General features: G+C 73.2%; 56 protein-coding genes (1 of these 56 cut by a window edge). 30 read left to right on the top strand and 26 right to left on the bottom strand.

Annotation, left to right across the window (positions count from 1 at the left end; genetic code table 11):
- Positions 1-165, bottom strand: the 5' portion of a protein-coding gene (locus PV410_RS00280; RefSeq protein ID WP_500321530.1) for a glycoside hydrolase family 3 N-terminal domain-containing protein. 1,038 nt of this gene lie to the left of the window's left edge; only the first 165 of its 1,203 coding nucleotides appear in the window; it begins with the start codon at positions 163-165; the stop codon falls past the left edge of the window.
- A 63-nt stretch (positions 166-228) separates the two neighbouring features.
- On the opposite strand from PV410_RS00280, the gene PV410_RS00275 reads away from it, so the two are divergent.
- A complete protein-coding gene (locus PV410_RS00275) occupies positions 229-717 on the top strand; it encodes a TIGR00725 family protein (protein ID WP_500321529.1) in 489 nt (162 codons plus the stop codon).
- Positions 718-850: 133 nt separating this feature from the next.
- Here the strand turns inward: PV410_RS00275 and PV410_RS00270 are convergent, their stop codons facing one another.
- Positions 851-964 carry a hypothetical protein gene (locus PV410_RS00270; RefSeq protein ID WP_500321528.1) on the bottom strand — a complete coding sequence of 38 codons (114 nt, stop codon included), beginning with the start codon at positions 962-964 and terminating at the stop codon, positions 851-853.
- 606 nt (positions 965-1,570) lie between these two features.
- On the opposite strand from PV410_RS00270, the gene PV410_RS00265 reads away from it, so the two are divergent.
- The 5 genes from PV410_RS00265 to PV410_RS00245 all read left to right on the top strand — a co-directional run bounded on the left by PV410_RS00265 (position 1,571) and on the right by PV410_RS00245 (position 10,344).
- Positions 1,571-5,437, top strand: coding sequence for a S8 family peptidase (locus PV410_RS00265; protein ID WP_500321527.1), 3,867 nt, complete (start codon positions 1,571-1,573; stop codon positions 5,435-5,437).
- A gap of 177 nt (positions 5,438-5,614) precedes the next feature.
- On the top strand, positions 5,615-6,616 hold the full coding sequence (locus PV410_RS00260) for a helix-turn-helix domain-containing protein (RefSeq protein WP_499514870.1): 1,002 nt from the start codon (positions 5,615-5,617) through the stop codon (positions 6,614-6,616).
- A gap of 74 nt (positions 6,617-6,690) precedes the next feature.
- On the top strand, positions 6,691-7,530 hold the full coding sequence (locus tag PV410_RS00255) for a PP2C family protein-serine/threonine phosphatase (protein WP_500321526.1): 840 nt from the start codon (positions 6,691-6,693) through the stop codon (positions 7,528-7,530).
- Positions 7,527-8,528: an MASE1 domain-containing protein gene (locus PV410_RS00250; protein WP_500321525.1), complete on the top strand. Its 1,002-nt coding sequence runs from the start codon at positions 7,527-7,529 to the stop codon at positions 8,526-8,528. The genes PV410_RS00255 and PV410_RS00250 overlap by 4 nt, the downstream gene beginning before the upstream one ends.
- Before the next feature lie 88 nt (positions 8,529-8,616).
- Positions 8,617-10,344 (top strand): sensor histidine kinase, encoded by a 1,728-nt coding sequence (locus tag PV410_RS00245; protein WP_500321524.1) that lies wholly within the window; start codon positions 8,617-8,619, stop codon positions 10,342-10,344.
- Here PV410_RS00245 and PV410_RS00240 read toward each other — a convergent pair whose 3' ends face one another.
- The 3 genes from PV410_RS00240 to PV410_RS00230 all read right to left on the bottom strand — a co-directional run bounded on the left by PV410_RS00240 (position 10,345) and on the right by PV410_RS00230 (position 13,062).
- On the bottom strand, positions 10,345-11,235 hold the full coding sequence (locus tag PV410_RS00240) for a hypothetical protein (RefSeq protein ID WP_500321523.1): 891 nt from the start codon (positions 11,233-11,235) through the stop codon (positions 10,345-10,347).
- A 453-nt stretch (positions 11,236-11,688) separates the two neighbouring features.
- Positions 11,689-12,390 (bottom strand): response regulator, encoded by a 702-nt coding sequence (locus PV410_RS00235; protein WP_500321522.1) that lies wholly within the window; start codon positions 12,388-12,390, stop codon positions 11,689-11,691.
- A 207-nt stretch (positions 12,391-12,597) separates the two neighbouring features.
- On the bottom strand, positions 12,598-13,062 hold the full coding sequence (locus PV410_RS00230) for a cyclic nucleotide-binding domain-containing protein (protein WP_500321521.1): 465 nt from the start codon (positions 13,060-13,062) through the stop codon (positions 12,598-12,600).
- A gap of 112 nt (positions 13,063-13,174) precedes the next feature.
- Between PV410_RS00230 and PV410_RS00225 the strand changes: the two genes are divergently transcribed.
- Together PV410_RS00225 and PV410_RS00220 are read left to right on the top strand one after the other, a co-directional pair.
- A complete protein-coding gene (locus PV410_RS00225) occupies positions 13,175-14,953 on the top strand; it encodes a SulP family inorganic anion transporter (RefSeq protein ID WP_500321520.1) in 1,779 nt (592 codons plus the stop codon).
- Positions 14,954-15,044: 91 nt separating this feature from the next.
- Positions 15,045-17,039, top strand: coding sequence for an ABC transporter ATP-binding protein (locus PV410_RS00220; protein WP_500321519.1), 1,995 nt, complete (start codon positions 15,045-15,047; stop codon positions 17,037-17,039).
- 58 nt (positions 17,040-17,097) lie between these two features.
- On the opposite strand, the gene PV410_RS00215 is transcribed toward PV410_RS00220, so the two are convergent.
- Positions 17,098-17,451 carry a Zn-ribbon domain-containing OB-fold protein gene (locus tag PV410_RS00215; protein WP_500321518.1) on the bottom strand — a complete coding sequence of 118 codons (354 nt, stop codon included), beginning with the start codon at positions 17,449-17,451 and terminating at the stop codon, positions 17,098-17,100.
- Between the two features lie 49 nt (positions 17,452-17,500).
- The gene (locus tag PV410_RS00210; protein ID WP_500321517.1) at positions 17,501-18,205 is read right to left on the bottom strand and encodes a TetR family transcriptional regulator; all 705 of its coding nucleotides are present in this window, start codon (positions 18,203-18,205) and stop codon (positions 17,501-17,503) included.
- Between the two features lie 103 nt (positions 18,206-18,308).
- Here PV410_RS00210 and PV410_RS00205 point away from each other — a divergent pair, with 103 nt between their 5' ends.
- Genes PV410_RS00205 through PV410_RS00195 form a run of 3 tightly spaced genes read left to right on the top strand, consistent with a single transcriptional unit; the run spans position 18,309 to position 21,277 of the window.
- Positions 18,309-19,460, top strand: a complete 1,152-nt coding sequence (locus tag PV410_RS00205) for an acyl-CoA dehydrogenase family protein (protein WP_500321516.1) — start codon at positions 18,309-18,311, stop codon at positions 19,458-19,460.
- Between the two features lie 31 nt (positions 19,461-19,491).
- Positions 19,492-20,277 (top strand): electron transfer flavoprotein subunit beta/FixA family protein, encoded by a 786-nt coding sequence (locus tag PV410_RS00200; RefSeq protein ID WP_500321515.1) that lies wholly within the window; start codon positions 19,492-19,494, stop codon positions 20,275-20,277.
- A 37-nt stretch (positions 20,278-20,314) separates the two neighbouring features.
- Positions 20,315-21,277, top strand: a complete 963-nt coding sequence (locus PV410_RS00195) for an electron transfer flavoprotein subunit alpha/FixB family protein (protein WP_500321514.1) — start codon at positions 20,315-20,317, stop codon at positions 21,275-21,277.
- An 85-nt stretch (positions 21,278-21,362) separates the two neighbouring features.
- Here the strand turns inward: PV410_RS00195 and PV410_RS00190 are convergent, their stop codons facing one another.
- On the bottom strand, positions 21,363-21,995 hold the full coding sequence (locus tag PV410_RS00190) for a TetR/AcrR family transcriptional regulator (protein ID WP_500321513.1): 633 nt from the start codon (positions 21,993-21,995) through the stop codon (positions 21,363-21,365).
- A gap of 90 nt (positions 21,996-22,085) precedes the next feature.
- Here PV410_RS00190 and PV410_RS00185 point away from each other — a divergent pair, with 90 nt between their 5' ends.
- From PV410_RS00185 to PV410_RS00175, 3 genes are all read left to right on the top strand, one after another.
- Positions 22,086-23,462, top strand: coding sequence for a GH1 family beta-glucosidase (locus tag PV410_RS00185; RefSeq protein WP_500321512.1), 1,377 nt, complete (start codon positions 22,086-22,088; stop codon positions 23,460-23,462).
- A 94-nt stretch (positions 23,463-23,556) separates the two neighbouring features.
- Positions 23,557-24,822 carry an MFS transporter gene (locus tag PV410_RS00180; RefSeq protein ID WP_500321511.1) on the top strand — a complete coding sequence of 422 codons (1,266 nt, stop codon included), beginning with the start codon at positions 23,557-23,559 and terminating at the stop codon, positions 24,820-24,822.
- A gap of 242 nt (positions 24,823-25,064) precedes the next feature.
- Positions 25,065-25,619 (top strand): HPP family protein, encoded by a 555-nt coding sequence (locus PV410_RS00175; RefSeq protein ID WP_500321510.1) that lies wholly within the window; start codon positions 25,065-25,067, stop codon positions 25,617-25,619.
- 7 nt (positions 25,620-25,626) lie between these two features.
- Here the strand turns inward: PV410_RS00175 and PV410_RS00170 are convergent, their stop codons facing one another.
- Positions 25,627-26,145, bottom strand: a complete 519-nt coding sequence (locus tag PV410_RS00170) for a BBE domain-containing protein (protein WP_500321509.1) — start codon at positions 26,143-26,145, stop codon at positions 25,627-25,629.
- 89 nt (positions 26,146-26,234) lie between these two features.
- Positions 26,235-26,999 carry an alpha/beta hydrolase family protein gene (locus tag PV410_RS00165; RefSeq protein WP_500321508.1) on the bottom strand — a complete coding sequence of 255 codons (765 nt, stop codon included), beginning with the start codon at positions 26,997-26,999 and terminating at the stop codon, positions 26,235-26,237.
- A 401-nt stretch (positions 27,000-27,400) separates the two neighbouring features.
- On the opposite strand from PV410_RS00165, the gene PV410_RS00160 reads away from it, so the two are divergent.
- On the top strand, positions 27,401-27,784 hold the full coding sequence (locus tag PV410_RS00160; protein ID WP_500321507.1) for a nuclear transport factor 2 family protein: 384 nt from the start codon (positions 27,401-27,403) through the stop codon (positions 27,782-27,784).
- On the opposite strand, the gene PV410_RS00155 is transcribed toward PV410_RS00160, so the two are convergent.
- On the bottom strand, positions 27,750-28,577 hold the full coding sequence (locus PV410_RS00155; RefSeq protein WP_500321506.1) for a helix-turn-helix domain-containing protein: 828 nt from the start codon (positions 28,575-28,577) through the stop codon (positions 27,750-27,752). The genes PV410_RS00160 and PV410_RS00155 overlap by 35 nt on opposite strands.
- A gap of 59 nt (positions 28,578-28,636) precedes the next feature.
- Positions 28,637-29,389 (bottom strand): class I SAM-dependent methyltransferase, encoded by a 753-nt coding sequence (locus tag PV410_RS00150; protein WP_500321505.1) that lies wholly within the window; start codon positions 29,387-29,389, stop codon positions 28,637-28,639.
- A gap of 100 nt (positions 29,390-29,489) precedes the next feature.
- Between PV410_RS00150 and sph the strand changes: the two genes are divergently transcribed.
- A complete protein-coding gene (gene sph, locus PV410_RS00145) occupies positions 29,490-30,476 on the top strand; it encodes a sphingomyelin phosphodiesterase (protein WP_500321504.1) in 987 nt (328 codons plus the stop codon).
- A 59-nt stretch (positions 30,477-30,535) separates the two neighbouring features.
- Here sph and PV410_RS00140 read toward each other — a convergent pair whose 3' ends face one another.
- The 3 genes from PV410_RS00140 to PV410_RS00130 form a co-directional block, all read right to left on the bottom strand.
- Positions 30,536-31,363 carry an aldo/keto reductase gene (locus tag PV410_RS00140; RefSeq protein ID WP_500321503.1) on the bottom strand — a complete coding sequence of 276 codons (828 nt, stop codon included), beginning with the start codon at positions 31,361-31,363 and terminating at the stop codon, positions 30,536-30,538.
- Positions 31,364-31,472: 109 nt separating this feature from the next.
- Positions 31,473-33,305 (bottom strand): AMP-dependent synthetase/ligase, encoded by a 1,833-nt coding sequence (locus PV410_RS00135; protein WP_500321502.1) that lies wholly within the window; start codon positions 33,303-33,305, stop codon positions 31,473-31,475.
- Between the two features lie 213 nt (positions 33,306-33,518).
- Positions 33,519-35,045 carry an MFS transporter gene (locus tag PV410_RS00130; protein WP_500321501.1) on the bottom strand — a complete coding sequence of 509 codons (1,527 nt, stop codon included), beginning with the start codon at positions 35,043-35,045 and terminating at the stop codon, positions 33,519-33,521.
- 123 nt (positions 35,046-35,168) lie between these two features.
- Between PV410_RS00130 and PV410_RS00125 the strand changes: the two genes are divergently transcribed.
- Positions 35,169-36,143 carry an Lrp/AsnC family transcriptional regulator gene (locus PV410_RS00125; RefSeq protein ID WP_500321500.1) on the top strand — a complete coding sequence of 325 codons (975 nt, stop codon included), beginning with the start codon at positions 35,169-35,171 and terminating at the stop codon, positions 36,141-36,143.
- On the opposite strand, the gene PV410_RS00120 is transcribed toward PV410_RS00125, so the two are convergent.
- Positions 36,121-36,975 (bottom strand): LysR substrate-binding domain-containing protein, encoded by an 855-nt coding sequence (locus tag PV410_RS00120; RefSeq protein WP_499514900.1) that lies wholly within the window; start codon positions 36,973-36,975, stop codon positions 36,121-36,123. The genes PV410_RS00125 and PV410_RS00120 overlap by 23 nt on opposite strands.
- A gap of 123 nt (positions 36,976-37,098) precedes the next feature.
- Here PV410_RS00120 and PV410_RS00115 point away from each other — a divergent pair, with 123 nt between their 5' ends.
- Positions 37,099-38,136 (top strand): bile acid:sodium symporter family protein, encoded by a 1,038-nt coding sequence (locus tag PV410_RS00115; protein WP_500321499.1) that lies wholly within the window; start codon positions 37,099-37,101, stop codon positions 38,134-38,136.
- A 28-nt stretch (positions 38,137-38,164) separates the two neighbouring features.
- Here PV410_RS00115 and PV410_RS00110 read toward each other — a convergent pair whose 3' ends face one another.
- A complete protein-coding gene (locus PV410_RS00110; protein WP_500321498.1) occupies positions 38,165-38,536 on the bottom strand; it encodes a DoxX family protein in 372 nt (123 codons plus the stop codon).
- A gap of 30 nt (positions 38,537-38,566) precedes the next feature.
- Entirely contained in the window at positions 38,567-39,421 is an 855-nt protein-coding gene (locus PV410_RS00105; protein ID WP_500321497.1) for an MBL fold metallo-hydrolase, read from the bottom strand.
- A gap of 116 nt (positions 39,422-39,537) precedes the next feature.
- On the opposite strand from PV410_RS00105, the gene PV410_RS00100 reads away from it, so the two are divergent.
- Together PV410_RS00100 and PV410_RS00095 are read left to right on the top strand one after the other, a co-directional pair.
- Positions 39,538-39,660, top strand: a complete 123-nt coding sequence (locus PV410_RS00100) for a hypothetical protein (protein ID WP_500321496.1) — start codon at positions 39,538-39,540, stop codon at positions 39,658-39,660.
- Complete coding sequence (locus PV410_RS00095; RefSeq protein WP_499514905.1) at positions 39,660-40,253, top strand: histidine phosphatase family protein; 594 nt, start codon at positions 39,660-39,662, stop codon at positions 40,251-40,253. Before PV410_RS00100 ends, PV410_RS00095 begins: the two co-directional genes overlap by 1 nt.
- Positions 40,254-40,282: 29 nt before the next feature.
- Here the strand turns inward: PV410_RS00095 and PV410_RS00090 are convergent, their stop codons facing one another.
- A complete protein-coding gene (locus PV410_RS00090) occupies positions 40,283-40,657 on the bottom strand; it encodes a cupin domain-containing protein (RefSeq protein WP_500321495.1) in 375 nt (124 codons plus the stop codon).
- A 90-nt stretch (positions 40,658-40,747) separates the two neighbouring features.
- Here PV410_RS00090 and PV410_RS00085 point away from each other — a divergent pair, with 90 nt between their 5' ends.
- From PV410_RS00085 to PV410_RS00065, 5 genes are all read left to right on the top strand, one after another.
- The gene (locus PV410_RS00085) at positions 40,748-41,200 is read left to right on the top strand and encodes a MarR family winged helix-turn-helix transcriptional regulator (protein ID WP_500321494.1); all 453 of its coding nucleotides are present in this window, start codon (positions 40,748-40,750) and stop codon (positions 41,198-41,200) included.
- Complete coding sequence (locus PV410_RS00080) at positions 41,194-41,853, top strand: hypothetical protein (RefSeq protein WP_500321493.1); 660 nt, start codon at positions 41,194-41,196, stop codon at positions 41,851-41,853. The genes PV410_RS00085 and PV410_RS00080 overlap by 7 nt, the downstream gene beginning before the upstream one ends.
- The gene (locus PV410_RS00075) at positions 41,850-42,848 is read left to right on the top strand and encodes a nucleotidyl transferase AbiEii/AbiGii toxin family protein (RefSeq protein WP_500321492.1); all 999 of its coding nucleotides are present in this window, start codon (positions 41,850-41,852) and stop codon (positions 42,846-42,848) included. The genes PV410_RS00080 and PV410_RS00075 overlap by 4 nt, the downstream gene beginning before the upstream one ends.
- Before the next feature lie 115 nt (positions 42,849-42,963).
- Positions 42,964-43,716, top strand: coding sequence for a hypothetical protein (locus tag PV410_RS00070; RefSeq protein WP_500321491.1), 753 nt, complete (start codon positions 42,964-42,966; stop codon positions 43,714-43,716).
- Positions 43,717-43,837: 121 nt separating this feature from the next.
- On the top strand, positions 43,838-44,200 hold the full coding sequence (locus PV410_RS00065; protein WP_500321490.1) for a UBP-type zinc finger domain-containing protein: 363 nt from the start codon (positions 43,838-43,840) through the stop codon (positions 44,198-44,200).
- Positions 44,201-44,260: 60 nt separating this feature from the next.
- Here PV410_RS00065 and PV410_RS00060 read toward each other — a convergent pair whose 3' ends face one another.
- The 4 genes from PV410_RS00060 to PV410_RS00045 all read right to left on the bottom strand — a co-directional run bounded on the left by PV410_RS00060 (position 44,261) and on the right by PV410_RS00045 (position 47,796).
- Complete coding sequence (locus PV410_RS00060) at positions 44,261-45,109, bottom strand: thioesterase family protein (RefSeq protein ID WP_500321489.1); 849 nt, start codon at positions 45,107-45,109, stop codon at positions 44,261-44,263.
- Positions 45,110-45,111: 2 nt separating this feature from the next.
- Positions 45,112-45,702 carry a TetR/AcrR family transcriptional regulator gene (locus tag PV410_RS00055; protein WP_499514913.1) on the bottom strand — a complete coding sequence of 197 codons (591 nt, stop codon included), beginning with the start codon at positions 45,700-45,702 and terminating at the stop codon, positions 45,112-45,114.
- Between the two features lie 126 nt (positions 45,703-45,828).
- Entirely contained in the window at positions 45,829-46,680 is an 852-nt protein-coding gene (gene fdhD / locus PV410_RS00050) for a formate dehydrogenase accessory sulfurtransferase FdhD (protein WP_500321488.1), read from the bottom strand.
- Positions 46,681-46,914: 234 nt separating this feature from the next.
- The gene (locus PV410_RS00045) at positions 46,915-47,796 is read right to left on the bottom strand and encodes a hypothetical protein (RefSeq protein ID WP_500321487.1); all 882 of its coding nucleotides are present in this window, start codon (positions 47,794-47,796) and stop codon (positions 46,915-46,917) included.
- An 89-nt stretch (positions 47,797-47,885) separates the two neighbouring features.
- On the opposite strand from PV410_RS00045, the gene PV410_RS00040 reads away from it, so the two are divergent.
- The 3 genes from PV410_RS00040 to PV410_RS00030 all read left to right on the top strand — a co-directional run bounded on the left by PV410_RS00040 (position 47,886) and on the right by PV410_RS00030 (position 50,342).
- Entirely contained in the window at positions 47,886-48,530 is a 645-nt protein-coding gene (locus PV410_RS00040; protein WP_500321486.1) for a hypothetical protein, read from the top strand.
- A 53-nt stretch (positions 48,531-48,583) separates the two neighbouring features.
- Positions 48,584-49,543: a rhomboid family intramembrane serine protease gene (locus PV410_RS00035; RefSeq protein ID WP_500321485.1), complete on the top strand. Its 960-nt coding sequence runs from the start codon at positions 48,584-48,586 to the stop codon at positions 49,541-49,543.
- A gap of 118 nt (positions 49,544-49,661) precedes the next feature.
- Complete coding sequence (locus PV410_RS00030; RefSeq protein ID WP_499514919.1) at positions 49,662-50,342, top strand: GntR family transcriptional regulator; 681 nt, start codon at positions 49,662-49,664, stop codon at positions 50,340-50,342.
- A 30-nt stretch (positions 50,343-50,372) separates the two neighbouring features.
- Here the strand turns inward: PV410_RS00030 and PV410_RS00025 are convergent, their stop codons facing one another.
- Positions 50,373-50,888 carry a VOC family protein gene (locus PV410_RS00025; RefSeq protein WP_499514920.1) on the bottom strand — a complete coding sequence of 172 codons (516 nt, stop codon included), beginning with the start codon at positions 50,886-50,888 and terminating at the stop codon, positions 50,373-50,375.
- 72 nt (positions 50,889-50,960) lie between these two features.
- On the opposite strand from PV410_RS00025, the gene PV410_RS00020 reads away from it, so the two are divergent.
- Positions 50,961-51,599 carry a LysE family translocator gene (locus PV410_RS00020; RefSeq protein WP_500321484.1) on the top strand — a complete coding sequence of 213 codons (639 nt, stop codon included), beginning with the start codon at positions 50,961-50,963 and terminating at the stop codon, positions 51,597-51,599.
- A 28-nt stretch (positions 51,600-51,627) separates the two neighbouring features.
- Positions 51,628-51,945, top strand: a complete 318-nt coding sequence (locus tag PV410_RS00015; RefSeq protein WP_499514922.1) for a chorismate mutase — start codon at positions 51,628-51,630, stop codon at positions 51,943-51,945.
- Between the two features lie 174 nt (positions 51,946-52,119).
- Here PV410_RS00015 and PV410_RS00010 read toward each other — a convergent pair whose 3' ends face one another.
- Together PV410_RS00010 and frc are read right to left on the bottom strand one after the other, a co-directional pair.
- Positions 52,120-53,514, bottom strand: coding sequence for an OFA family MFS transporter (locus PV410_RS00010; protein WP_500321483.1), 1,395 nt, complete (start codon positions 53,512-53,514; stop codon positions 52,120-52,122).
- 289 nt (positions 53,515-53,803) lie between these two features.
- A partial coding sequence (gene frc, locus PV410_RS00005; protein WP_500321482.1) for a formyl-CoA transferase occupies positions 53,804-55,015 on the bottom strand: 1,212 nt, incomplete at its 5' end.

Here is a 55,015-nt window from a genome sequence, read left to right as displayed (position 1 = left end):
GACCCGGTCGACGCAGGACCCCTTCGGGGTGGCGGTGGCGGCCGCGCGCCCCGTGGCGACCATGGACTCCGGGGCGGACGGCGCCCCCTCGCAGGCGGTCAGGGCCAGCGTGGTGGCCAGCAGGGCGAGGGACACGCGTCGGGGCGTGGGGGCGTACGAGGTCACACATGCAGCGAATATCCTGATTGTCCGTTGTGTCAATCGGAGCGGGACGCCGGGGGAGGGGTCATGACGAGCCGTTACGTCGCCGTGGTGGGGCCCGCGGAGGCCGGGGAGCCGGAGCGCGAGGTCGCCCGCAGGGTCGGCGAACTCCTTGCCCGGCGCGGCGCCGTCGTCGTCTGCGGCGGCCTCGGCGGGGTGATGGGCGCCGCGTCCGAGGGAGCCCGCGCGTACGGCGGGACCACCGTCGGACTCCTCCCGGGCCGGGACCGCCGGGCGGGTGACCCGTCCCTCTCCGTGGCGATCGCCACCGGCCTCGGCGAGCTCCGCAACGGCCTGGTCGTCGCCGCCGCCGACGCCGTGGTGGCGGTCGGCGGCAGCTGGGGCACCCTGAGCGAGGTGGCGCTCGCCCTGCGGACCGGCAAGCCCGTCGTCGTGGTCGACGGCTGGGACGTGCAGGGGCCCCCGGCCGGGGAGACGTTCCTGCGGGCGGCCTCCCCGGAGGAGGCCGTCGATGCGGTGGAGGCCGCGCTGGCGGAGACCTCCTCCGGGGGCTGAGCGACGGGGGAGGCACCGCGGGTCGGAGCGCGATGGTCTTCAGGTCGGTGCAGTGGGCCGGCCCTGCCGCGCCGAGCTCACGGCCGCGGCGCCGTCGACGTGGAAGGTGCCCGTGCGGAACTGCCGCGCGACCTCAAGGCCGTGCTCCCGGTTCGCCGTCCGCACCTCGCCGCCCAGCCGGTACGGGGGAGTCGTTGGCGGTGCGGACGGCCTCGTCCTCGTCGTCGCAGGGGATGACGACCGGCACCGGACCGAAGGTCTCCGCACGTCGGTCCGCAACGCGTCGTCGACGTCGGCGAAGACGGCGGGACGCACGTGGTACCCGCCCTCCGGGCCCCCGGGGGTCCCGGGGCCGCCCGTCACGAGCCGGGCGCGGCCGGGGGAGTGGCGAAGGCCGTCCGCATCCGTTCGCGAGGGCCTCGGCGGGCCGTAGGGGGCGCGTGTCGCCGGGGTCGGGGCCGCGCTCCTGGCCCGCGGCGCGGCGGCCTGGGCCACCTCCCCGGGCAGACGGGCCCGGGCGGCGAGCCGCGCCCTGCCGGGCGCCTGGCGTCGGCAGCCGCACGAGGGACCTCGGGTCGCGGGATCGCCCACGGCCGTCCGGTCCGCGCCCGCGCGCGGCTCCGCCATCAGGCGCCGCTGGACCGGCAGGGCCCGCCCTTTGGGGGTGGTTCGTACCATCACCGGATGGTTCGCCGTGCCCTGGCGGGGGTCGTCGCAGGTTGCCCGAACCGCGCCGTGTCGCCGTTGGGACATGTCCCAGCTGTGACAGCTGATACCCGGTGACACCTCCCCGGCATCGGCAGATTCTGTCGGACAGCGCGTGACCCGGAGCTGTACGAAAGGTGTTTGGCTGATGGCATGGTTCCGCCTCACGGCGGCGATATCGACAGTGCTGGTGGTGACGCTCGGAGGCTCGACGACCGCCTCCGCAGGGACCACCCCGGACGGCCCGGCGCGATCCGCCGACCGTGACGGGACGTCCTCCACCACCGTCCGGCTGGTGAGCGGTGACCGGGTGACGGTGACGTCGCTGCCCGGTGGGCGGAGGACCGCCTCGGTCCAGCCCGGACCTGGCCGCGAACACATCCCCTTCCGCACGCTGGAAGCCGACGACAAATCGCTGACCGTCATGCCGTTCGACGCCGAGGCACTGGTGTCCGCGGGCACCCTTGACCGCCGGCTGTTCAACGTGACGGCACTGATCGCCGCCGGATACGACGAGGCGCACACCTCCACGCTGCCGCTGATCGTCTCCTCGCGGCCCGAGCCGTCACGGGACGGGGCCCGCGTGACGTCGCAGGCGGCGAAGACCGCCGGGGCGACCGCCGACCGGCTGGTGGCGCTCCGCGCGGACAAGACGTCCGCGCGCACCCTGGAGAGCATCGACGCCCGCTCCCTCCGGGTCGCCGGCGACGAACTCGGCGCCTTCTGGAAGACGCTGAACCCCGGCGGCGGGACCTCGGACGCCGCCCGGGCCGCGGTGACCCCGCGGGTCTCGCTGGACGGCAAGGTGAAGGCGGTCCTGGACCGCAGCACCGCGCAGATCAACGCGCCCGCCGCGTGGAAGGCCGGGTACGAGGGCCAGGGTGTGAAGGTCGCGGTGCTGGACACCGGTGTCGACGCGAACCACCCCGATCTCGCGGGGCGGATCGCGGAGGCCAGGAACTTCTCCGACAGCGCGAACACCGATGACCACTTCGGGCACGGCACGCACGTCGCCTCGACCGTCGGCGGCACCGGTGCGGCGTCGGCGGGGACCCGGCGGGGCGTGGCGCCCAAGGCCGACCTGCTGGTCGGCAAGGTGCTCGGCGACGACGGCTCGGGCTCGGAGTCGCAGGTCATCGACGGTATGGAGTGGGCGGCGGGCGAGCACGCCAAGGTCGTCAACATGAGCCTCGGTGCGGACATCCAGACCGATGGCACCGACCCGATGAGCCAGGCCGTCAACACCCTGACCGCGTCGACGGACACGCTGTTCGTCATCGCCGCGGGCAACGCCGGCCCGGGGCCGTCCACCGTCGGCTCGCCGGGCGCTGCCGACGCCGCGCTGACCGTGGGCGCCGTCGACCGGGACGACTCCCTCGCCTCCTTCTCCAGCCGCGGCCCGCGCTTCGGCGACGGCGCCGTCAAGCCCGACGTGACCGCCCCGGGCGTGGGCATCGTGGCCGCCCGTGCCGCGGGCACCACCATGGGCGACCCGGTCGACGCGAACTACGTCGCCGCCTCGGGCACGTCGATGGCGACTCCGCACGTCACGGGCGCCGCGGCGCTGCTGGCGCAGCAGCACCCCGGCTGGGGCGCGCAGCAGATCAAGGACGCGCTGATCAGCACTTCGCGCACGGTGCCCGGCACCAAGGTGACCGAGCAGGGCGGCGGCCGGATCGACCTGGCCACCGCCATCGGCCCGATCACCGCGACCGGCACGGTCGCGCTGCCCCCGGTCCAGAACGGCGGGACGGCGGGACGGCAGCAGGCGGCCACCGTGCGCTACACCAACACCGGTGACAAGACGGTCGATCTGAAGCTGGCCGTCAAGCTGTCCACCGGAACCGGGCGCGCGCTGCCCGACGGGGTCGTCACCCTCGGCTCCGGCACCGTGAGCCTCGCGCCCGGTGCCACCGCCGACGTCCCGCTGAGCACCGACGCGGCCCACGCCGCGCGCGGGAAGTACTACGGCTACGTCACCGCCGCGGCGGCCGACGGCACGGTTGTCGCCCACACCACCGTCAGCCTCAACGTGCACGCCCCCAAGCACAAGTTGACCGTGGTCGCCCGCGACCGCGACGGCAAGGTCATCGAGGGCGCGGCGCCGACGATCTGGGGCGCCGACGGGTTCGTGCAGTACAGCGGTGTCGAGCCCGCCGTCGCCGAGGTCGAGGAGGGCACCTACCAGCTCAGCTTCGGGACGCTGGACAGGGCCGCCGACGGCCAGGAGCTCCGCGAGGTGGTCAACCCGGAGGTGAAGGTCACCAAGGACACCACGGTGACGCTCGACGCCTCCAAGGTCACCGAGGTGAAGATCCGCACGCCCCGGCCCGCCGAGCAGCGCGGCATCCTCAGCTACCAGACGTACCGGAAGATCGACGGCAATGGCCTGATCCAGGGCGTGATGTTCTTCGACATCGCCAAGCGGATCTACGTCAGCCCCACCGCGCGCGTCACCGACGGCGACTTCGAGTTCGCCTCGCGCTGGCAGCTGGTCGCCCCGCAACTGCGGGCGAAGGTCTCCGGCACGTCGCCGGCCTTCACCCCGTACTACGTGCCCGCGTCCCCGGCCTTCGACGACAAGGGTGCCAAGCTGACCGCCGTCGACGCCGGCACCGGCACCGCGGCCGAGCTGAAGAAGGCCGGCGTGCGCGGCAAGCTGGCCGTGGTCCGCTGGGACTTCTCCGACGACCGGCAGCTCGCCAAGGCGGCCAAGGAGGCCGGGGCCAAGGCGCTGATGCTGGTCGTGGAGGAGGGCTTCTACCCCTGGACCCGGTGGAGCCCGACCGGTGACCGCATGGCCCTGCCGACCATGCGCGCCGGCACGGCGGAGGGCACCGCGCTCCTCAAGCGCATCAAGAAGCGCACCACCACGGTGGAGTTCTCCGGCACGGTGCGCAGCCCGTACCTGTACGACGTGATGCAGGTGTCCAAGGGCTTCGTTCCGAAGAACCTGGTGCACACCGTCTCCGAGCGCGAGAGCGCCGTGGTCCGCAGCACCTACACCCGTACCGGCGCCTCGCAGTGGGCGAGCGAGCAGCGCTTCGGGTGGCGTCCGTACCAGGACACCGCCTGGAACCAGTACAGCCGTGAGGTGCCGACGGGCCGGGAGCGCGTGGAGTACGTGACCGGCGGGGACACCCTGTGGCGCCACACCGTGCACCACAACGTCGTCTTCGGCATGGACACCCCGCTCGGGGCAGGCATGCGGGACGTGCCGCGCACCTACCGGTCCGGTCAGAAGGCCACGGAGCGCTGGTTCGGGGCCGTGGTCCGTCCGTCGATTCCGCGCGGCGCGGCCTGGCCGTCGGTGCGCAACGGCAACACCCTGTCCGTCTTCGTTCCGGAGTTCAACGACTCCGGCACCGGCCACTATTCGTTCTACGAGCTCAACGGCCTCGGTGGCGGCATCGGAACCGGCGCGGCCCGCGTCGGCGACGGAGCGCCGGTGGACGACACCGCCACCGCGGTGCTCTACCGCGACGGGAAGCAGATCGCCGCGTCCGACCAGGGCGCGTGGGGCGACTTCGAGGTGCCGGCGGGCGACGCGAAGTACCGGCTGGACCTGGCGACCACCCGGGTATCGGACGACTGGCGCTTCGGCGCCGGCACCCGCACCTCGTGGTCCTTCCGCTCCGGTTCCGCCGCCGACACGACGCTGCTGCCCCTGCTGCAGGTCGACTACGCGGTGCCGGTCGACGCCCGCAACGCGGTGGGCCCCGCCCGCCGGTACCAGCTGGGCCTGAACGTGCGGATGCAGGACGGCATGGCCGCGCCGCGCGGGGTGACCCTGCGGGTCGAGACGTCCTACGACGACGGGCGGACCTGGACCCGGGCGGGCACGGCCCGCAAGGGTGGCGGCTTCACCGCCACCGTGGAGCGTCCGTCGCGGGTGCGCGGCGACGCCTACGTGACGCTGCGCGTGACCGCGACCGACGCGGCCGGCAACAGCGTCCGGCAGACGGTGGACCGCGCGTACCTGCACAGCGGCGCACGGGCCTCCGGAGGACGGTGACGGTGGGGCGTCACCGTTGACACAGCGGCGGGTGCAGGGGAGTGTGGGCCCCGGCACCCGCCGCGCCATTGGCACGAAACATTTCCCGGGTATAGTCCGGCCTTTAACGAAATGTACGGCTTGTGCCCGCCCTGTGCGCATGCCGTGCGGACCCGTTCGGACCCGGAGGAACGCGGCATGCTCGAGGCGGCTGGCCTCACCGCGGTCGAGGAGACCGTCTACCGGCTTCTGGTCACCACCGCGACCGCCTCGGCGGACGACGTCGCGGTACAGACGGGCCTCCCGCCCGGGCAGACGGAGGGCGTCCTCGCCTCCCTCGCCACCAAGGGGCTCGCCAGCCCCACCGACAACCGCCCCCGGCACTACGCCGCCACCCCGCCCGACGTGGCCCTGCTGCCGCGTCTGCAACGCCAGGCCGACGCCCTCGACAAGGCCCGCACCGCGGTCACCGACCTGCTGGACAGCTACCGCAGTACGGCGCGCCGCCAGGACGCCGGCCAGCTCATCGAGGTCATCACCGGCAGCCAGGCGCTGCGCCAGCACCTGCGGCAGATGCAGGAGAACGCGCGCCACGAGATGCTCTGGTTCTGCAAGGCGCAGTACGTCGCCATGCCCTCGGGGAGCAACCGCGCCGAGTACGACGCCCTCGCCCGCGGCGTGCGGTACCGCGTCCTGTACGAGCGGGCGTTCTTCGACGACGACGGGGCCATTGACAACGTTGTTGAGGGCGTCCAGGCCGGGGAGATAGCCCGCTCCGTGCCCCATCTGCCGCTGCGGCTCGCGGTCGCCGACCGCACCATCGCCATCTGCCCCCTGGTCCCCGGCGGCCCGCACGGCAGCCCGAACGAGCCGACCGCGGCGCTGCTGCGCGACAGCAGCCTCCTGGAGGCGCTGACCGCGCTGTTCGAACGCTACTGGGAGGACGCGGTACCGCTGCACGTCAGCGCGTCCGGCGCGATGAGCGGCGCCGACGACGCGGACGGCTCCGACCCGCTGAGCGAGACCGACCGCCGGCTGCTGTCGCTGCTCGTCGCGGGCGTGGCGGACAAGGCCATCGCCAGCCAGATGGGCCTGAGCCGGCGCACCGTCCAGCGCCACATCCAGCACATGATGACGCTGGCAGGCGCCGCGACCCGCATGCAGCTCGCATGGCAGGCGGCCCGCCGCGGCTGGCTCTGACCAGGGGTGCGGAGGGGCCGCGGGCGTAGGGTGAGAAGTGGCGCGAGTGCCCAAGGCCCCGGAGCGTTGGTGCCATGTCCCGACGTCACACCGCTCCCTCCAGCAGCAGCGCCGAGGAGCTGTTGAACACACTCGGACAGCTCACCGGCCGCATCCTGGAGCGGATCAAGATGCAGCAGGCTCGGGTGGAGCTGGCGGCCGCTCTCCAGCGGCACACCCTCCGCGCCGCGCTCCCGGCCGTCCCGGGGCTGCGCGTGGCGGGCCGGTACGCCCCCGCGCGTGACGGGCTCGACATCGGCGGCGACTGGTACGACGTGTTCCCCATGCCGGACGGCAGCGTCGGCTGCGCGATCGGCGACGTGCAGGGCCACGACGTCGAGGCCGCCGCCTACATGGGCCAGGTGCGCACCTGCCTGCGCGCCGTCGCCGTCGCGACCACGGAGCCCGCGGAGGTGCTCGCCCGCACCAACGACCTGCTGATCTCCATGGGCTCCGGGCTCTTCGTGACGTGCACCTTCCTCCGCTTCGACCCCGCGACCTGCGAACTGGTCGACGCCCGCGCCGGGCACGTCCCGGCGGTGTGGGCCACCGACGACGGCCACTGCGAGGTCGTGCTCGACGAGGGCGGCCTGCCGCTGGGCATCCTCGACGGCGAGAAGTACCCGTCGACACGCCGCGTCCTGGCCGGCACCGGTGCCTTCGTGCTGGTCACCGACGGCGTGGTGGAGGGACCCGGCCATCCCCTCGACGAGGGGCTGGCCCGTGTGGCGGACCTGGCCGCCGCCGGCTGCACCGCCGACCCCGACGAACTGGCCGCCCGGGTGATCGCCGTGGCCGACCTCACCGGGCACAGCGACGACGCCGCCGTACTCGTCCTCGGCCACGGCGGTCCCTGCGGGACGGCACCGCGATGACCGCCGACGGCCACGGCGAGGGGCTCCGGCGGCACCGGGCCACGGCCCTGTGGATCCTGGTGATGGCCGCCGCCTACTACGGCGGGGCCCGCATCGGCCTGGAGCAGCAACTGGTGCGCGGTCAGGTCACCCCGATGTGGCCACCGACCGGGATCGCCCTGGTCGGACTGCTGCTCGGCGGGATCCGGCTGTGGCCGGGCGTCGCGATCGGCGCGTTCGCCGTGAACATCGCGATCGGGCCGTCGTTCCTGCCCGTGCTGGGGATCGTGGCGGGCAACACCCTCGCTCCGGTGTGCGCCTGCCTGCTGCTGCGCAGGGTCGGGTTCCGCGTCGAACTCGACCGGCTGCAGGACGCGCTCGCCCTGGTGTTCCTCGGCGCGCTCGGGGGGATGCTGATCAGCGCGACGATCGGCAGCGGCGTGCTGGTGGCCTCCGGTGCCGTGCCGGTGGGCGCCTTCTGGTCCACCTGGTCGGTCTGGTGGACCGGCGACGCGATGGGCGTGCTGGTGATCGCGCCGCTGCTGCTCGTCCTGCGCACCGTCCAGGCGCCGCGCGGGGTCCCGCCGTACCGCTGGGCGGAGGCGGCGGCGCTCGTGGCGGGCACCGCGCTCGTCACGTTCGTCGCCACGCACAGCACGCCGGGACTGCTCTTCCTCGTCTCCCCGCTGCTGATCTGGGCCGCGTTCCGCTTCCAGCTGGCCGGCGCCGCGCCCTGCGTCCTGATCACCTCGCTCATCGCGATCGAGGCCGCGGCGGACGGGTCCGGCCCGTTCGCCGGACTCGACCTGTTCGCCAAGATGGTGACCCTCCAGGCCTTCAACGGGTCCGCCGCGCTGACCGCCCTGCTGCTGTCGGCGACCGTCACCGAACGGGAGCACACCCGCCGCGAGATCGAGCAGGTCTGCCGCAGGCTCGGCGAGGCCCTTTCCCGCCTCGCGCCCGACGAGAAGATCGAGCACTGGGCGGCCGTGCCGCCCGGCGAGCGCGGCCACGAGTAGCGGAGCCGTTCCGCGCGTCCTCCCGCCGGGGTGGCGCTACTTTGAGAGGGGGCCCCCACGAGGGCCGCCACAGCGGACGGAGGTGCCGGTGGGGACTGACGGCGGCAAGGACGCCGAGGGCCTGCCACGGCTGCAGCTGGACGAGTTGCTGGACGAGCTGCAATCGCGCATCGACGCGGTGCGGGGGACGCGGGACCGGGTGCACAGCCTGCTGGAGGCGGTGCTGTCGGTCGGGCGGGAGCTGGACCTGCCACAGGTGCTGCGGCGCATCGTGGAGGCCGCGGTCCTGCTGGTGGACGCCGAGTACGGGGCGCTGGGCGTGATCGGCGACGACGCGCGGCTGGCCCAGTTCCTGACGGCGGGCGTCAGCGACGAGCAGATCAAGGCGATCGGGCCGCTGCCCTCGGGCCACGGCATCCTGGGCGAGCTGATCCGCCACCCGGTGCCGCTGCGCCTGGAGGAGATCGCGCAGCACCCGGCCTCCCACGGCTTCCCGGCGAACCACCCGCCGATGCACTCCTTCCTGGGGGTGCCGATCCGGATCCGCGACGAGGTGTTCGGCAACCTGTACCTGACGGAGAAGCGGGGCGGCAAGGAGTTCGACGGCGAGGACGAGACGGTGCTGTCCACCCTGGCGGTGGCGGCCGGGGTGGCGATCGACAACGCCCGGCTGTACGAGGAGGCGAGGTCGCGGCAGCGGTGGCTGGAGGCGAACGCGGAGATCACCGGCGGCCTGCTGTCGGGCATCGACGAGGACGCGGTGCTGGAGCTCATCGTGGAGCACGCCCGGAGCATCCTCGGCGCGGACCTCGGCGTGCTGGCGCTGCCCGCCGGGACCGGCGACGGCATCACGATGGCGATCGCCACCGGCATCGACGCCGACACCCACCAGGGGCTGACGCTGCCCCGCGAGGGATCGTTCACCGGGGCGGCCATGGCCGCGAACGAGCCGCTGACCAGCGTCGACATCCAGCGCGATCCGCGGGTGGTGGCGGGCCCGCCGCGGTTCGGCGGCCTGGGCCCCGCGGTGGCCGTGCCGATGGCGACCCCGCAGGGGGTGCGCGGTGCGCTGCTGCTGGCCCGCGCCGAGGGGGAGGCGCCCTTCACGGAGGCGGAGACCGCGCCGTTGCTGGGCTTCGCGGGCTCGGCGGCCCTGGCGATGGAGCTGGCCGAGCGCCGCCGGGCGGCCGAGCAGCTGGTCCTCCTGGAGGACCACGACCGGATCGCCCGCGACCTGCACGACCTGGCGATCCAGCGGCTGTTCGCGACCGGGATGACGCTGCAGAGCGCGATGCGGTTCGTGGACCACCCGCAGGCGAGCGAGCGGCTGCTGCGGGCGGTGGACGACCTGGACGAGACGATCAAGATCATCCGCTCCACGATCTTCGGTCTGCGCAGCCACGAGACCGGCCCCGGCCGCCAGGGGCTGCGGGTGCGGACGGCGAAGGCGGTGGAGGAGGCGGTGCCCGGCCTGGGCTTCACCCCGTCCCTGCGCATGGAGGGGCTGATCGACACGGACGTGCCCGCCGCGGTCGCCGAGCACGTGGTGGCGGTGCTGGCCGAGGCTCTGTCGAACGTGGCCCGCCACGCCAGGGCCGGTGCCGCGGAGGTCTCCCTGGTCGTCGGCTCGGGCACGCTGACCCTGACGGTCAGCGACGACGGCGTCGGCGTCCCCGAGGACGGGCGCCGCAGCGGACTGGCCAACCTCGAGCGGCGCGCGAAGGAGCTGGGCGGCACGATGACGCTCGAGACACCTGACCACGGCGGCACCCGCCTGGTGTGGCGGGTGCCGTCGGACGGTGGCCGTACGCGCTGATCAGCCCCGCTCCGCGGCCTCGTGGGCCGGCACCCGCGACGCACCGGCCCCGGACGCCGCGGCGCCGAACCGGATGAGCATCTGCACCAGGCCCGGACCGCAGTCCGTGGTCCGCATCGCCGCCCGCAGGTCAGGCCACTCCATCGCCTCGTGCAGCAGCGTCGCGTGGACGGTGTGCGCCGTCGCCAAGAGCACCACGTGCTCCATCGCCTGCCCCGCCCGCAGCCAGTCCGCGCACGAGTCGTGGGGCGTGCACAGCGCCGCGACCAGGGGCCGCCGTTCGGGATCGACGGCGGCCGCTCCGGCCCCCGCGTCCTCGTGGACCCGGCCCCCGGAACCCACGGCGCGGCCCGTGCCCGTCGTGCCGCGCTGCTCCGCCTCCGCGGTCAGCCGCAGCAGCCGCTGGGCCTCCTCGGCGCGCGGCAGGGTCAGCGACGCGCCCTCCGCGTGCGCGGCGTCGATCAGCTCCAGCACCACCGCCCCCGTCGGGCAGTGCGCGAAGTACGGCGTACGGCAGCTGTGCCGGCGCCAGATCGCGTCGTACAGGTCCCGGTACGGGCGGTCGCCGACGCGGAGCGGGCCGATCGGGCGCACGGCGGCGAGCAGGTCGGCGTCGCCGGGTACGGGCAGCAGCTGCACGGCAGGCTCCCAGCCGAAGTGGGCCAGCGCGACCCGCAGGTTGAACACCGCGGCGCCGACGGACACGTGCAGGGCGCGCGCCGCCGCTTCGGACTCCGGCACCCCCGGCTCGGGGACCGCGCGGACCTGGAACGTGCCGGTCTCCGGATCGAGGCGGTACCGCCAGGGCCGGCTCCCGCGGAACGAAGGGGCCGCCACAGCGGCGGAGATCAGCTTCTCCAGGGTCGCCCCGTTGAGTGTGGTGGGATTCATGGCGCGCTCCCTCCGGATGATGCGTCTCCCACCTTGCACGTCGCGACCCCCCACAGGGAGGGCCGACCGGCCCTACCGCCTGGGCCCGCCAGGGCATCCTCGCGGGGCCCCGCGTCCCGCGCCGACCGCACAGCCGACCGCACACGGGCGCGCCACCGCCGCGAGGCGAACGGCGGCACCCGGGCGCTGGGGGCCGCAGCTCACGGGCGCGCGGAGTCCCGGCGTCTCAGGGGGCGGAACCCTGTGGGCCGGGCGACGGCCGGGCCTGGGTGGCGAGTACGGGCCGCGGCGGTCACGTCTGCTCCGCCTCGGTGCGCGCCGACGCCGCGAGGCGGGGGCCACGGGCGCTGCCCAGCAGGACCGGTGCTTGCCGATGGTGCCCACTCGGCGCGGGGAAACGGTGGTGCCCACGCCGAGCGGTCGCCGCTCACCGGCGCGCGGAGTCCCGGCGTCTCAGGGGGCGGAACCCTGCGGGCCGCCGGACGGCTGGTGCTGGGTGGCGAGCACGGCGGCCTGGATGCGGCGCTCGACGCCGAGCTTGCCCAGCATCCGGGAGATGTGGTTCTTGACCGTCTTCTCGGACAGGAACAGCCGCTTGCCGATCTGCCGGTTCGTCAGTCCCTCGCCGATCAGCTCCAGGATCTCCCGCTCGCGAGGGGTCAGCCCGGCCAGTGCCTCGTCCTGCGGCTCCGGCGGCTGCTCCTGCTCGCGCAGGCTGTTCATCAGGCGGGCGGTGGTCGCGGGGTCGAGCAGCGACTGGCCCGACGCCACCGTGCGGACGGCGGAGACCAGGTCGGAGCCCTTGATCTGCTTCAGCACGTAGCCGGCGGCACCGGCCATGATCGCGTCCAGCAGGGCGTCGTCGTCGTCGAAGGACGTCAGCATCAGGCAGGCCAGCCCGGGCATGCGCGAGCGCAGCTCCCGGCAGACGTTGATACCGTCGCCGTCCGGGAGGCGCACGTCGAGGATCGCCACGTCCGGCCGCAGTGCCGGGGCGCGCGCCAGGGCGTGGTCGACCGTGCCCGCCTCCCCGGCGACCTCGATGTCCGGCTCGGCGTCGAGCAGATCGTGCAAGCCGCGCCGTACCACCTCGTGGTCGTCGACCAGGAACACCCTGATCGGCGCCTGCTCCGTGAACTCCCGTGCCTCACTCATCCCGGCCCCCAGGGCGTCTCTTTCCGATCCCGCGGCCTCGCGCCGCCCGGCCCGCGCACCCGCCGCGCCGGCGTTCCTCCGTCCACAGGGATCAAGAAGACACGCCCGCGCGCTCCGCCGCCACCGCTGCCGCCCGATCCCCCGGTCACTCCCGGATCATCCCCCGGGCGGCCCCGCGGCGACAGGGCCGAACGGACCATGCGCCCGTCAGTGCACCGTGCTGCCGCTGCCCTGCGGACCGTACAGGTCAAGGAGCCGGGTGCGGGCCCCCTGCAGCCGGTGCGCGACGATCTGCGCGACCCGGCGCGCGACCGCGCGCCCGAACACCGCGTCGGCCTCGCACAGCGCCCGTATGACCGTGGCGTCGAACTCGTCGGCCCGCACCGGACTCTGGGCCCGCGCGCCGAGGTGCCAGGAGTAGGGCGGGAAGAGCCACGACCAGCCGAGCAGGTCACCCGGGCCGAGGGTCTCGACCACGGCGGGCTGCCGGCCGGGCACGTGCAGGTCGAGGGCGACCGAGCCGGTACGGATGATCCAGAAGCGGTCGGCCCGGTGCCCCTCCTCGAAGATCCGGGCCCGGGCCGGGAAGGACACGTCGCGCGCGAGTTCCAGCAGTCGCCCGCGGGTCTCCGGGGGCAGTGCGTCGAGCAGGCCCGTCGTGGTGGTGGTCATCGCCGTCCTCCCTCTCGTCCGGTACGACGTCACCTCCAGGGTCCTCCGCCACCCGGGAGCGCGAGGAGGGGCCGACCGGCCCCAACACGGGGTCGTCGGGGAGGATGGGCCCATGCCGTCCGCCGTCTCCAAGCCCGCCCCGCCGCCCGCGAGGTCCGCCGCCAAGCGCGGTTGGCGCGGACTGCTGCCGGGCCTGGCCACCCTCGTCGGCTACCGCAGGGCATGGCTGCGCGGCGACCTGCTCGCCGGCGTCACGGTGGCGGCGTACCTGGTGCCGCAGGTCATGGCGTACGCCGAACTGGCCGGGCTGCCGCCGGTCGCCGGGCTGTGGGCCGCCCTCGCCCCGCTCGCGCTGTACGCCCTGCTGGGGTCGTCCCGGCAGCTGTCGGTCGGCCCGGAGTCCACCACCGCGCTGATGACGGCGACCGCCGTCGCGCCCCTGGCCGCGGGGGACCCCGGCCGCTACGCCGTGCTCGCCGCTGCGCTCGCCGTGGTGGTCGGCCTGCTGGCCGTGGTGGCGTGGGCGGTACGGGCGGGCTTCGTCGCCGACCTGCTGTCGCGCCCGGTGCTCGTCGGCTACCTCGCCGGGGTGGCCTGCATCATGATCATCGACCAGCTGCCCAAGCTGACCGGGGTGCCGGTCACGGGAGAGGAGTTCTTCCCCCAACTGGTCTCCTTCGTGACGCACCTGCCGCAGGCGCACGCGGGGACGGTGGCCTTCGCCGCGTTCGCGCTGCTCTTCCTCTTCCTCGCCCAGCGGTACGTCCCCCGCGCGCCCGGTCCGCTGCTCGCCGTGGTCGCCGGCACGGTCGTCGTCGGCGTCTTCGGGCTGGAGGCGCACGGCATCGCGGTCATCGGCGAGGTCCCCTCCGGACTGCCCCGGCCGGCCCTCCCCACCCCCGGCGACCTGGCCCACCTGCTGCTGCCCGCGGTGGGCGTGCTGCTGGTGGGCTACACCGACTTCGTGCTCACCGCACGGGCCTTCGCCGGACAGGACGCCGACCGCCTCGACAGCAACCAGGAGTTGCTCGCCCTGGGCGCCGCCAACCTCGGGTCGGGCGTCCTGCACGGCTTCCCGGTCAGCAGCAGCGCCAGCCGCACCGCGCTCGGCGTCTCCGCCGGCAGCCGGACCCAGCTGTACTCCCTGGTGACGCTGGTGGCGGTGGTCTGCGTCCTGTTGTTCCTCAACCCGGCGCTGTCCGCGATGCCCTCCACCGTCCTCGGCGCCATCGTGGTCTTCGCCGCCTGCCGGCTGATCGACCTCGCCGGTTTCCGCCGTCTGGCGTCGTTCCGCCGCCGCGAACTGGCGCTGGCCCTCGCGTGCCTGGTGGGCGTGCTCGCCCTGGACATCCTGTACGGCGTCATGGTCGCCGTCGCCCTGTCGGTGGCGGAGATGCTGGTGCGGGTGGCCCGCCCGCACGACGCCGTCGAGGGACTGGTGCCGGGCCTGGCCGGCATGCACGACGTGGACGACTACCCCCAGGCCCGCACGATCCCCGGTCTGCTCGTCTACCGCTACGACTCGCCGCTCTTCTTCGCCAACGCCGAGGACTTCCGCCGCCGGGCCCTGGCCTCCGTCGACCGGCAGCACGACCCGGTGCGGTGGTTCGTCCTCAACACCGAGGCCAACGTCGAGGTCGACATCACCGCCCTGGACGCCCTGGACGCCCTGCGCCGCGAACTCGCCGCCCGCGGCATCGTCCTCGCGCTCGCCCGCGTCAAGAAGGACCTGCTGGACGACCTGGACGCGTACGGCCTGACCGGGTCGGTGGGCCGGGAGCGCATCTTCCCCACCCTGCCGACGGCGGTCGAGGCCTACCGCGCCTGGGCGGAAGGCGGCGCCGACGGGGGCGGGAACGGGACCACCGGGAGCGGGGACGGGGCGCACTGACGGGAGCGGGCCACACGGCGCCGCCGTGAGGAGCACCCTGTGGGAAGGCCGCCACGGCACCGCGCCGCGGCCGCCGCCGAGGGGGACGCTCATGACCAGGCGGAAGCGGCAGGAAGCCCCGGGAAACCCGGACGTCCTCGCGCCGGAAGAGGTGTCGGAGTCCGAACGGCTGCTGTTCGGCGGGCCGTTGCGGTACGACATGGGCTGGAACAAGCACGACGGCTCCTTCCTGGAACTGGGGCTGCGGGCGATGCTCCGGCGGCTCCCGCAGCTCGTCGCGACCACCGTGCGGCTGGCCCACCGGGCCGATCCCCGGGCCCTGCGCGTCGTGGCGCTGGCCGAGGCGGGCCGCGGTGTCGCCCAGGCGGTGGGCCTGGTCGCCGTCAACTGGGTGCTCGCCCGGCTGCTCGTACCCGGCGGGACCGCCGAGCGGCTCACGGGCGCGGCCCCGGCGCTGGTGCTCGTGGCCGCGGCCGCACTGACCGGGGCGGTGCTGCGCTCGGTCTCCACGGCCGGCACCGGCAAACTGGAGCCGACCGTGGAACGGGCGGCCACCGAGATGTACCTGGAGCGCGTCGCCCGTGTGGAGCTCGCGGCCGTGGAGGACGACGAGTTCCACAAGCTGCTCGACTCGGCGTCCTGGGGCGCCGCGTCGGCCCGGCGGATGATCAACTTCTGCTCGTCGGTGGTCAACGCGCTGATCTCGCTGGTCGCGGCGGCCGGCGTGCTCACCGTCCTGCACCCCGGGCTGCTCCCGCTGCTGGCGGTGATGACCCTGCCCAGCGCCTGGAGCGCGCTCACCATCGCCCGCCGCCGCTACATCTCCTTCCACAACTGGGTGCAGCACGCCCGCGCCGGGCAACTGCTGGGACGCCTGCTGATCGAGACGGAGGCGGCGCCCGAGGTCCGCGTCCACGACCTGGGGCCGTTCCTGCTGGGGCACTTCAGGGCGATGGCCGAGAACGGCGAGCGGGAGCAGACCCGGCTCGCGCGGCTCGCGGCGCGCACCGGACTGGTCGCCTCGGCGTGGACCGGGGTGGCGACGGCGGCCACGTACGGCGCCCTGGGGACGCTGCTGTGGAGCGGGGCGATGGGGCTGTCCGTGGCCGGCACGGCGGTGATCGCCATCCGCACCGGGTCCTCCGCCCTGGACCGGCTGGTCGTCCAACTCGGCTACCTGCACGAGGAGGCGCTGTTCGTCGCCGACCTGGAGCGGTTGTGCGCCGAGGCGGACCGCCGGGTGATCCCGCGCGGCGGGCTCGACCTGCCGGAGCGGGTCGAGGCCGTCCGCTTCGAGAAGGTCACCTTCAGCTACCCGGTCACCGCCGCCGCGGCGCCCGGCACCCCGCTCGTGCGGCCGCCGGCCCTGTGCGAGGTCGACGTCACCATCCCCATCGGCCAGGTCGTCGCCCTCGTCGGACGCAACGGCAGCGGCAAGACCACGCTGGCCAAGCTGCTGTGCGGGCTGTACACGCCGGACTCCGGACGGATCCGCTGGGACGGCGTCGACGCGGCCGACGCCGACCGGCGGCAGATCACCGACCGGATCGCGCTGGTCTCGCAGGACGCCTACCGCTGGCCGTTCACCGCGCGGGTCAACGTCGGGATCGGCCGCCCCGACGCCCTGCTGACGGACGAGCGCCTGGACGCCGCCGCCCGCTACTCCGGCGCCGACGAGGTCGTCGCGGGCCTGCCCCGCGGCTGGGACACGCTGCTGGGCCGCGGGTACAAGGGCGGTCACGAGATATCCGGCGGCCAGTGGCAGCGGCTCCAGCTCAGCCGGGCCCAGTACCGCGACGCCCGGATCCTCATCGTCGACGAGCCGACCAGCGCCCTGGACGCCCAGGCCGAGCAGCGGGTCTTCGACCTCATCCGGGAGCTCGCCGCCGACGGGCAGACCGTCGTCCTGATCACGCACCGCCTGCACAGCGTCCGCCACGCCGACGTGATCTACGTCCTGGACGGGGGACGCGTCGTCGAGCACGGCGCCTTCGCCGACCTGATGCGGCCGGGCGCGGGCACGGGCGACTTCCGCGAGATGTACCTGCTGCAGTCCCGGCAGTACCAGCACCCCGAGCACAACTGACCCACGGGACCGGCCCGTCGGGGGGCCCGGCCGGGGGCGCGTTGCGGGGCCAGGGCGACTACCAGGTGTACGGGGACACCGGCGGCTCGCAGAGTTCGAAGACGAGCTCGCCCGCATCGGCGCGCTCCGTCCGGGCCACCCGCACGCGGGCGCCGCTGCGCACCTGCATCGGCAGGGCGCCGACGATCCGGCCCCGTACCGAGAAGCCCTCGGAGAGGTCGACGAGGGAGGCGTCCCGCATCGAGCGGACGATCACCCCCGTGCCGTCGCTGCGTACCTCGTCGAGCTCGGTGGAGGCGCAGGTGGGGCAGAGGAGGCGCTGGAAGGCGGTGTTGCCGCACCAACGGCAGCGCTGGACCAGCAGCCCGCCGTCAACCGATTCGTCGTGCGCGTCGAGAGTCCGGTCATTCATGGCGCACACGATATGGCACTCAGTGCACTTTGAAAAGGCACTCAGTGCCTTAAGTGAGGGAGTCCTCCTCCGTCAGGCCTGCCTCGATCTCCCGGACGACCCGCCACATGGGCGTCCGCCGCTTGGTGATCACGATCACCACGTCGTCCTCCGCCTCCGGGGTGCCCTGCCGGGGGGCGCCGTCCCCGTTCCAGGCGGCGCGGACGAACTCCATCGCGTGGTCCACGGCCGCGCCGGCGTCGCCCTCCGCACCGGAACGCAGCCATGTGCGCAGGCCGTTGTTGTGGGCGGCGACCACGGCCGCCGCGATCACGTCGGCGCGGAGCTTGCCGTCGGGGCGGTCCGCGTAGCGGGCCCCGAGGTAGTCGGCGATCGCACGCTCGTAGCGCCACACGACCGAGAGTTCGTACGCCCGCAGCCCGGGCACCTGCTTGGTGAGGCGGTAGCGCTGCACGGAGAAGGTCGGGTTCTCGGCGTACATGGTGAGCACCAGGCGCGCCGCGTCGCAGACCCGCGTCACCGGGTCGTCCGTGTCGGCGCTGGCCTCCAGGAAGCGGGTCATGTCGGCGAGCGCGCCCTCGTGGTCGGGGAAGACCACGTCCTCCTTGGAGGGGAAGTAGCGGAAGAACGACCGGCGCCCGACGCCGGCGAGGGTGACGATGTCGTCGATCGTCGTCGCCTCGTAGCCGCGTTCGAGGAAGAGCTGGAAGGCCGCTGCGACGAGGGCGTCCCGCATCGGGGGCTTCGTGGTCATGGAGGCGAACCTAACACCGGGGGTCAGTCGATCGATGGCACTGAGTGTGCATAATTGAGGGTACTCGATGCCATGGAAGCTGACGCGGACTGGAGTAACGGACGTGAGTGACAATTTCGACCTCTTCCGGACGTCGGAGGAGCACGACATGCTCCGGGACGCGGTGCGTTCGCTGGCCGAGGCGAAGATCGCGCCGTTCGCGGCCGAGGTGGACGAGCTCGGGCGGTTCCCCCAGGAGGCGCGGGACGCGCTGGAGGCGAACGACCTGCACGCGGTGCACGTGCCGGAGGCCTTCGGTGGCGCGGGTGCGGACGCCCTGTCGACGGTGATCGTGATCGAGGAGGTGGCGCGGGTGTGCGCCTCCTCCTCCCTGATCCCGGCGGTGAACAAGCTGGGCTCGCTGCCGGTGCAGCTGTCGGGCTCGCAGGAGCTGAAGGCGAAGTACCTCGGGGCGCTCGCACGCGGGGAGGGGATGTTCTCGTACTGCCTGTCGGAGCCGGAGGCCGGCTCCGACGCGGCGGGGATGAAGACGCGTGCGGTGCGCGACGGGGACTTCTGGGTGCTCAACGGCGTCAAGCGGTGGATCACCAACGCGGGCGTGAGCGAGTTCTACACCGTCATGGCGGTGACCGACCCGGAGAGGCGCTCCAAGGGGATATCGGCCTTCGTGGTGGAGAAGGGCGACGAGGGCGTGTCCTTCGGCGCCCCGGAGAAGAAGCTGGGCATCAAGGGGTCGCCCACCCGCGAGGTGTACTTCGACAACGTACGGATCCCCGCGGACCGGATGATCGGCGCGGAGGGCACGGGCTTCGCCACGGCGATGCGCACCCTGGACCACACGCGCGTGACGATCGCGGCCCAGGCGATCGGCATCGCGCAGGGCGCACTGGACTACGCCAAGGGCTACGTCAAGGAGCGCAAGCAGTTCGGCAAGGCGATCGCCGAGTTCCAGGGCATCCAGTTCATGCTGGCTGACATGGCGATGAAGCTGGAGGCGGCGCGGCAGCTGACGTACGCGGCGGCGGCGAAGTCGGAGCGTTCGGACGCGGACCTGACGTTCTTCGGTGCGGCGGCCAAGTGCTACGCGTCGGACGCGGCGATGGAGATCACCACGGACGCGGTGCAGCTGCTTGGTGGTTACGGGTACACGCGGGACTACCCGGTGGAGCGGATGATGCGCGACGCCAAGATCACCCAGATCTACGAGGGCACCAACCAGGTCCAGCGCATCGTCATGGCCCGCAACCTGCCGTAATCAGCAAACCGAGAGTGTGGAGGGACATCAAGTGAGCTTGAGGATCGTTGTCGCAGTGAAGTACGTGCCTGATGCCACGGGTGATCGTCACTTCGCGGGGGATCTGACCACGGATCGGGATGCGGTGGATGGTCTGCTGTCGGAGCTGGACGAGTATGCGGTGGAGCAGGCGCTGCAGATCGCGGAGGCTGCGGACGGCGCCGAGGTGACGGTGGTGACGGTGGGTCCGGAGGATGCGAAGGACGCGTTGCGCAAGGCGTTGTCGATGGGTGCGGACAAGGCGGTCCATGTCGAGGACGACGGTTTGCATGGCAGTGATGTGATGGGGACGTCGCTGGTGCTGGCGAAGGCGGTCGAGCACGTGGGGTTCGATCTGGTGGTGACGGGGATGGCGTCCACCGATGGGACGGCGGGTGTGGTGCCGGCGTTGCTGGCGGAGCGGCTGGGTGTGCCGCAGGTGACGTTGCTGTCGGAGGTGAAGGTAGAGGGCGGCATCGTGACGGGTCGTCGGGATGGTGACTCCGCCAGCGAGCTGCTTGAGGCGTCGTTGCCGGCGTTGGTGTCGGTGACGGATCAGTCGGGTGAGGCGCGGTATCCGTCGTTCAAGGGGATCATGGCGGCGAAGAAGAAGCCGGTGCAGTCCCTGGATCTGTCGGATCTGGGTGTCGATGAGGGCCAGGTGGGTCTGGCGGGTGCGTGGAGCACGGTGGATGAGGCGGTGGCGCGTCCGCCGCGGACGGCCGGTGTGATCGTGAAGGACGAGGGCGAGGGCGGCAAGCAGCTCGCGGAGTTCCTCGCGGGCCAGAAGTTCATCTGAAGCGTCTTCCATCGAGTTCGCAGGAGTAGGTAGTCCCATGGGTGAAGTCCTCGTTTATGTCGATCATGTGGATGGTGCGGTCCGCAAGCCGACGCTGGAGTTGCTGACGATCGCGCGTCGGCTGGGTGAGCCGGTGGCCCTCGCGTTGGGTGCCGGTGCGGAGGCGACCGCGGGTGTGCTGGGTGAGCATGGTGCGACCCGGGTGCTGGTCAATGAGGCTGCGGAGTTCGCGCAGTTTCTGGTGGTGCCGAAGGTGGATGCGCTTCAGGCGGCTGCGCGGGTGGTGAGTCCGGTGGCGGTGCTGGTGCCGTCGTCGGGTGAGGGCAAGGAGGTCGCGGCGCGGCTGGCGTTGCGGTTGGGGTCGGGCATCATCACCGATGCGGTGGATGTGGTGGCCGGTGAGCAGGGTCCGGTGGCGACGCAGTCGGCGTTCGCGGCGTCGTTCACGACGAGGTCGCGGGTCACCACGGGTGTTCCGGTGATCACGGTGAAGCCGAATTCTGCGCCGGTGGAGGCTGTTTCGGCGGCGGGTGCGGTGGAGGAGCTGGCGGTGGAGTTCGGTGCGCTGGCCGCGGGTACGAAGGTGGTGGCGCGTACGCCGCGGGAGGCGACGGGGCGTCCGGATCTGACGGAGGCCGCGATCGTGGTGTCCGGTGGCCGGGGTGTGGGTGGTGCGGAGAACTTCGCGGTGATCGAGGCGCTGGCTGATTCGCTGGGTGCGGCGGTGGGTGCGTCGCGTGCGGCGGTGGACGCGGGCTGGTATCCGCACACCAATCAGGTGGGTCAGACGGGTAAGTCGGTGTCGCCGCAGTTGTACGTCGCGGCGGGGATCTCGGGTGCGATCCAGCACCGGGCGGGTATGCAGACCTCGAAGACGATCGTGGCGGTGAACAAGGACCCGGAGGCGCCGATCTTCGAGCTGGTCGACTACGGCGTGGTCGGTGACCTGTTCGCCGTGGTGCCGCAGCTGACCGAGGAGGTCACCGCCCGCAAGAGCTGACCCCGGCACACCACCGGCCGGCAGCACACACCCACCGGAGCCCCGTGACGCCCCCTGACGGCACCACGGGGCTCCGGCGTGTCCGTCACCCGCCCAGGTAGCCCCGCAGCAGCCGCTTGCACTCGGCGATCAGCACCGGATCGCCCTCGGGGTCCCGGCGGAAGGCGAGTCGCAGGACCGCGTCGGCGGACTCGAGGGCGACGTGCAGCCGCACGCGCGCGGCGGCCTGGTCCTGGTCGCCGAGCAGCCCGCCGACGAGGAACCAGAGCCGGTCGGCGACGGCCGCGTTGTTCTCCAGCACCGCGTCGAGGAGGTGGACGCTGCGGGGGTCCTCGCGGCCGATCGCCCCGAAGTCCACCACGCCGAAGCCCGGTACGGCGCGGCGCATCGCGACGTACTCCTCGATCGCCAGGTCCACCATCGCCCCGATCCGCGGCGGGCGTTCGGCCTCCACCCGGCGGGCGAGCCGGTCGGCGAAGTGCCCCAGGTTCCGTTCGGCCAGCGCGCCCAGCAGCCCGTCGACGCCGGGGAAGAACTGGTACAGCGTCCCGATCGGGACGTCGGCGCGCCGGGCCACCTCCTTGGTGGTGAGCGCCGTGTAGCCGACCTCGTCCAGCAGGTGCGCGCAGGCGTCCAGGATCCGGTCGAAACGTTCCCGGCTGCGCTGCTGCACGGGGCGACGGCGGAGGGGGCCGGACGGATCGGTGGGTGCCTGCATGGTCCCACTCTGCCGGATCGGGTGTACGTTGGCGAGGCCCAACATGAGCAACCCTCATGTTCTCCGCGTACGGCAGAGGAGAGGATCCCGATGTCCCCGCTTCCCGCCTCCTTCAGCTGGGGTGCGTCCACCGCCGCGTACCAGATCGAGGGCGCCGTCGCCGAGGACGGCAAGGGGGCGTCCGTGTGGGACACCTTCAGCGCCCGGCCCGGTGCGGTCCGCGACGGCCACACCGGTGAGGTCGCCTGCGACCACTACCACCGCCACACCGCGGACGTGGCGCTGATGAAGGGCCTCGGGCTCGACGCCTACCGCTTCTCGATCTCCTGGCCGCGCGTCCTGCCGGAGGGCCGGGGCCGCGTCGAGCCGCGCGGACTCGGCTTCTACGACCGCCTGGTGGACGAACTCCTCGCCGCCGGCATCACCCCCACGCCGACCCTCTTCCACTGGGACCTCCCGCAGGCGCTGGAGGACGGGGGCGGCTGGCTGAACCGGGACACGGCCCGCCACTTCGCCGAGTACGCGGCCGTCGTCGCCGGGCGCCTCGGCGACCGGGTCACGCGCTGGATCACCCTCAACGAGCCCTTCGTCCACATGGTGTTCGGCTACGCCTTCGGCACCCACGCCCCCGGCCGCGCCCTGATGCTGGAGGCGCTGCCCGTCGCCCACCACCAGCTGCTCGGGCACGGGCTCGCCACCGCCGCGCTGCGCGCGCACGCCGCCGTCCCCGCGCAGGTGCTGATCGCCAACAACTGCACCCCGGTGCGGACCCGCGAGGGCGCCACCGACGCCGACCACGCCGCCGCCGCGGCCTACGACACGCTGCACAACCGGCTGTTCACCGACCCGCTGCTGCTCGGCGGCTACCCCGACCTGTCCGCGTACGGGCTGACCGACCCGACGTGGGGCGGCGTGGTCCACGAGGGCGACCTCGCGGTGGTCGCCGCGCCCCTCGACGGCCTGGGCGTCAACTACTACAACCCCACATGGATCGCCGCCCCTTCGGCGGAGGCCGGCCTGCCCTTCGACATCCTGGAACCGGACGCGGCCGTCCCCGGTCCCCCGTACCCGCGCACGGCCTTCGGCTGGCCGGTGGTGCCGGACGGCCTCACCGAACTGCTCACCGGTCTCGACGCGCGGTACGGGGCCGCGCTCCCGCCCGTCTGGATCACCGAGAACGGCTGCTCCCAGGCCGACCACCCCTCGGACGACGGCGAGGTCCGGGACGAGGCCCGCATCGACTACCTGCGCACCCACATCGAGGCCGTCGAGACCGCGCACGCCCGCGGGGTCGACGTCCGCGGCTACTTCACCTGGTCGCTGCTGGACAACTTCGAATGGGCCGAGGGCTACCACCAGCGTTTCGGGCTCGTCCACGTCGACTACGCGACCCAGCGGCGGACGCCGAAGGCCTCCTACCACTGGTACCGGGAGCGCATCGCGCAGGCACGCCGCACCGCGCCCTGATGCGTCCGTATCCCTTGGCGGCCCGCCGGCCCGGCACTACACTCGCGCGAACATGAGATGACCTCATGTTCTCGGGTGCTGCAGGGGGAACCGCATGCGCCACACCGGTGAGGACGCCGCCCACACCCCGGACACCCTGTCGGCCGAACCGGTCGCCCGGGTCCGTCCGGCCTGGACCGCCCTGCTCAGCCTGGCCACCCTGGCCGTCTTCATGGCCTTCATGACCCCGATCCAGATCCTGCTGCCGCTGCAACTGGAACACATCGACCCGGCCGGGAAGCACACGGCGCTGTCCTGGGTGACCGGCGCGGGCGCCCTGGTCGCGATGGTCGCCAACCCCGTGGCCGGCGCCCTGTCCGACCGGACGGCCTCCCGGTTCGGGCGCCGCCGGCCGTGGATCGTCGGCGGCGCGCTCGCCGGGGCGGCGGGACTGCTGGTCACGTCCGGTCAGCACACCGTCCTCGGCGTGGCCCTCGGCTGGTGCCTCGCCCAGGCCGGGCTCAACGCCATGCTCGCCGGGGTCACCACGCCCATCGCCGACCGTGTGCCGGTCGCCCAGCGCGCCGAGGTCTCCGGGTGGACCGGCATCACCCAGTCGCTCGGCCTGGTCATCGGCGCCGTCGTCACGACCACCGTGGTCACCGGGGTCGCCTCGGGCTACGCGACGATCGCGCTGCTGACCGTCGTCCTCGCGCTGCCCTTCGTGCTCCGCTTCGGCGAACCCGCGCTGCCCCGTGCGCTGCGTCCGCCCCTCGACCCGCGGCGCCTGGTCGCCGGCCTGTGGGTGAGCCCGCGCCGCCACCCGGACTTCGGCTGGGCCTGGCTGACCCGCTTCCTGATCAACCTGGGCAACGCGATGGGCACGCTGTACCTGCTCTACTACCTCACCGACTCGGTCGGCCTCGAGGACCCCGACACGGGCGTACTGGTCCTCACCCTGATCTACACCCTGTGCGCGGCGCTCACCGCCGTCCCGGTGGGCGTGCTCTCCGACCGGGCCGGCCGCCGCAAGGTCTTCGTCCGGCTCTGCGCCGTCGTCATGGCCCTCGGTGCGGTCCTGCTGGCCTGCGTCCACACCTGGCCCGCCGCCATGGCCGCGGCCGCGGTGCTGGGCGCCGGCTTCGGGATCTACCTGGCCGTGGACCAGGCCCTGGTGACCCAGGTCCTCCCGGCCGCCGAGAACCGGGCCAAGGACCTCGGCGTCATCAACATCGCCAACTCCGGCCCCCAGGTGCTCGCCCCCGCCGTCGCCGCCCCCGTCATCGCCCACCTCGGCGGTTACACCGGCCTGTACCTCGCGACCGCGCTCGTCACGCTGCTCGGCGGTGTGCTCATCGCCCAGGTGCGTGCGGTCCGTTAGGGCCACGGCGGATGAACTCCCCGGCGCGCCCCCGGGCGGATCGATAGAGGCCTTCGATCAAGCGATAGGAAGGCGGTCTTGGACGTGCCCCGCGCGGCGACGCCACGATCGAGGGCGTGATCCCCGTCGTCACGGAAGAGCCGCCGTGGGCCGGATACGGGGATGGTTCCGAGGAGTCCCCATGCTGATTCCGCGCGCCCCGGGGGCCTGTGCCCCGCCCCGCCCCGAGACCGGTCACCCCCATGGCGACTGACACGCCCGGGGCGACCAGGACCGCCGACGCCGCGCCCCGCCAGGCGGAGCCGGCGCCCGAACGCCGCCGCAAGCACCACCTGCCGCGGCTGCCCCCGCGGACGATCGCCTCGGCGGCCGTCACGACCTCGGTCGGACTGGCCGTGCTGGTGGCGCTGGGCACGCTCACGCACCAGACGGTGCTCGTGCCTCCGCTCGCGGCCACGATGGCGATCGTCACCGCGACCCCTGAATCCCCCCTCGCCCAGCCCCGCCACGTCATCGGCGGCCACATGCTGTCCTGCCTCGTGTGCTTCGGGGTGCTGGCCCTCGGCTGGCACGGCCCCTGGGCCGCCGTCGTGGGCTGCGGCATCGCCTGCGGGCTGGTGCTGCTGCTGCGGACGCCCCATCCGCCGGCCATGGCCACCGCCGTCATGATCATGCTCACCACCCCGTCCGCCACCCACTTCGTCCCGTTGCTGGCCGCCGGCACGGTGCTCCTCGTAGCGGTACAGATGGTCTCCTCCCGCTTGAGGCGGCAGGTCTACCCCACGACGTGGTGGTGAGGGCTCATCATCGCGCGGCCGGGATGTTGTGGTTGAACCGGAAGAGGTTGTCCGGGTCGTACCGCGCCTTCACCTCGCCCAGCCTGCGGTAGGTCTCCGGGGCGTACGCCGGCACGGGACGCCAGGAGGCTGGCGTCCGCCGTGTCGGGCCCCGTGCTGAGGCCCGGGGACGACGCCTACGCCGGCGAGTGCTCGGGGGCCAACCTCGCCGTGGCGCACGGTCCTCGGGAAGCATGGGCCGCGCGTGACCTGGCCGGGGGAGCAGCGGTTCCGCGGCCAACGCCACCGGGACCTCTGCCAGGCCCAGCCGGATGGCCACGGCGATCCTGTGGTTGCCGTCGAGCGTCGCGAACTCCTCGTTGAAGCCGAGGCGGAGCGGCACGAGGATCCCGTGCGTGCCGATGTCCGCCGTCAGCGCGTCGAGATGGCGCGGCGTGTCGACGAGGGCGGAGCCCACGACCTCCCGGTCGACCGCCCGGTACCTCGCGACGAGAGCGGTGGGCAGGTGTACGGGCGAATGCGGCATCCGCCCATGATGACCGCCCCGTGACCCGCTCGACCCGAGGCCGCGGTTGCGGCGCCCGGCCGGCAAGCCGGGCGCCGCAACCGCGCACCTCAGGCCGACGCGGTGACCGTTTCGCCGAGGTGCCGGGCGAAGAAGCGGACCGCGCTGTCAGCCTCGAAGCGGGGCAGCTCCTTGTGCTTGCCCGAGTTCACGTGCAGTGACTTCTCCTTCGAGGCGAAGGCGTCGAACAGCGCGAGTCCCTCCTCGCGGGAGATGTGCTCGTCGTCCCACTGCAGGTCGAACTCGACCGGAATGGTGATCTGCTGCGCCTTCTCGGCCAGGACGTCGGGCCAGTGCTGGCCGAAGACCGCAGCCGTGATCCGGGGTTCGGCTGCCACGAACGGCACGCCGATCGCGGTGCCCATGTTGATGCCCCAGTAGCCGACCGGCCCGTCGGTGCCGATCTCCGGAAGCTCCTGGAGGGCGTCCAGGAGCGCCCGGTACTCGGGCACGGCGAGCGCCGCCAGGTGGTCGTTGTAGCGGACGACGATCGGGCCTTCCGGCTCGCCGGCCGCCCGCGCCCGGAACAGCTCGGCGATCTCCGCTTCGTCGTGCGCCGTGCGCGGCCGGTCGCCGTGACCGGGAGCGTCAAGGACGGCGACGTGGAAGCCGCAGCCGGTCACCAGGCGCTGCGCCCGGCCGGACATCGCTGGGTGCTTCTTGTGGTTGCCGCCGCCGTGCCCCATCAGAACCAGAGGCGCGGGCTGGGCGCCGGCAGCCGGCGACCAGAGGACACCGGGGACCCCGTCCACGGTGAAGTCGCGCTCGACCACGCCGTTCGATGACGACTCGGCGGTGAATTGCAGAGAGTGCATGGGTGTGTGCCTTTCGGGAGTGCCTTGATGTCGAGGCGCTCCCGGCGACACCTATGTCAATCGCCAGACCGTGACGGCAAGGGGAGCACCCACAGAGATACCGCGTTCATGGGTCTCACCTCCTCGGGCGACGTCACGGGCAACTGAAGCTAACAGGTCGATCATCGGCCTGCCCGGGATTTTTGCCGACGCTTGATCAAGCCCGGGGCGGGGCGACCCCGGTGGGACCCCTTCTGGTTCCCGATGTGGGCTGCCTTCCCGGGAAGAGGCGGGATCCGCCATTACCCCGGACGTAATCGACCCCTCGTCGCCGCCCCGGCAGGGTGGTCGTACCGGGCGGACGGGGTGGCGCACTCCACCCCGTCCGGCCGGGCCACACAGCCAGGATGAGGAGGACCGTGATGTCGCAGAACCGGTACGAGGCCGCCGTCGCCCGTTACTTCGAGGCGTGGAACAGCGCCGCGGACGCGGAGGCGCGGGCGAAGGCGGTGGCCGCCGCGTGGGTGGAGGACGGCACGTACACGGACCCGCTGGCGCAGGTGGCGGGGCATGAGGGGATCGGGGCGTTGATCGCCGGGGTGGGGGAGCGGTTCCCCGGGTTCGTGTTCACGGCCGTGGGGGAGGTCGACGGGCACCACGACGTGGCGCGCTTCGCCTGGGAGCTGGGGCCCGCGGGGGCGGAGCCCGGGGCGGCGCCGATCGCCGGGTCCGACGTGATCACGCTCGCGGAGGACGGCCGGATCCGCTCGGTCAGCGGCTTCCTGGACCGGCTGCCGGCGGCGTGAGGGACCGAAGGGCGGCGGCGGTCTCCGGGTCGGCGGGGAGGAAGGTCTCGATCGCCAGCTCGGAGACCGTGACGTCCATGGGGGTGTTGAAGGTGGTGGCCGTGGAGATGAAGGACAGCACCCGGCCGCCGTGCTCGATGCGCATCGGCAGGGCGAAGGGGAAGACCTCGGTGTCGCCGGAGGTGGAAGGGTCCTCGGCGTGGCCGGGCGGGACGGGGTAGGCCGTGAGTTCCTCGTACAGGGCGCGCAGTGGCTCGTGGCCGCTCATCGTGATCTGACGCTCGATCCGCTCCAGCAGGTGCCCGCGCCACTGGCGGAGGTTGCGGATGCGCGGGGCCATGCCCTCGGGGTGGAGGGTGACGCGCATGGCGTTGAGCGGCGGCTGCAGCAGGTGCGGGGCGACGCCCTCGAGCAGGGCGCCCACGCCCTGGTTGGCGGCGACGACGTCGTACATGGCGTCCAGGACCAGGGCCGGGAAGGGGTCGTAGGCCGCCAGGAGACGGTCGAGGCTCTCGCGCAGCGGGTGCATCGCGGGGTCGCGCAAGGGGGTCTCCGGGTACGCGGGGGCGTAACCGGCGGCGATGAGCAGGGCGTTGCGTTCCCTGACGGGTACGTCGAGGTGCTCGGCGAGCCGCAGGACCATGGCCTGGCTGGGGCGGGAGCGGCCGGTCTCGACGAAGCTGATGTGCCGGGCCGAGCTGTCCGCGCGCAGGGCGAGTTCCAGCTGGCTGATCCGGCGCCGCTCGCGCCAGCCGCGCAGCAGCGTCCCCACCCCCGCCGTGGTCGTCGTCATCCCCCGACCGTAACCCAGGTGCGGGGCCGCAGCCGCGTCCGGCCGGCTGACCGGACCGCTCAACGGGCCGCCGCTGCAGGGGAGTCCTTGACGAGGGCGAGCAGCCGGTAGAGCGGGTCGGGGCGGGCGGTGTCCTGCCCGGGCAGCGCGGCCAGGCGGCCGGCGAGGGCCTGCGTGTCGCCGTCGCGCAGGGTGAGGGCGGAGGCGAAGTCGCCCGCCGCGATGCGAGCGGCCAGGTCGCGCGGGGTGCGGCCCTGGCCGTGGCCGGGGAAGCGGGCCCCGCCCGCCGGGCGCAGGCCGTGCGCGGCGGCCTGCCGCACCACCCGTTCCTCCGCGTCGTACGCCACCCGCGTGCGGAACGGCGCGAGGAGGGCGTCGACGTCGCTGCCCACGCCGTGCCCGGCGTCCTTGTCGACGGTGGTGACGAGCACCCCGCCGGGGCGCAGCACCCGTGCGCATTCGGCGATCACCGTGGGCGCGTCCGGCAGCAGATGGAGCAGCCACACGGCCGTCACCGCGTCCAGCGAGGCGGTCGCGAACGGCAGCCGGCGTACGTCGGCCTGGACGATCCCCGGCCCCACCCGGCGGGCGGCGAGCCGGGCCATGGCCAGGGCGGCGTCGGCCCCGAGCACGCGCAGCCCGGCACGGCCGGTGTAGCGGGCCGTGACCAGCCCGGTGCCGCAGCCGATGTCGAGCACCGTCCGGGCCGTCCGCGGTATCAGCCCGAGCACGGCGGCGGCCGCGGCCTCGGCCCGGGGGACGCCGCCGCGGGTGGCGTCGTAGATCGCGGCCTGCTCCTCGTAGTCCAGCACGTCCGTAGGCTAGCCGCCCGCCATCTACCCAGCGGTAACCAACTGCCCCTAGTCTCACGCTGTTTCCGCGACCGAGCTCCACCCGACTCCAGGAGAGCCCGTGAGACACGGCAGAGCCGCCGCCGCTTGCGCCTTCGTCCTGCTCATCGCCTCGTCCGCCGGTGCCGCCGGCACCGGAACCGCGGCCGCGGCCCCCACGGCCGCCGCCGCGCCCCCACTGCGGCTGGTCACCAGCAACGTGATGATGCTGCCGCGCACCCTCTACCCCAACTGGGGCCAGCTGCAGCGCGCCGACCTCATCGCCGCCTCCGGTTACGTCCAGGGCGCCGACGTCCTGGTCTTCCAGGAGGCGTTCGACAACGGGGCCTCCGACCGGCTGCAGGCGAACCTCAGGAGCCGCTACCCCTACCAGACCCCGGTGCTGGGCCGGTCCAAGAGCGGCTGGGACCGCACCGAGGGCGCGTACAGCTCGCTCACGCCCGAGGACGGCGGTGTGACGATCCTCAGCAGGTGGCCGATCCTGGAGAAGGTCCAGCACGTCTACGGCGACGCGTGCGGCGCGGACTGGTTCTCCAACAAGGGCTTCGTGTACGTCGTCCTCGACGTGAACGGCACCCGGGTCCACGTCGTCGGCACGCACACCCAGGCCGACGACTCCGCCTGCGGCAGCGGCGAGGCCGCGGGCGTGCGCTCGGCCCAGAACCGGGAGATCGACGCCTTCCTCGACGCCCGGGCGATCCCCGCCGCCGAGCCGGTCGTCATCGCGGGCGACCTCAACACCGACGCCGGCGGAGCCGGGTACGCCGGCATGCTCGCCGACCTGGACGTCGCGGCACCCGACGCCGACCCCGGTCCGGCAGCCAGCTTCGACCCCGCCACCAACTCCGTCGCGTACGACCGCTACCCCGACGACCCCGCGCAGCGTCTGGACCACGCGCTCCTGCGCAACGGCCACGCCCGCCCCGCCCGCTGGAACAACCGCGTGGTCGACGAGCACTCGCCCCTGTGGTCGGTCACCAGCTGGGGCACCACCTACACGTTCGACGACTACTCGGACCACTACCCGGTCGTCGCCGGCGACGTCTGACCGCGCGGGGCGGCGGCAGGCCCGCACGGCCCGCCGCCGCCCCGTGGCGCGTGCGTGCGTCAGTTGAACGACGTCGGGTCCGGGCCGAGGCGCCCGCCGTTGTCGAGGGCGTCGATCGCGGCCAGGTCCTCGCCGTCGAGCTCGAAGCCGAAGACGTCGATGTTCTCCCGGATCCGCGACGGGGTCACGGACTTGGGGATCACGACGTTGCCGAGCTGGAGGTGCCAGCGCAGGACGACCTGGGCCGGAGTCCTGCCGTGCTTGGCGGCGAGGGCGGCGAGGGCCGGCTCGTCGAGGAGGCCGCGGCCCTGGCCGAGCGGCGACCAGGCCTCGGTGGCGATGCCGTGGCCCGCGTGGAAGGCCCGCAGCTCGCTCTGGGGGAGGTTGGGGTGCAGCTCGATCTGGTTGAGGGCGGGTACGACGCCGCCCTCGTCGAGCAGGTGCTGCAGCTGGGCGACCGGGAAGTTCGACACGCCGATCGCCCTCGCGCGGCCGTCGGCGTGGATCTTCTCCAGGGCGCGCCAGGTCTCCCCGTACAGGCCGCGGGCGGGGGTGGGCCAGTGGATCAGGTAGAGGTCCACGTAGTCCAGGCCGAGCTTGTCCAGGGAGGCGTCGAAGGCGCGCAGGGCGTTGTCGTGGCCCTGGTCGGTGTTCCACAGCTTGGTGGTGACGAACAGTTCCTCGCGCGGGATGGCCGAGGCGGCGATGGCGCGGCCGGTGCCGCGTTCGTTGCGGTAGAGCGCGGCGGTGTCGATGCTGCGGTAGCCGGCCTCCAGGGCCGTGGCGACCGCGGTGGCGGCTTCGTCGTCCGGGACCTGCCAGACGCCGAAACCGAGCTGGGGCATGGTGACGCCGTTGTTCAGTGTGATGTCGGGAACCGTGCTCACGAGCAGGTCGTCCTTACGTCGTCGGAGGAGGACTCAACGTTGATCCACATTCCAACGATCTCCGCGGCGGCGGCATTCCCCGGCGCCCCCGTCGCCCCCGGCGCCCGCCTCAGGCGTGGTAGAGGGCGTCGATCTCGCGGGTGTACGCCTTCTCTATCGCCCTCCTCTTCAGCTTGAGCGAGGGCGTGAGCAGCCCGCCCTCCTCGGAGAACTGCCCGGCCAGGATGCGGAAGGTGCGGATCGACTCGGCCTGGGAGACGAGCGTGTTGGCGGCGACGACCGCGCGCCGGATCTCCGTCTCCAGGTCGGCGTCGTGGATCAGCTTGGCGATCGGCAGCTGCGGCTTGGCCCGCATCGTCAGCCAGTGCCCGACGCCCTCGGGATCGAGGGTGATCAGCGCCCCGATGAAGGGCCGGTCGTTGCCGACCACGACGCACTGCGAGACCAGCGGGTGGGACCGCACGCGGTCCTCCAGGACCACCGGCGAGACGGACTTGCCGCCGCTGGTCACCAGGATCTCCTTCTTCCGCCCGGTGATCGTGAGGTAGCCGTCCTCGTCGAGCGCGCCGAGGTCGCCGGTGGCGAGCCAGCCGTCGTGCAGGACCTCCGCGGTGGCCTTGGGGTTGTTGAGGTACTCGCTGAAGACCTGGTCGCCGTACACCCAGATCTCGCCGTCGTCCGCGATGTGCACCGTGGTGCCCGGGATGGGTAGGCCCACGGTGCCGAAACGTGTCTGCTCGGGCGGGTTGGCGACCGCGGCGGCCGTGGTCTCGGTGAGGCCGTACCCCTCGAAGATCCGCACGCCCGCGCCGTCGAAGAAGAGCCCCAGCTGCCGGTCCATCGCCGAGCCGCCGGAGAAGGCGTGCCGGACCTTGCCGCCGAGGGCGGCGCGCACCTTGCCGTAGACCAGCTTCTCGTACAGCTGGTGCTGCATCCGCAGCGAGGTGCTGGGGCCGGGACCGGTGCCGAAGGCCCGGGCCTCGGTCGCCTCGGCGTGCCGCACCGCCACTTCCACCGCCTTCTCGAAGGGCCCGAGCTTGCCCCCCGCCTCGGCCTTGCGGCGGGCGCCCTGGAAGACCTTCTCGAAGACGTACGGGACGGCGAGCACGAAGGTCGGCTGGAACGAGGCCATCGCGGGCAGCAGCTCGGCCGCGGCCAGGTTGGGCTGGTGCCCCAGCCGGACCTTCGCGCGGACGGCCGCGACCTCCACCATGCGCCCGAAGACGTGGGCGAGCGGCAGGAAGAGCAGGGTGGACGCCTCGTCGCCGCGCTTGCTGTGGAAGACGGGCTCGTACCGGGCGACGACGTTGTCGCTCTCGGCCATGAAGTTGCCGTGGGTGATCACGCATCCCTTGGGGCGGCCGGTGGTGCCCGAGGTGTAGATGATCGTCGCGGTGGCCTCGGGGGTGACCGCCTCGCGGTACTGGTGGACCAGGTCGTCGTCGACGGACAGGCCGTGCCGGGCCAGTTCGGACAGCGCGTCGGAGTCCAGCTGCCACAGCCGGGTCAGGTGGGGGAGTTCGTCGATGACCGCGCCGATCGTCATCGCGTGGTCCTCGTGCTCGACGACGCAGGCGACCGCCTCGGAGTCGTGCAGCATCCAGCGGACCTGGTCCGAGGACGAGGTGGGGTAGATCGGGACGGGCTGGGCGCCGATCGCCCACAGCGCGAAGTCCAGCACGGTCCACTCGTAGCGGGTGCGGGACATCAGGCCGACCCGGTCGCCGAAGCGGATGCCCTGGGCCAGCAGGCCCTTGGCCACTGCCAGGACCTCGTCGCGGAAGCGCGCGGCCGTGACGTGCTCCCAGTCCGTGCCGTCCGCTCCGGCGCGGCGGCTCAGCACGATCCGGTCCGGCTCCTCGTCGGCATTGGCGAACACGGCGTCCGCCAGACCTCCGACGTGGGGTGCCGTCACCAGTGGGGGAATGGTGAACTCGCGCAACGTCGCTCCTCGACCGCCTCGGCGGTCACAGAACGTACCTGATACCACGTGCGGAGGGGAGGGGCGTGACAATCGGCTGTGAAGGCCCGCTTGGCTCCCTCACACCTTCGCGACGAGCCGATTCCCGGTTACCGCAAGGAACATGGCGCCGGAGGACGGTTTCCGGGCGGACCGAGGCCCGCCCGGACTCTCCACCAAATCCCCCCGCGGGGATCACGGCCGCTCTACAGCCCCCACAGGCTCGGATGCCGCGGCCGGCGCCGGCGCACCCGGCCGCTCCCGTACCAGGACGAGCACGACCGCACCCGCCAGCAGGCCGGCGACGCCGGCCGCCAGGGCCGCCGCGTCCAGGCCCGAGGTGAAGGCGGCGTGCAGCGCGTGGTCGGCCGCCGCGCGCCGGCCGGAGGGGACCCGGGCCAGCAGCTCCCGCGCTCCACCGCCCGCGAGCGCGCGGGCCGTCGCGTGCGGGGCGGGGGCCCCGGCGTCGCTCAGCGAGTGCTCCATCCGCGTGGTGAGCAGGGTGCCGAACACGGCGACGCCGAGCGCGTACCCCAGCTGCCGGAAGGTGTTGACCGCCCCGCCCGCCATGCCGGCCCGCCGCGGCGGCACGGAGGCCAGCGCGGCGCCCGCGATCGCCGGATTGACCAGCCCGACGCCGAGGCCCGCCACCACCAGGCCCGCGGTCAGCGCGGCCCAGCCGGAACCGGCGTCCAGCACCGCCTGGGCCAGCGCGCCGGCCCCGATGAGGACCATTCCGCCGCCGATCACCAGCCGGTACGGCGCCCCGTGCAGGAACCGGCCGCCCACCGCCGAGGCCACGAACGCCGCCAGTGCCAGGGGTATCAGCACCAGGCCGCCGCGGACGGGGCTCAGGCCGAGCAGCGTCTGCAGCCACAGCGAGGTGTACGGCAGGAAGCCGAAGGCCGTCGCGCTGAGCGCCAGCGCGCCGACCATGATCGCGGTGAAGGAGGGGTTGCGGAACAGCGCCAGGTCCAGCATCGGCTGCGCGGCGCGCCGTTCGACCACCACGAACACCACCAGCGCCGCCACGGCGCCGCCGAGCGTCCACGCCGTGCGGCCCGAGGCCCAGCCGGCCTCGTCCGCGCGGATCACGGCGAAGGTGAGCAGCCCGGCGAAGGCGGTGAAGGACGCCGTGCCCGGCCAGTCGATGCGGGCCCCGCCGTGGCCCCGGGACTCCTTCACCACCCGCAGCGTCAGGGCGATCGCCACGACGCTCACCGGCAGGTTGACGTAGAAGATCCAGCGCCAGTCCAGCGCCTGGGTCAGCAGGCCGCCCAGCACCGGCCCGAGTGCCGCCGCCGCGCCGCTGACCGCGCCCCACACGCCCAGCGCCACCGAGCGGTCGCGGCCCTGGTAGGCCGCGCCGAGCAGGGAGAGCGTCGTGGCGAACATCGCCGTCGCGCCGACCCCCTGCACCGCGCGCATCGCCACCAGGACCCCCGCTCCGGGCGCGAGTCCGCACGCGAGGGAGGCCGCCGCGAACAGGGCCGTCCCCGCGACGTACATTCGGCGCCGCCCGATCACGTCGGCCGCGGAGCCGGCTCCCAGCAGCAGGGCGGCCAGTGCCAGCGCGTAGATGTCGATCATCCACTGGAGGTCGGACAGCGAGGCGTCCAGGGCGTCCGCGATGTCGGGCAGCGCGACGATCACGATCGTCACGTCGATGAGCAGCATGAAGGTGCCCAGGCAGACCGCCACCAGCGGTCCCCACTTGCGCATGTCCTTCTCCGTTCCGTTCTTCCGTTCCGTGGTGGGTCCTCCGTACCATCGCGAGAACACCCGGGCTTCCTCCAGCCACAGGCGCCATCCCGCTGGAATCCGACACAATGAAGGAGAAGAGCGATGGATTCCCACACGCTCGATGAGCTGGACATGCGGCTGCTGCACGCCCTGCAGCTCGACGGGCGCGCCCCCTTCAGCCGGATCGCCGACGTCCTCGGCGTCTCCGACCAGACCGTGGCCCGCCGCTACCGCAGGCTCCGCGGCGACTTCGGGATGCGCGTGCTCGGGCTCCCCGAGCAGGAACTGCTCGGACGCACCCGCTGGGCGCTGCGGCTGCGCAGCACCCCCGAGGCCGCCGAGTCCCTGGCCAAGGCCCTGGCCCGGCGCGACGACACCGCCTGGATCTCGCTGATGTCGGGCGGCACGGAGGTGATCTGCGTGACGCGCCCGCGCAGTCACGACGAGCACGACGCGCTGCTCCTCGGGCGTCTGCCGCGCACCCCGAGCATCGTCGAGATCGGCGCCCACAGCATCCTGCACACCTTCTACGGCGGCGCCCTGGGCTGGTTCGCCAAGCGCGGCGCGCTCTCCGACGCGGAGGTCGCCGCGCTGCAGCCGCCCCCGCCCGAGCCGCCGTCCGGCACGGTCGTCCTCGACGCCACCGACGAGGCGCTGCTGGCCGTCCTGGCCAGGGACGGCCGCGCCTCCTACCCCGAACTGCACCGCGCCACCGGGCTGTCGGAGTCGGCGGCCAAGCGGCGGCTGGAGCAGCTGCGCGGCTCGGGCGTGCTCTACACCGACGTGCAGCTCGACACGGCGTGGATCGGCCACGACACCCGCGCCATCCTCTGGATCACGGCCGCCCCCTCCGCCCTGTCCGCCGTCGGGCAGGCGCTGGCCGCGCACCCCGAGACCGCCTACGTCGCGGCGACCACCGGATCGTCCAACCTCGTCGCCGTGGTCATCTGCAGCAGCACACCGCAGCTCTACCGCTACCTGAGCGAGTGCGTCGGCGCCCTGGACGGGGTCCGGCACGTGGAGACCGTGCCGTCGCTGCGCCTGGTCAAGCAGATCACGACCGAAGGGATCCGCTGAGGATCGCCGCCGCGAGCGCGTCCGCCGCCTCCTGCGCCGCGGGCCGCCGCCGGCCGTGCAGCAGCACGAAGTCGACGCCGCCGAGCTCCGGCAGCCCCGCGCGGGCCGGGACCCGCACCAGACCGGGCGGGATCAGCCCCTCGGCGTGCGCCATCACCCCGAGCCCCGCCCGCGCCGCGGCGACCAGACCGCTCAGCGAGCCGCTGGTGCACGCGATGCGCCACGCACGGCCGTGCCGCTCCATGACCTCCAGCGCCCGCGCCCGGGTGATCGCGGGGGCCGGGTAGAGGATCAGCGGGACGGGCCGCTGGGCCTCGGGGCGGTACCGCTCGCCGGCGATCCACACCAGCCGGTCGCTCCACACCAGTTGACCGTGGCTGTCCCCGGCCGCGCGCTTGCCCAGCATCACGTCCAGCCGGCCGGCGGCCAGCTGCCGGTGCAAGGTGGCCGACAGCTCCACCGTCAGCTCCAGGTCCACCTCGGGGTGGTCGCGCCGGAAGCGCTCCAGGATCTCGGGCAGCCGGGTCAGGACGAAGTCCTCCGAGGCGCCCAGGCGCAGCCGGCCGCGCAGGCGGGTGCCGGCGAACCAGCCCGCGGCGCGTTCGTTGGCCTCCAGGATCGTCCGGGCGAAGCCGAGCATGGCCTCGCCGTCCTCGGTCAGTTCCACGCTGTGCGTGTCGCGGGTGAAGAACCGCCGGCCGGCGGCCTCCTCCAGCTTGCGCACGTGCTGGCTCACCGTCGACTGGCGCAGGCCGAGCCTGCGGCCGGCCTGCGTGAAGCTCAGCGTCTGGACGACGGCGACGAAGGTCCGCAGCTGCACCGGATCGAACACGGTGCCAGCCTACCGCCGCTCATCGCGATTCGTGATGACAGTGAGTGCGGTCAAAGTCATTTACGATCTCCCGGTCACCGGGCACCCTGGAGAGGGCCCCGTCCAGCACCGATGAGGAAGCCCATGCGCCGCCTGCGTTACCCGTCCTGGCTCCCCGTGGACCCGTACATCGCGGCGCTCCTCGGCACCGTGCTCCTCGCGGCGCTGCTGCCCGCCAGAGGCGCCGGCGCCCACCTCGCGGGCGGGGCGTCCACCGGAGCGGTGGGGCTGCTCTTCTTCCTCTACGGCGTGCGCCTGTCCACCCGCGAGGCGATGGACGGACTGCGCCACTGGCGCCTGCACGGCACCGTCCTGGCCGCCACCTTCCTCGTCTTCCCGCTGCTCGGCCTGGCCTCCGGCGGACTCGTGCCGTACCTGCTGACGCCCGAGCTCCACACCGGCCTGCTCTTCCTGTGCCTGGTGCCCTCGACCATCCAGTCCTCGATCGCCTTCACCTCCGTCGCCCGCGGCAACGTGGCCGCCGCCATCTGCGCCGGCTCCTTCTCCAGCCTCGCCGGGCTCGTGCTCACCCCGCTGCTGGCCGCGCTGCTGCTCGGGGGGAGCGGCGGGGGCTTCACGGCGGAAGCGGTGCTCGGCATCGTGCTGCAGCTGCTGGCGCCCTTCGTGGCGGGTCAGCTGCTGCGCCGCTGGATCAGCGGCTTCGTCACCCGTCACAAGAAGGTGCTCGGCCTGGTCGACCGGGGGTCGATCCTGCTGGTCGTCTACGCCGCGTTCAGCGAGGGCGTGGTGCGCGGCATCTGGCACCAGGTCACGCCCCTGCGCCTGCTCGGGCTGCTGCTGGCCGAAGCCCTGCTGCTGGCCGCGATGCTCGCCGTCACCTCGTACGGCTCGCGCAGGCTCGGCTTCCCCCGCGTGGACCGGGTGACCATCGTCTTCGCCGGGTCGAAGAAGAGCCTGGCGGCCGGACTGCCCATGGCCTCCGTGCTGTTCGGGCCCCAGGCCGGGCTAATGGTGCTGCCGCTGATGCTCTTCCACCAGATGCAACTGATGGTGTGCGCGGTCCTCGCCAAGCGGTGGGCCCGGCAGGCGGAGGCGGCCGCGCCCGCCGCCGTCCCGGCCGCCACCGCACGGCCGCGGGAGGTCGTGGCCGGCCGGAGGTGAGCCCGGCCCGCCGAGGCGGCGTGCCCGCTCAGCGCAGGGCGTCGACCACCAGGACCGCCACCGCCATCGCCAGGAACAGCGCGTACGCGGCCAGGGCACGCCCCCGGTGACCGGAGCGCAGCTGGCACAGCAGCACCCAGGCGAAGATCCCCGCCGCCAGCGCGGCTCCGGCCACGCCGACGGGAGGGTGCCACAGCCCCACCAGGACCGCGACGGCGCCGAGCGTGTGCAGTGTGCCGAGCAGGGTGACCACCCACAGGCGCCGCCCCTCCAGGACACCCAGCCGGGTCAGCTCGTCGAGCCGTTCCAGGCCGGGCCGCGCACGGATGAGCTGGGCGACCGCGGAGGGGACGACTTCCAGCAGCAGGAGGACGGTCGACACGACGGCGAGTGCGAACACCCGGACAGTCTGCCGTACGTTCGAAAACCCTCAGTCCCCGCGGCAGATGACGAAGTCCGGGTAGGCGTGGCGTCCCGGCCGGTCGCCGATCTCCTCGACGGCCCGCCGGACCTCGCGGAGCTGGTCGACGGTCATCTCCAGCGGCGGCTCGTCGGGCTGGTGGGTGGTGCGGACGGGGTAGTCCACGCCCGGCTCGCGGGTCATCTCGATGTGGCAGCCCAGCACATGGGTGACCGGGCGCTCCCCGGCGAAGGCGACCAGCCGGTCGAGGGTGCGCCGGAAGGCGGCCCAGTCCTCGACGTACAGCCGGCCCGGGTAGACCGTGTCGCCGGTGAACAGGAAACCGGTCGCCGGGTCGTAGTAGGTGACGGCCGAGGCGTGGTGGCCGGGCGTGGCAAGGCACTCCAGGACCCGCCCCCCGAGGTCCAGGCGCGCCACGCGGTCGGGGTCCTGGGTGAAGCCGAGGAAGTCCCAGGCGCCGTCGCGGTCCGCCGGTACCACGACCGTGTCCGGGCGGCCGGCGAACTGCGCGTCGCCGGCGACGTGGTCGCCGTGGGCGTGGGTGTGCAGCACGAGCAGCTCGTAGCCGGGACGCTGCAGGGCGGGCGGCCGCAGTTCGAACAGCTCGTCCACGACCTCCCGCAGCGGGAAGAACTCCTCCTCCGGCGTGGCCCCGGTGTCCAGGAGCACCGCGCGGTCGTCCCCGAAGAGCAGGAAGAGGAACGGCGCCTCGTAGTGGACCGCCTTGTTCTGCCGCAGGACGAAGGTGCGTTCGTCGTACTCGAACACCTGGATGTCGGGATCGGTGTTGTGCTTGGCCGATGCCGACCCGTGGATCCAGCGCACGTCGAGCGGCTCCGGCGCCGGAGGGGCGGATGCGTTCATGACCTCTTCTCCTGCCGGGAGTCGTGGCGCCGGCCGGACCGGCCCGCGGGTGCGCCCCGCCGGGCGGCGCGGGCACCGTTTTGTGCGTCCCACCGGTCGGGAGGGACACTGTCCACGTGACCTCACAGGCAACAGTGGCGATGTTCATCCAGCCTATCGGCGTCCTCGCCCCGGACCGCGAGGCCGGGTGCGCGGCCGGCGGCGACACCGAGGCCATCGAGAAGGAGGTGGCCCCCTGATGGCTCCGCGCCTCGTGCTCGTGCGGCACGGCCAGACCGAGTGGTCCAAGAGCGGCCAGCACACCGGCAGGACCGACATCCCGCTCACCGAGGAGGGCCGGGAGGCCGCGCGCCTGCTGGGCAAGCGCCTGGCCCGCGCCCCCTGGCACGACTTCCCCGGCGCCCGGGTCCGCACCAGCCCCCTCCAGCGGGCCCGCGACACCTGCGAACTCGCCGGGTTCGGCGACCGGGCGCGGACCTGGGACGCGCTGCGGGAGTGGGACTACGGCGAGTACGAGGGCCGTACGTCGCCGGAGATCCGGGAGGAACGCCCCGGCTGGGTGATCTGGCGCGACGGTGTCGTCGGCGGCGAGACCTCGTGGCAGGTCGCCAACCGCGCGGACGAGGTGGTGGCCTGGGCCAAGGAGGAGGACAGCGACGCGGTCGTCTTCGCCCACGGCCACTTCCTGCGCACCCTGGCGGCCCGCTGGCTGCGGCTCGACCCGATGCGCGGCATGGTGCTGAGCCTGGCCCCGGCCTCGCTGTCGGTCCTCGGCTGGGAGTACGGCGACCCCGCGATCACCCTCTGGAACGACACCGCCCACCTGCAGTGACGCGCTGACCCGCGGGGCGCCCGGCGGGTTCAGCGGGCCCAGGGCGGGCTGATCCGCGACCCGTCGGCGAGCACCGCCTCCAGACCGACGCCGGTGGTCACCCAGACGGAGGCGGGGCCCTCGCCCGGGTTCTCCAGGGCCAGGCGGGAACCGGCGGGCGCCGTGGCGACGTCGCCGGGGGACAGGTCGTACGCCTCGCCGTCGATGGTCAGGCGCGGGCTGCCGGACAGGACGAGGAAGACCTCCTCGCGGCTGATGGTGTGCGAGGTACCGGCGGTCCCGGCCGGTACCTCACCGCGCCACGCGCACAGTTCGGTGCTGCCGGTGGCGGTGCTGGCGTACGAGACGAAGCGGACGCCGTGCAGGTCGTGGACGACGGCGTCGGCGGAACGGACGACGGGCATACGGGCTCCTGTTCCCCGATGGGCAAGCAACTTGAGCAAGTTGCTTGCCCATATGCTCAAGCTGCTTGCGCACTGTGTCAAGGTGGCCGCATGAAGGACGAAGAGGCCCTGGCCATGGCCCTGGGCGTCAACCTGCTCGCCGCCGCCGGCGCCCTCACCGCAGCCATCCACGACGGCGTCGTCGCCCGCGGCTTCGACGACCTGCGCCCCGCCCACGGCTTCGCCTTCGCCCGGATGGCGGCCGGCGGCGCGACCGTCACCGAACTCGCCGCGCACCTCGGGGTGACCCGCCAGGCGGCCGGGCAACTCGTCGACGAACTCGAGGCCAAGGGCTACGCCGAACGCCGCCCCCACCCGGACGACGCGCGGGCCCGGCTCGTCGTCCTCACCGACCGCGGCCGGGCCTGCACCCGCGCCGCCGACCAGGCCGCCGCCGACGCCGTACGCCCCTGGGCCGACGTGCTCGGCGAGGACCGGCTGCGCGCCTTGTCCGCGGACCTGGGGCGGCTCGCCCCCGGCGGCCCGGTCCGGCCGGCGTGGTAGCCGGGACCCCGGCGACGGACTTCACCGGAGACTTCGAGACCCACTTCACGGTGCCGGCGCCGCGGCCCGGGGACGAGGAGCGGATACGCCACTGGGCGGAGCGCAACGGCCTCAAGTACACCCGCATCGTGCTCGACCGGGGCGCCACCCCCGACCAGCCCATGCTGACGGTGCGCGGCCGCGGCGCCCTGCCCGCGCAGCGCGCCGCCGCCGCCCGGTGGACCGGACGGCTGCGCGCCGAAGGGATCGGCGTCGCGCGCGTGAAGATCGAGGCCGCGCCCTGGAACACCGGTGTCCCGCGCACCCGCGGGCAGGCCCGTGCCCTGCCGCCCGGCTGCTACTTCGAGCACCACGTCAAGCTCGTCATCACCGACCCCGTCCGCCTGGACGAGGTCCGGGCGATCGCCGGGCGGCACGCCGCCCACGTCTCCCGCAACGCGCGCCGTGACCTCGGCGACCGCGGCCACGAACGCTTCGTCACCCAGCGCTGCCGCGACGTCGGGCGCCCCGAGGCGCGGCAGCGGCTCGACCGCCTCCTCGCGGACCTCACGCAGGAGGGCCTCACGGCGGTGGAGGTCGAGGAGGAGTTCGTCGTGCACGACGACCGGCCCGCCCTCGACGACGGCTGGATCGACGAGGCGCAGGCCCGGTGACCGCCCCCGCGGAGCGGGACCCGGCGGCCGCCGCCCGGAGGGCCGTCCTGGACCACCTGCTGGGCCTGGTCGCGCGGTCCCCGCTGGGCGAGTACCTCGTGTTGCGCGGCAGCATGGTGCTGCCTGCCTGGGTCGGCGCCGCCGCCCGCGAACCGGCCGACCTCGACTGGATCGTCCCGCCCTCCCTGGCGGTGCCGATCGACCCGCTCCACCCCTACCCGTACGTCGACGAGCGGGCCACCGTGCAGCAGTGGCCGGAGGCCGCCGACGGCGCCGTCCGCCCCGAGATCTGGACCGACGAGGAGTTCGGCACCGGCGGGCAGCGGGCATACGTCCCGCCCGAGGGCCTGCACTGGATCGCCGACCCGGAACCGGACGGCTCCGACGGCTCCGACGGCCCGCCCGGCGAACTGCTGGAACTGGTCCGGGCCCACCCCGACGCCGCCCCCGGCGTACGCCTCGACCCGGAGGGCGCCCGCGACGACGGCAGTTGGACCTACGCGGAGTACGACACGCCCGGCGTGCGCCTGGTCGTCCCCTGGCACGCGGACGGCCTGCCCCCGGGCGAGGTGCGCTTGGACTTCGCCCGCGACGAACGGCTCCCCGAGCCGCCCGTCCTGACCGCCGTGCCGCGCGGCGACGGCGGGCCCCCGGCCGTGGTGCTCACCGCGAGCCGTGAACTCTCCCTCGCCTGGAAGCTGCTGTGGCTGCAGGCCGACGCCGCCGCCGCGGGCCGCGCCCAGGGCAAGGACCTCTACGACGCGGTCCTTCTCGCCGAGGCGCCCGGCACCGCCCTCTCCCCGCGCCTGCTGCGCCGGGTGATGAGCCGCGAGCCCGGCCACCCGGCCTCCGCACCCCGCCTCACCGAGGTCGCCCCGCACTCCGTCGACTGGGATACCTTCCGCGCCGCCCACCCCCATGTCACCGGCACGGCCGCGGAGTGGCTCGACCGCCTGGCGCGTGCCCTGGACGGCGTTCTGACGGACGGTCGCTGACGCGCCGCGACGCACCCGGCGCGGCCCCACTCCGTGTCCGTCGCGCCGGGCGGTCGCCGGAGGCAGAAGAAAACGGCGCTCCGGCACTGCGCCCCACGGACTAGCCTCGGCGCTCGTGACTGCTGACCCCGCCTCCATACCGGCCGAGTTCGTCCGCTTCGCGGTCGCGCTGGAACCCGGCGAACTGGCCGTCGGCTACGCCTCCGGCCGCGTCACGGACGCCGACGCGCGACGGCTGGCGTTCCTGCGCCGGTGCGACCTGGGGGAGTTCGGCGGGAGGTTCGCCGCCCTGATGGAGGCGGAGCCGCAGGTGTGGCGGAAGGTCGCCGCCGACGCGGGTCCGGAGGCCGGGCGGGTCTGGGCGTACCTGGAGGGGGCACGGCGCGGGGAACCGGACGCCGCCGGGCGGGGGGAGTTCCTCGTCGGGCGGGCGGCGGCCGGGCGGGGCATGAACTGGGCGGACTCCGCTGTGCTGCTCGGGACCGACCGGCCCGAGGAGGTGGACGCGGCCTTCGCGCGCGAGGAGCCGCTGGTGGGCGTGGCGGTCATCGGGCTGGCGCTCAACCACCCGGACGCCGCCGCGATCCTGCCGCGCGTCGCCCGGGCGCTGGAGGCGCCGCATGAGGAACTGCGCCGGCAGGGCGTCGTGGCCCTGGCCCACGTCGCCCGTCTGCACGGCACCGTCGACGACCGGTGCCTGGAACTGCTGCGCGGCCTGCCGCCCGGGACCGAGGCGCATGACGACATCCTCGCGTACGTGCCGCTGCGCCGGCTGCCGTGGTGGCTGCGCCGATCCGGCTACGCGGGGCGCCTGCGGACCATCGTCCGGCATCCCCGCATCGTCCTGAGGCGCCCCGGGAAGCGGTAGGTGTCGCGCGGACCGGGGCCCACGGGGGGCGAGGGGGCCGTCCCGCTTCGGCCGGTGGCGGCACGTGAGGGCGGTTAGCATGCCAGGAGAACGTGATCGCGGTTAAGGAGGCGGGTCCACCATGGCGGACGACGTCACGATCCCCGGCATCGACCCCACGTCCGAGCCGAGCGGCGCCGGCTGCGCCGACTGCGGTGCCGGTCAGGGACCGGGCTGGTGGCTCCACCTGCGCCGCTGCGCGCAGTGCGGGCACATCGGCTGCTGCGACTCCTCGCCCTCCCAGCACGCCACGCGGCACGCGCTCGAGGAGGGCCACCCGTTCATCACCAGCTACGAGCCCGGTGAGGACTGGTTCTGGAACGTCGAGACCGAGCAGTACTACGACGGTCCCGCGCTGTCCCCGCCGAACTCGCGCCCGGAGGGCCAGCCCTCCCCGGGCCCCGCGGGCAAGGTCCCCGAGGACTGGCAGGCGCAGTTGCACTGACGGCGCACCCCTTGGTCGGCACGGCCGCCCCCGGAGGGCACGGCCCGCGGCACGCGGCCGCTACGCGGCGCCCTCGGGCAGCCGCACCCGCGCCAGCTGCCGGGACTGGGCCACGAGCCGGCCCGACGAGTCCCAGACCTCGGCGTCCTCCTCCATGTAGCCGTCCGCGAAGTTCCGGGTGGAGTGCTTCAGCCGCAGCCACCCCGGCTCGGGCGTGGCCCGCACGTGGGCGGTCAGCTCCAGCGTGGGGGCCCAGCCCGGGACGCCGAGGTCGAAGCTGACCGGCGGCAGGCTGTCCACGGCGAGCAGCAGCATCAGCGGGTCGGGCTCGCGGCCGTCGGGCATCCGCAGCCAGCCCTGCACCATGCCGCGGCCCGAGGGGGCGCCGACCGCCCAGCCTGCGGTGTCCGGGTCCAGCCGCAGCTCGATGCGCTCCAGCATCGGGGATATCTTCAGGAACTCCGGCGGCGCCACGTCGGTCCCCACGCACTTCTCCGGCGGCGGCATCTGCGGAGGAGTGGCGGAGGTGCGCACGTCGCCCGCGTGGTCGTGGCCGTTCAGGTCGCCGTAGGTCGCCACCGCCCGCAGCCGTTCCTCGCCCTCCTGCTCCAGGGACACCATGCCGGTCGAGACGGTGCGGCCGCGGCGCAGGGTCTGCGTGCGGGCGGTCACCGGGCCCGGGCGCGACGTCGAGAGGTAGTAGGCACTGATCGAGAACGGATCCCGGTGTCCCTGCCCGTCGCCGCCCAGCTCCTCGGCGAGCGCCCGGCCGGCGAGGGCGAGCAGCAGCCCGCCGTTGACGCCCATGCCGATCCGCCACCCCTCGTGGAGTTCGGCGTCGTAGACCGAGGGCTCGCCCGGACGTGCCGTGACGGCCGTCTCGCGGTCGAATCCGTACTTCTCATGCATCGTCAGTGTTCCTTGAGGTCGAACGAGGTGAACAGCGCGTCGAGCGCTTCGTCGATGGACGCGGCGCCGGTGCCCAGGGCCAGCGAGCCCCACAGCCACAGCTGCGCCACACCGTGCAGCCCGGACCACACGGCGCCGGTGAGCGCCCGGGTGTCCGCGCCGGGCCGCCAGCCCTCCGCCTGCGCGGCGCGCACGAGCACGAGGAGGTGGTCGTCGAAGGCCGACATGCCGGCCCGGCCCAGTTCCTTGTCCCGGGGGTCCAGCAGGTCGTGCCGGAACATCAGGGTGAACATCGCCGGCCGTCCCAGCGCGTACGCCACGTAGCCGCGGGCCCCGGCCCGCAGCCGTGCGGCCGCCGGCGCGCCTTCGGGGCACGCCCGTACGGCCGCCTCGGCGCGCACGTTGAGTTCCCTGAACCCCACGGTGGCCACGGCCGACAGCAGCGCCGCCCGGTGCGGGAAGTGCTTCAGCGGCGCCCCGTGCGACACGTTGGCGCGCCGTGCAATGGCCCGCAGGGTCAGCCCCTCGACGCCGTCGTCGTCCAGGACGGCGAGGGCGGCGTCGAGCAGGCGCGCGCGGGGAGCGGTGGTCATGGTGGACAGTGTCCACCTCGAGGTGGACAGTGTCTACCTCGGGTCCTCGGATACGGCGGGACAGGCCGGCGCAGGGGGCGCACCTCGCCGGCCGGTCCCGCACGCGTGTACGCGTGCTGGGACGGGTCAGACCCGCCCGGCCGTCGGCGCGGGCAGGGCGATCCGCTCTTCGCCCGCGTACACGTTCATGGAGGTGCCCCGCAGGAAGCCGACGAGCGTGAGGCCGGACTCGGCGGCGAGGTCGACGGCGAGGGAGGACGGGGCCGAGACGGCGGCGAGCACCGGGATGCCGGCCATCACGGCCTTCTGGGCGAGTTCGAACGAGGCCCGCCCCGAGACCATCAGGATCTTCCCGGCCAGCGGCAGCAGGCCCTGCTGGAGGGCGCGGCCCACGAGCTTGTCCACGGCGTTGTGGCGGCCCACGTCCTCGCGGACGTCGAGCAGTTCGCCCTCGGACGTGAAGAGCGCGGCCGCGTGCAGTCCGCCGGTCCGGTCGAAGACCCGCTGCGCGGCGCGCAGCCGGTCGGGGAGCGCGGACAGCAGCGCGGGTTCGAGCCGCAGCGGCGAGGCGTCGGCGATGGCCCAGCGGGCCGTGGTGCGTACGGCGTCGAGGCTGGCCTTCCCGCACAGGCCGCAGGAGGACGTCGTGTAGACGTTGCGCTCCAGCGTGATGTCGGGGACGGGGACGCCGGGGGCGAGACGTACGTCGACGACGTTGTAGGTGTTGGACCCGTCGACGGTCGCGCCCGCGCAGTACACGATGTTCGCCAGTTCGTCCGCGCTCCCGAGCACGCCCTCGCTGACCAGGAAGCCGGCCGCGAGGGCGAAGTCGTCCCCGGGGGTGCGCATGGTGATCGCGAGTGGCTTGCCGTTGAGCCGGATCTCCAGCGGCTCCTCCGCGACCAGGGTGTCCGCCCGGTGGTCGACCGCTCCGTCCCTGATCCTCAGTACCCGACGCCGTTCGGTGACCCGTCCCATGTCGATCAGTCCCGGTTCTGTACGTGCTGGAAGCCGTATCGGCCCTTGATACAGAGGTTGCCACGGTGACCGCGCCGTCGTGCGGCAAGATCACCTCGACGAGTCCGCCGGCCCTGGGTTCTCAGCCCCGGACGAATACTGTGTACAGTATTCGTCTCCATGGGGTCAAGGGGTCGTAAAGGCGGTCCCGGCCGACGTTCCGGCGGAGGGGAGTTCCGTTCCGCCGAGGGGAGTTCACGGGGAGAAGGGCAGGTCCACGAAAGCGGCGACGACGAGGTACAGCCCCACGGCGAGCAGCGAGAGCCCGGCGACGCAGAACAAGACCGCCAGCCCCGCGGGCTCGGACCACGTGCGCGTCGTCCGCTCGGGGTTGCGCGGGTCGTAGGTGATCTCCGCCCGCAGCGGGTCGCCGTCCACGTCTTTGCCCTCGCCGAGGTGCTCCCGGGGCACGCCCTCGAGGCCGGTGAAACGGTAGACGGGTTCGCGGCCGCCGTGCCGCTGCCTGCGGTCGAAGGTGGCGACCACCGTGATGCCGCGCCGGCGCAGGATCCGTGCGTCCCGCGCGGACCCCCATGCCCCGTGGAGCAAGCCCCCGGCGGCCAGCAGGGGAGCGGCGCCCAGCGCCCACTTCGCGACGGCCGCGCCGTCCCCGGTGACGGCCAGCCAGACCAGCACGGCGAGGTAGGCCAGGGCGCCGCCGGCCCCCGGGGCGTAGGTCCAGAAGCCGTCCGGCGCCCCGTCGTCAGGTCTCGCCCCGTCCTTCGCGGGGGGCGGCACGGACAGGACCTCGACGAGCGTGCCGCCGTCCTCCCGCGGCTCGTCGGCGTCGCGGGGCGGGAGCACGGAGTTGACGGCGGCGGCGAAGGCCGCGACCGCCTCGGCGCTGTGGTGCGTCAGTGCGTGGACCCTCGCGGGCCCTCGCGCCGCGGTGAGGACGATCTCCACCGTACGGCCGTGCCGCCCGGCGGCACGGACCTCCTCGATCGCGGCCGGCGGGATGCGCCGCCGCTCCGTCCCCTCGTCCAGCAGTACCTCGCCGGCCCGCAGACGGGCGGTCGCGCCGCCCCCTCGCAGCACCAACTCCGGTATCCCCGCGGCGGATGCGTCGCTCGTCACGGCATCACGGTAGGGGACCGGCCGGAGCCCCGGAATAGCATCGGCGTACGACGGCCGCGGACGGACGCGGCCGGGCGAGGAGGTGTGCGGTGGCCGGGGACCCGTTCTCGGTGGGCCGGGGGACGTGGTGGCGCATCGGCGTCCCGCTGGCCGCCGCGGCCCTGCTGGTCGCCCAACTGGCCTGGGGGAACGGCCCGCGACGGGAGGCGGCGGCGGTCTCCCGGCCGGGGGAGTGCGGCAAGGGCGCCGCGCGGCAGGTCGGCGAGCCCGGCGTGACACGCGCCATGGTCATCGGGAGCTATGGCGCGGACAACCTGCCCCGGATGAAGGGCAGGCCGACCTTCAAGGTGCGCCTCACCGTCTCGCCGGGACCGGACCGGCGCCCGCTGACGCTGCGGACCCCGCTGGTCGGCGCGGTCACGGTGCAGGTGCACGCCGGGCGCGGCGGCGGCCTCCTCGCCGGCGCCCGCGGCCTCACCGCCCGGATCGACGAGGAGATGTACGGGGCCGGCCAGGCCCCTCCCGCGACCGGCACCGTCCGCGTGACGCAGGACGACGTCCTCCGGCTCGTCGTCGAACTGCCGGACGGTGCCATCTGCCCGGGAGTCACCATGGCCGACCTCATCTCCATGCGTCCCGGCGGCAACGACGCCGCCGACCTCACCGTGGTCACCGTCGTTCTCGCCGACCGCGCATCCGGCCTGCACATGGAGGCGCAGAGCGGAGTGGTTTGACGCACCGTGCCCGGGCTGGGTACAAACGTGCGACTCCACGTCCCGTACGCCGCATGGGGGGCCTTGCGCTCGTGAGCACCACGGACACCGATCAGGGCACCGAGCCGCCGGTCACCACCTGCTACCGGCATCCCAAGCGCGAGACGTACGTGCGCTGCACGCGCTGCGACCGCTCCATCTGCCCCGACTGCATGCGCGAGGCGGCGGTCGGCCACCACTGCCCGGAGTGCGTGAAGGAGGGCGGCAGGAGCGTCCGCCAGGCGCGCACCGTCTTCGGCGGCCGCGTGGCGACCTCGGGCACGCCGGTGGTGACGCAGATCCTGATCGCCCTGAACGTCGTCGCCTACCTCGGCGAACTGGTGCGCTCCGACCTCGTCGCGCGCTTCGACGCCCTGGGGCAGGGGCTGTTGGGCCCCGACGGCGTGGCGTACGTGTACGACGGCTCGGCGTACCCCGGCTTCGAGGCCGTCGGCATCGCCCACGGCGAGTGGTACCGGCTGATCACCTCGGCCTTCCTCCACCAGCCGCCGGGCCAGGGCACCTTCGGGATCCTGCACATCCTGTTCAACATGTACTCGCTGTGGACCCTCGGCCCGGCCGTCGAGGCCCAGCTGGGCCGGATCCGCTTCGTCGGGCTCTACCTGCTCTCCGCCCTCGGCGGTTCCGTGCTGGTGTACCTGATCGCCCCGCACACCGGCGCCGTCGGTGCCTCCGGCGCGATCTTCGGCCTGGGCGCGGCCTACTTCGTCCTCAGCAAGCGCCTCCACCACGACCCGGTCGGCGGGCGTCAGCTCCTCATCGGCCTGCTGGTCTGGATGGCGGTCTCCGCCGCCGTGACCTCCTGGCAGGGCCACCTCGGCGGCCTGCTCACCGGAGGTGCGGTCGGCCTCGTCCTGGCCCACGCGCCCCGCAGGCACCGCGCCTTGTGGCAGGCGGCCGGGATGGCGGCGGTGCTGCTGGTGCTGGTGACCCTGGTCGTCCTGAAGACCTCCCAGCTCACCGGCGCCGCATAGCGGGCGCCGCGCCACCGGTGTGAAGCGCGTCACGCTTGGGTGCGGTGTCCGCGCCGGGGTCCTGCGCGCGTAGACTGTAGACGAAAGCCAATCATCCCCGGGAAAGGTTGGGGCCTCGATGCTGTCCAGCGGGCTGTCGCAGGGATCCGTGCCCAAGCTCCAGCGTCCGGGGCCCCTGCGTGAGCAGGTGTACGAAGCGCTGCTCGAGCTGATCATCACCCGCTCGCTCACCCCCGGCCAGCACCTGGTGGAGACCGAACTCGCCGGCCACCTCGGCGTCTCCCGCCAACCGGTGCGCGAGGCCCTGCAACGGCTCAACACCGAGGGGTGGGTGGACCTGCGCCCGGCCCAGGGGGCCTTCGTCCACGAGCCCACCGACGAGGAGGCCGACCAACTCCTGGTCGTCCGCGCCCTGCTGGAGACGGAGGCGGCCCGCCTCGCCGCGGCCAACGCCACCACCAAGGGCCTGGAGCGGCTGGACGGGCTGTGCGAGACGGGCGAGGCGGCCGTCGCCGCCGACGACGTCGACGCGGTCGTCGCGGCGAACGCCGCCCTCCACGCCTGCGTCATGGAACTGGCCGGGAACGCGGTGCTCGCCGAACTCGCCCGGCAGGTCGAGCGGCGCGTGCGCTGGTACTACACCCCGGTGGCCCGGCAGCGCGGCATGCAGTCGTGGGTCGAGCACCGCGAGCTGATCGCGGCGATCGCCGACCGCGACGGGGAGCGCGCCCAGCAGGTCATGCGCGCCCACACCGAGCACACCAGGACCTCGTACCACCAGCGCTCCCACGAGGACTGACCCCGCCCCGCCCCGCCGGGCCCCGCGGGCTCAGAGCAGCGGCTTGCCGTCGAAGTGGCCGAGGTCCTCGCGGTACAGCTCCACGTTGACCCCGTTGGGATCGCGGATGTAGAGGCTGTCCTCCACGCCGCGGTCCGGCCCGAGGTACTCCACCCCGGCCTCGTCCAGCCGGCGCTTCGCCTCGGTGAACTGCTCGCCGGTCACCGACAGCGCCAGGTGCTGCAGTCCGCCGATCGTCTCGTGCTGCTCGGGGTGCTCGTGGCCGGGGAAGTCGAAGAACCCCAGCAGGTTGTCGTGGCCGATGTCGAAGAAGAAGTGGCTGGAGCCCGCGTAGTCCCGGTTCTCCACCAGCTCCACCAGCGGGAAGCCCAGGAACTCCTGGTAGAAGCGGACGGTCTCCTCGACGTCGCGGCAGATGAACGCGACGTGGTGCACCCCCGCCGCCCGCGTCGCCGGTCGTTCCGCCGGTTCCCGCAGGTACCTCCCGCGCAATTCCTCCCGCCGGGCCCGTACGGCCTCCAGCTGCTCGCCCTGCGGCTCGCCCATGATCGATCCCGCCTCCTTAGACCCCGCGCTTAATGCGGTGCGCCGGAAGATATACCCGATTAGCCTCCGGGCATGGTGTCCATCGACCGACTCGCGGCATTCGCCCTGGTATCCCTGGTGCTCGTGGTGATCCCCGGCCCCAGCGTCCTCTTCGTCATCGGCCGCGCGCTCGCCCACGGGCGTCGTGTCGCGCTGACCTCCGTCGCCGGCAACACGCTCGGCTCCTACGTCCTGGTGGTCGCGGTCGCCCTCGGCGTCGGCCCCGTGGTGGAGCGCTCGGCGCTGCTGTTCGCGGCCCTCAAGCTCGCCGGCGCCGCCTACCTGGTGTACCTGGGGGTCAAGGCGCTGCGGCACCGCGGGGCCCTGGCCATGGTGTCCGGGGACGCGGGGGCGGCGCGCGGCGCGCTGCGCACGCTCGGCGAGGGCTTCGTGGTCGGGGTCTCGAACCCCAAGACGATGGTGTTCTACGCGGCGGTGCTGCCGCAGTTCGTCGACCGCCCGGCCGGTCACGTCACCGTGCAGATGCTGCTGCTCGGACTGGTCTTCAACGCGATCGCCCTCGTCTCGGACAGCACCATGGGCCTGGTCGCCGCCGCGGCCCGTTCGTGGTTCGCCCGTTCCCCGCGCCGCCTGTCACTGGTCGGCGGTGCGGGCGGCCTCGCGATGATCGGCCTCGGCGTCACCGTCGCCGCGACGGGACGTACCGACTGATCGGCGTCCCGCTGGTTAGGCTGGGCGGATGGACGACGGACACGCGGACGACACAGCCGCCCTGGAGCGGCTGCGCCACCTGCGCGGCAGCATCGACAACCTGGACGCGGCCCTGGTGCACCTCCTCGCGGAACGCTTCAAGGCCACCCAACAGGTGGGTGAGCTCAAGGCGGCGCACAACATGCCGCCCGCCGATCCCGGGCGCGAGGCGGAGCAGATCGCCCGGCTGCGCCGGATGGCCGAGGAGGCGCACCTCGACCCGGCCTTCGCGGAGAAGTTCCTGAAGTTCATCGTGGAAGAGGTCATCCGGCACCACAAGGCGATCGCCGCCGACCGCTCGGGCTGACGGACAGCCGCGTGGGCCCCAGCCGTGGCGTCCCACGGCTGAGGCCCACGTCATTCCGGCACGGCCCCCTACGACACGGGGGTGGTCCGGGGACGCCGCGGCGGACGGGAGGGACACCCGGTCGTCGGGCACGAGGTGCCGTGCCGGAGCCCCGGGTGCTCTCCGGCGGTCACGTCAGATCGCCTCCCTGCTGATGGGCTGCGGATTGGGCTCGATGTCCTTCTTCCTCGGACGTCCCGGCGGGGTGAGGAAGAGCGCGACGAAGCCGGCAAACAGCGAGATCGAACCCGCGAGGGTGAACGCCCCGCTGTGGCCCCAGTGGCTGACGACGAAGGCACCCATGCCGGAGCCGAGCAGACCCGAGACCAGCTTGGAGCTGTAGACCAGGCCGTAGTTGGACGCGTTGTTGTTCTCACCGAAGTAGTCGGCCGTCATCGCCGCGAACATCGGGAAGATCGCGCCGCCGCCGAACCCGGAGATGGACGAGAAGATCAGGAACAGCGGCAGGTTCTTGATGTCCGCCGACCACAGGATGCCGTACTGCGCGAGGCCGAGGACGAGGCAGACGAAGATCAGGCACTGCTTGCGCCCGTAGCGGTCGGACAGCCAGCCGATGACGCCGCGGCCCGTGCCGTTGACGATCGCCTTCAGGGACATGGCCGTGGCCACGATCCCGCCGGCGAAGCCCGCCTCCTCACCGATGTCGACCTGGAAGGCGATGCCGAAGATGTTCACGCCCGAGGTGCACAGCAGGCAGAACCACATCAGTGCGACCCGGCCGGTCCGCCACGCCTCGGCGGGGGTGTACTGCCGGACGGCGGGCGGGTTCTTCTCCATGGCACGCCGGGCCCGCGGGTCGTCGGGCACCTTCAGCGGGTCGACGTCGGCCGGCCACCAGTTCTTCGGCGGGTCCTTGAAGAAGTACCCCGCCACCGCGACGGTCGCCGCGAGGAAGACACCGACCGAGACCAGCACCCAGCGGAAGTTGGTCAGGTCCATGTAGCCGGTGAAGAGGAAGACGAACGGCACCGAGCCGTAGGCGAAGCCGCCGTTGACGAAGCCGGTCTTGCCCCCCTTCCGCTCCGGGTACCACTTGCCGACCATGTTGACGCAGGTCGCGTAGACCATGCCGGCGCCCATGCCGCTGAACATGCCGAAGCCGATGTACGCGACGACGACGTGCGGTGCGTACGCCAGCGACAGGTAGCCCAGGAAGGTGCCCAGGGCGCCGCACATCATCGCGTAGCGCGCCGGCAGCTTCCCGGACTCGCGGAGCTTGCCCGCCGGGAAGGCCACCGCGGCCTGGAAGAACACCCAGACCCCGAGCATCCAGAAGATGTGCAGGCTGCTCCACGAGTGCGCGGTGTGGAGCGTGTCCTCGGCGGACGCGAACGCGTACTCCGCCGAACTGATGCCCATCATGCCTACCCACGGCAGGATGACCATCCACTTGCGCTTCCGGCCCATGATGTCCATGTCGGACTCGCCGACGCGGAACACCCGGCCGTTGTGGTCGGTCACCTCTCGATAGGTGACGGGTGGTTGGGACGTCGATGTCGTTGACGCCATTGTCATGATTCCCCTGCCTCGAAAGAGTCTGGCCAGCGCCCCCTGGACCTGGGGCCGGCACGGGTCGGTCTCCGTGGAGACCGACCCGTGCCGGCCCCCGTGCTCTTTTCGTGCTGCGCGGCGGGCCCGGTCCGCGCGGTTCACGCGCGCCCGGCCCCGTCACGGGTGGTGCGTCGGGTCAGGGCAGCCCGGCTGCCCCGGCCCACCGGTGGGCGGTGCCCAGCACCGCCACCGGCTGCTCTGTGGTGTGCGACCGTACGTCCTCGCGCCGCCTGGCGTCCGCCATCGGTCAGATCACCCCGCCGGTCCGCAACACGCCCAGCTCCTCGGCGGAGAGGCCGAGTTCGGTGGTGTAGATGTCGTGGTTGTGTTCGCCGAGGAGGGGTGAGCGGTGGATGGTGGTGGGTGAGTCGGAGAGTTTGAGGGGGTTGCCGACGGTGGTGTAGGTGCCGCGTTCGGGGTGGTCGACTTCGACGACGATGTCGTTGGCCTTGAGGCTGGCGTCGTCGATGATCTCCTTGGTGGACAGGATGGGCCCGCACGGGATGTTGTGGGTGTTGAGCTCTTCCAGGACCTGCCATTTGGGCAGGGTGGTGGTCCATTCCTCGATGAGCTGGAACATCTTGGCGAGTTTGGGCAGCCGGGCTTCGGGGGTGGCCCATTCGGGGTCGTCGGCGAGTTCGGGGTGGCCGATGAGTTCGGCCAGGGGCTGCCAGCCGACGGGCTGCACGATGACGTAGACGTAGTCGTTGGGGCCGCCGGGGGCGCATTTGACCGCCCAGCCGGGCTGGCCGCCGCCGGAGGCGTTGCCGGAGCGGGGGACTTCGTCGGTGAAGTCCTCGTTGGGGTACTCCGCGAGGGGTCCGTGGGCCAGGCGTTGCTGGTCGCGGAGTTTGACCCGGCACAGGTTGAGCACCGCGTGCTGCATGGCGACCTGGACGCGCTGTCCGCGGCCGGTGTGGGTGCGCTGGTACAGGGCGGCCAGGATCCCGGCCACGGCGTGGACCCCGGTGCCGGAGTCGCCGATCTGGGCGCCGGTGGCCATGGGCGGGCCGCCTTCGAAGCCGGTGGTGGCCATCGACCCGCCCATCGCCTGCGCGACGACCTCGTACGCCTTGAACGCGGTGTAGGGGCCGTCCCCGAAGCCCTTGATGGAGGCGTACACGATCCGCGGGTTGATCTCCTGGATCCGCTCCCAGGTGAACCCCATCCGGTCCACCGCGCCCGGCCCGAAGTTCTCCACCATCACGTCACTGCGCGCGATCAGCTCGGTCAGGATCTCCCGCCCGCGCGGGGTCTTGGTGTTCAGCGTGATGCTCCGCTTGTTCGCGTTCAGCATCGTGAAATACAAGCTGTCCACCCCCGGCACATCCCGCAACTGACGCCGCGTGATGTCACCCCCCGGGGCCTCCAGCTTCACCACGTCCGCACCCAGCCACGCCAGCAACTGCGTCGCCGACGGACCCGACTGCACATGCGTCATATCCAGGACGCGCACACC

Origin of the sequence: Streptomyces sp. PA03-5A, assembly GCF_033792725.1 — a bacterium.
GTDB lineage: Bacteria > Actinomycetota > Actinomycetes > Streptomycetales > Streptomycetaceae > Actinacidiphila.
The sequence above is the reverse complement of the archived record's forward strand: the minus strand, read 5'-3'. Positions and strand labels throughout refer to the sequence as shown.

What these genes read in the sequence shown, in the direction of transcription:
- PV410_RS00170 (WP_500321509.1), bottom strand. Translation starts at nt 26,145, where the DNA reads ATGCCGCATTCGCCCGTACACCTGCCCACCGCTCTCGTCGCGAGGTAC.
- PV410_RS00130 (WP_500321501.1), bottom strand. Translation starts at nt 35,045, where the DNA reads ATGCGCAAGTGGGGACCGCTGGTGGCGGTCTGCCTGGGCACCTTCATG.
- PV410_RS00265 (WP_500321527.1), top strand. Translation starts at nt 1,571, where the DNA reads ATGGCATGGTTCCGCCTCACGGCGGCGATATCGACAGTGCTGGTGGTG.
- PV410_RS00035 (WP_500321485.1), top strand. Translation starts at nt 48,584, where the DNA reads ATGGGGGGCCTTGCGCTCGTGAGCACCACGGACACCGATCAGGGCACC.
- PV410_RS00015 (WP_499514922.1), top strand. Translation starts at nt 51,628, where the DNA reads ATGGACGACGGACACGCGGACGACACAGCCGCCCTGGAGCGGCTGCGC.
- PV410_RS00260 (WP_499514870.1), top strand. Translation starts at nt 5,615, where the DNA reads ATGCTCGAGGCGGCTGGCCTCACCGCGGTCGAGGAGACCGTCTACCGG.
- PV410_RS00125 (WP_500321500.1), top strand. Translation starts at nt 35,169, where the DNA reads ATGGATTCCCACACGCTCGATGAGCTGGACATGCGGCTGCTGCACGCC.
- PV410_RS00030 (WP_499514919.1), top strand. Translation starts at nt 49,662, where the DNA reads ATGCTGTCCAGCGGGCTGTCGCAGGGATCCGTGCCCAAGCTCCAGCGT.
- PV410_RS00225 (WP_500321520.1), top strand. Translation starts at nt 13,175, where the DNA reads ATGCCGTCCGCCGTCTCCAAGCCCGCCCCGCCGCCCGCGAGGTCCGCC.
- PV410_RS00085 (WP_500321494.1), top strand. Translation starts at nt 40,748, where the DNA reads ATGAAGGACGAAGAGGCCCTGGCCATGGCCCTGGGCGTCAACCTGCTC.
- PV410_RS00185 (WP_500321512.1), top strand. Translation starts at nt 22,086, where the DNA reads ATGTCCCCGCTTCCCGCCTCCTTCAGCTGGGGTGCGTCCACCGCCGCG.
- PV410_RS00210 (WP_500321517.1), bottom strand. Translation starts at nt 18,205, where the DNA reads ATGACCACGAAGCCCCCGATGCGGGACGCCCTCGTCGCAGCGGCCTTC.
- PV410_RS00060 (WP_500321489.1), bottom strand. Translation starts at nt 45,109, where the DNA reads ATGCATGAGAAGTACGGATTCGACCGCGAGACGGCCGTCACGGCACGT.
- PV410_RS00220 (WP_500321519.1), top strand. Translation starts at nt 15,045, where the DNA reads ATGACCAGGCGGAAGCGGCAGGAAGCCCCGGGAAACCCGGACGTCCTC.
- PV410_RS00230 (WP_500321521.1), bottom strand. Translation starts at nt 13,062, where the DNA reads ATGACCACCACCACGACGGGCCTGCTCGACGCACTGCCCCCGGAGACC.
- PV410_RS00190 (WP_500321513.1), bottom strand. Translation starts at nt 21,995, where the DNA reads ATGCAGGCACCCACCGATCCGTCCGGCCCCCTCCGCCGTCGCCCCGTG.
- PV410_RS00275 (WP_500321529.1), top strand. Translation starts at nt 229, where the DNA reads ATGACGAGCCGTTACGTCGCCGTGGTGGGGCCCGCGGAGGCCGGGGAG.
- PV410_RS00255 (WP_500321526.1), top strand. Translation starts at nt 6,691, where the DNA reads ATGTCCCGACGTCACACCGCTCCCTCCAGCAGCAGCGCCGAGGAGCTG.
- PV410_RS00165 (WP_500321508.1), bottom strand. Translation starts at nt 26,999, where the DNA reads ATGCACTCTCTGCAATTCACCGCCGAGTCGTCATCGAACGGCGTGGTC.
- PV410_RS00250 (WP_500321525.1), top strand. Translation starts at nt 7,527, where the DNA reads ATGACCGCCGACGGCCACGGCGAGGGGCTCCGGCGGCACCGGGCCACG.
- fdhD (WP_500321488.1), bottom strand. Translation starts at nt 46,680, where the DNA reads ATGGGACGGGTCACCGAACGGCGTCGGGTACTGAGGATCAGGGACGGA.
- PV410_RS00020 (WP_500321484.1), top strand. Translation starts at nt 50,961, where the DNA reads ATGGTGTCCATCGACCGACTCGCGGCATTCGCCCTGGTATCCCTGGTG.
- PV410_RS00010 (WP_500321483.1), bottom strand. Translation starts at nt 53,514, where the DNA reads ATGGCGTCAACGACATCGACGTCCCAACCACCCGTCACCTATCGAGAG.
- PV410_RS00180 (WP_500321511.1), top strand. Translation starts at nt 23,557, where the DNA reads ATGCGCCACACCGGTGAGGACGCCGCCCACACCCCGGACACCCTGTCG.
- PV410_RS00105 (WP_500321497.1), bottom strand. Translation starts at nt 39,421, where the DNA reads ATGAACGCATCCGCCCCTCCGGCGCCGGAGCCGCTCGACGTGCGCTGG.
- PV410_RS00195 (WP_500321514.1), top strand. Translation starts at nt 20,315, where the DNA reads ATGGGTGAAGTCCTCGTTTATGTCGATCATGTGGATGGTGCGGTCCGC.
- PV410_RS00115 (WP_500321499.1), top strand. Translation starts at nt 37,099, where the DNA reads ATGCGCCGCCTGCGTTACCCGTCCTGGCTCCCCGTGGACCCGTACATC.
- PV410_RS00155 (WP_500321506.1), bottom strand. Translation starts at nt 28,577, where the DNA reads ATGACGACGACCACGGCGGGGGTGGGGACGCTGCTGCGCGGCTGGCGC.
- PV410_RS00055 (WP_499514913.1), bottom strand. Translation starts at nt 45,702, where the DNA reads ATGACCACCGCTCCCCGCGCGCGCCTGCTCGACGCCGCCCTCGCCGTC.
- PV410_RS00215 (WP_500321518.1), bottom strand. Translation starts at nt 17,451, where the DNA reads ATGAATGACCGGACTCTCGACGCGCACGACGAATCGGTTGACGGCGGG.
- PV410_RS00235 (WP_500321522.1), bottom strand. Translation starts at nt 12,390, where the DNA reads ATGAGTGAGGCACGGGAGTTCACGGAGCAGGCGCCGATCAGGGTGTTC.
- PV410_RS00065 (WP_500321490.1), top strand. Translation starts at nt 43,838, where the DNA reads ATGGCGGACGACGTCACGATCCCCGGCATCGACCCCACGTCCGAGCCG.
- PV410_RS00090 (WP_500321495.1), bottom strand. Translation starts at nt 40,657, where the DNA reads ATGCCCGTCGTCCGTTCCGCCGACGCCGTCGTCCACGACCTGCACGGC.
- PV410_RS00240 (WP_500321523.1), bottom strand. Translation starts at nt 11,235, where the DNA reads ATGAATCCCACCACACTCAACGGGGCGACCCTGGAGAAGCTGATCTCC.
- PV410_RS00160 (WP_500321507.1), top strand. Translation starts at nt 27,401, where the DNA reads ATGTCGCAGAACCGGTACGAGGCCGCCGTCGCCCGTTACTTCGAGGCG.
- PV410_RS00175 (WP_500321510.1), top strand. Translation starts at nt 25,065, where the DNA reads ATGGCGACTGACACGCCCGGGGCGACCAGGACCGCCGACGCCGCGCCC.
- PV410_RS00095 (WP_499514905.1), top strand. Translation starts at nt 39,660, where the DNA reads ATGGCTCCGCGCCTCGTGCTCGTGCGGCACGGCCAGACCGAGTGGTCC.
- PV410_RS00025 (WP_499514920.1), bottom strand. Translation starts at nt 50,888, where the DNA reads ATGGGCGAGCCGCAGGGCGAGCAGCTGGAGGCCGTACGGGCCCGGCGG.